Below are 57,228 nucleotides of genomic sequence, written 5' to 3'. Positions count from 1 at the left end.
ATCATTGGCACCTTTCTTGCCCTTTCCTTCTATTCCACTTTTTTTGACTTCTTTTTGGGGTAAAAATTTTTCAACCATCTCCCAAGCCCCTTGAGGGACTTGAAAATTCAAACATCGCAATTAGCTCATTGGGCTAATTTTGTTTCTTCGTATATTTGTTCCATGAAATGGTAGATGGTATCTAAACCGATAAATTCTGCTAATTGTAACGGTCCCATAGGGTGTCCCATCGCCAATTTGATCGCTTTGTCTATTTCTTCCGTCGTGGATACTTCGTTTTCCAACAGATGCATCGCTTCGTTTAACATCGGAGTGACAATTCGATTTACAATAAAACCCGGAACATCTTTTGTATGGACTGGGGTTTTGCCAATATCTTCTATTATGTATAGCGTCTCTTCTAAAGTGGCTGAAACGGTATGTTCTCCGCTAATTACTTCTACTAACGGCATTTTCGTTGCTGGATTAAAGAAATGCGTGCCGATGACTCTTTCTGGATGTTCACATACAGCAGCGATTTTTGCAATGGAAATTCCCGAAGTGTTTGAAGCTAAAATCGCTGACGGAGAGACCACTTGTTCCAGCTCTTGAAACACTTGTTGTTTCAGTTCCAAATTTTCAGGAACTGCTTCCACGATGAATTGACAAGGCGACAAATCGTCTATTTTCGTCGTCACTTGTAATAATTCTTCTTTTATTTCTTTCGACTTGGATGTTATTTTTTCCTGCGCGCGCTTTACTTTTTCCTCATCTATGTCGTAAATGGAAACTGGATACCCTGATAAGAGAAACAAATGTGCGATATCCGTTCCCATCATTCCAGTACCAATGACACCTATGTGTTTTTTTGTCATGGTGATCCACTCCTTTTTTACAGCAGCACATGTTTATTTATTTAAATGATGACCGATGGAAGAACATTCAGACGCCTCTTCTTTACTATGAATCTCAGTAAATTCATTTAGTTCGGCTCCTCCGACGAAATGATTGTTACTACCTCTTAACACGATGACTTTTACTTCCGCGTCTTCTTCCACGTCGGATAAAGCATCATGCAAGTTGCGAATCATCTGTTTACTTAACGTATTTACCGGAGGACGATCCATCATTAAGATTGCAACGTGTTCATCTTTTTCTATTTGAACATCACTCATTTCTCCCACTCCCTACACATGCAAATTTTCGATAATGACAGCTCCACCAAGCCCTCCACCTACACAAAGGGTAGCGACACCATATTTCTTTTGTCTCGTTTCAAGGGCGTTCATTAATGTGACAAGCAAGCGAACTCCGGTTGCTCCTACCGGATGTCCAAGCGCAATGCCACCACCGAAAATGTTCACTCTGTCCACATCTAATTCCAACTTTCGAATGGAAGGAATCGCTTGTGCAGCAAAAGCTTCGTTCAACTCTACAAGATCGATGTCTTGAATATCCATGTTTGCTTTTTTCAACGCTTTGCGAACGGCATACACCGGGCCGAGCCCCATTCTTTTTGGATCGAGCCCGACGAATGCATAAGAGACGATTCTCGCTTTCGGTTGATATCCTAATTCCAATGCTTTTTCTTCATCCATGAGTAAGACCGCCGCTGCTCCGTCATTTGTGCTGCACGCATTCCCTGGAGTTACCGTGCCATTTTCTTTAAACACTGTTCGAAGAGCGGCAAGTTTTTCAAGAGAAATGTCTTCTTTTGGACCTTCATCTTGAGAAATTTCACCGATCTTTTTTCCTTTCCGATAGATTGGAACGGGAACAATTTCATTTTGGAAACGGTTTTCTTTTTGGGCAGCTACTGCTTTTTGATGGCTATGGTAAGCAAATTCATCTTGTTCTTCGCGGCTCACATTCTCTTCTTCCGCAACCACTTCTGCCGTTTCTCCCATCATCATTTTTACGACCGGGTCTTCTAACATTTCTGTCATACTATCAATAAACTGTCGGTGGTTCGCTTTGAATCCTTGTCTTGCTCCGCGAACAATGTAAGGCATTTGACTCATATTTTCCGCACCGACAGCTAAGTGAATCGACGTGTCTCCTGTTAAAATTGATTGAACACCGTTGACGACCGCTTGCATTCCAGAGGCACAATTTCGATTGACGACGTAAGCGGAAACTGTGTGAGGAAAACCTAACTCTAACGCAGCTACGCGACCTAAGTTCGGAGCGTCGGTTGATTGGGCAACGTTTCCGACGATAATTTCGTCTATCGCTTCTTTATCTAATTGATTTTTATCAACGATATGTTTCATCGTAATTTTCGCTAAATCTTTTGCCGATACTGTACTCAACCCGCCACAAAAATTCCCAATCGGTGTGCGAATACCGTCGACGATAACTACACTTTTGCTCATGGTGTATCTCTCCTGTTCTCTTATAAGTTCAAATGATCAACTCTCCATTTTTCGTAAGAATGGCACGACGAATACACGTTCTTACGCCTTCGTCCAATTGAGCTACGCCTTCGTCCAATTGAGCGAATCGCGCATCCGTCGACTCGCCTTTTTTCCATATCTCGATAAACGTTGCAAGGTCAAAAACCTCATCCGTTCATGTCTGAATACGTAGTAGGTGATCCATCGATTCCATTTTCAAGTAGATAAAATGAATTATTTTTCATTTCTTCTTAATAAAACGTGGTTTATTCATAATATTTTTCGATTTAAATGATTTATAAACAACGAAATTGAATGATTATACACTTTTAACCAATGAAATGGTACATCGTGATCTAATGATGATATGAGAAACCTCATCCATATAAAATAAAGATAAAACGAATAGCAAACACATTTCTCCTAAAAATAAGCACACCTCATTATATTTTCTTTCCCTCAATGAATAAGACCTCATTACCATAAATTTATCTGATATTTCATCCGCATTTTATCCAATTTTTTAAGAGTATTAACAAAATAAATGAATTTTTGTTCATTTTAGAAGTATTGTAAGGAATATTCACATAATTGTCAATCGGTGAATATATTTCTTCAATCTAATCCTTTGTACATCTAGGGATGACAAACATAAAATAAAAACCCGCAAGCAATTGTTGCGGGTTTTGACCATTTTATGCAGTTTGTTGACATTCTGAACATGCATGATTCCATTAGAATGACCACTACTAAATTTTAAACTGTTCGATGGATGTCTTTAAAGCATCAGCCATTTCTTTCAATGTTTTGGAAGATTCACTGATTTTTTGAATCGTTTCAAATTGATTATCGGTTGCTCGATCGATTTCTTGAATGCTCGTTTCTGCCTCTTTTGCAGTGTTTGACATCTGTTCCACGGAGGAAGAAACTTCTTCTGTTCCCGCGGACATTTCTTCGGAAGCGGCGGACATGTCATCAATTTGGGTGGTGATTTGTTGAATAGAAGTCACCATCTCTTCAAATCCTTTCCCGACTTCATTAATCATGACAATCCCTTGATCGATTTCTTGTTTACTTTCATTCATGGCACCAACCACATTGTTCGTGTTCTCTTGTATGTTTGTAATAAGAGAATTGATTTTTGCTGCAGAGGTTGCTGTCTGTTCCGATAATTTCCGGATTTCTTCCGCTACCACTGCAAATCCTTTCCCTGCTTCTCCTGCACGCGAAGCTTCAATGGAGGCATTTAAAGCAAGTAAATTCGTCTGATCAGAAATATCGGTAATCATTTGCGTAATTTCCCCAATTTCGTTGGAATCTTTCTCTAATACATGAATCGCTTGCATCGTTTGTTCAGAGCCTTCTTGAATTTCTTCCATTTGATGGACAGTGGCACGTACCGTTTTGTTGCCGTCTAATGCTCGTTCACTTACGAGGCTAGCATTTTCAGAAATGTTCGTCGCAACCTCCGCTACTTTTTGAATACCAATCGCCATTTCTTCCGTTGCGGATGTACTTTGTGACGCTTTTTCCACTTGGTCTTGTGCCCCTTCTGCCAACGCATCTACCGAACTAGAAATTTCTTTTGCCATTTCTGTCGTTCTGTTTGCTTGTTGGTTCATCTCATCGGCAGCCACATTGACTTTATTTGCTCCTTCATCTACTTTCATAATCATCGCTTTCATATTTTCAGTCATTAGTTGAAACGTTTTCGCTAGTTCTCCCATTTCATCATTTCGCTTTAAGTATCGTTCGGACATGTTTTGAGTAAAGTCCCCTTCTGAAAGGAGCTTTGCTCTCCGCACTGCCGCTTTAATCGGGTTGCTAATTCGTCTTGCAATGAACAATCCCATCCCTAAACCGATGGTAATAAAAATAATCGTACAATATATTAACACTTGCTGCAGTCGTTTCATTCCTGCCAACATTTCACTTTCTAACGCACCGATAGCAATTTTCCAATCGTTGTTTAACGAATGAAAAGAAACAATGGCTTCCTCTCCGTGATGCTTCATTTCAACTATACCCGAATCATTATTCACCATCGTTTGGATCGCTTCTTTTAATGTGGCATCTCCTGCTTCCTCGAGATAATTCGTTTGATTTAAAACAAATTCACGGTCTTCATGGGCTAAAAAAGTTCCTTCTTCATTGATGAGAAATGCAAACCCGGTATCTCCAAAGGTGATCGTATCGGTAATGCTGCTTAAATAATAACCATCAATTCGGGCAATGAGTACTCCCACAATCTCATTGTTTTGTTTAATTGGGGTGGAAAACATCATCACCGGCTCATTCGTTGCCCTGCTTATAATAACTTCGGACATCGTAGACTCCCCGTCAAATGCCCTTTGCACGTACTCTCGGTCCCCTAAATCTAACGTGCTGCCATCTAAGTAGTGCGCTATTCCGTCTGGTGTCACAATCGCAAGCGTAAGATAATCGAGCCTTTCTAATTCATTCTCTAAGCGCTCTCTCTGTAATTCCCAATCCATGCTTTGAATATCCTCATGGCTTGCGACGGCTTCAAGTTCTGACAAACTTCGTTGGAAACGCTCTTCTATGTAATTCGCATTATCTTTCGCTTTTTCACTGATTCCTAATTCTACTTGTGTTTGTAATGATTGCGTGCTGTTATAGTAAGATAATCCCCCAACACCTCCGCAAACAACCAATAATAATAGAATAAGAGATAAGGTTAATTTCCCCCCTACACTATTCATGGCTACTCCCCCCATATCACGCCATTTCCAAACTTTGTATATTCTTATCCATTATACTACTTCCCTAATAAGAAAAAAAGAGCATTTCTTTTGAATGATTTGAATCCTTTTGTAACTGTTTTTTCACAGAAAGAGACTGAGACATAACTAGCCAAAAAGAATGGTTCCAAGCGCTTACAAATAGAGAATCTCTTTCCAAGGAAGCTTCGATTGGGTGCTTGCGCTACATTCAGCCGTCCTGCTTACTATCCGCGCACATCAGCTCATGAGACCATTCAATAGGAATTTTGTATGATATTTCGTCGTATGAATCTTTTATACGACCATTCATTGCATCGTTCTCGCAATAAAAGGTCGTATGAACCGTGTTGCGACCTGTTTTTATCTTAATTTCTTCCAATTTAGCTTTCATACAACCCTTTCAAAATGAAGCGTCGCATGAAGCAGAAAAACGCTCCGAATCACCTATTTATCTCCAATTCTAACCCTCTTACAACCTCCCCTATTCAGATTGCACGAAAAAAGTGTCGCATTACCAGTTCATACGACACTTTTTTCATCATTTTCAGTTTAAATGTTCTATGTCCACAAAAAGAGAGACTCACCAAGATTTTGGCGATGACTGAAGTTTTGTCCCAGCCACTTTTCCATTTATGAAGTCGTCGTTTCACGCTTCACGAATAGATATTTTTGTACAATACCGTGTGTTGGTGCAAAGAGAAAGCTAATGATAAAAACGATCCCGGTCGCAAACGCCATGGAGCCAGAAATCGATGTATCAAGCCATTGAGCGATATAATAACCAATCACTGCAGAAAAAATTCCGAAAGAACTGCTTAATACGAGCATAACAGCCAGTCTGTCCGTCCATAAATAGGCAGCGGCAGCAGGTGTAATGAGCATCGCCACAACCATGATGGCTCCAACAGCATCAAAAGAAGCAACGGTGGTGACAGAAACGAGACTCATAAATAAATAATGCATGAGCGTCACTGGAATTCCGAGACTTGCTGCAAGCGCCGGGTCAAAGGAAGTCAGTTTCCATTCTTTATAAAACACCACAATCAACAGCAACACAACAACAGAAATAACCGCAAGCAATACGACGGCTACCGGCACATCTCCAATGAACGGAAGGGTTGTCGTATGAAATGGAATAAACGTAATTTCTCCCATTAAAGCGTGCTGTACATCTAAGTGGGCATTCCCCGCTTTCGTTGCAATTAAAATGACTCCAATCGCAAAGAGCGTCGTAAACACAATTCCCATTGACGCATCATGTTGCACGTCGAGGGAACGTAACAGCTGCACGAGATATGTCGTCACAATCCCGGCGACAATCCCGCCAATCACCATATACACGCCACTTAATTCTCCTGTGATTAAAAAGGCGACGACAATTCCAAGTAACACCGTATGACTAATGGCATCTGCCATCATCGCCGTTTTTCGCAAAATCAAAAATACACCAATTAAACCGCAAGAGAAGCCCACTAAAGAAGCGGTGAAGATAATCCATCCGGCATAGCTCATTTACCCCACCTCTCTTGCTTCTATCGTCTTTCGTTGTCTAGACTGTTCGATAAAACGAAGCACGATGCCCTTTTCTTTTCCAAACAAAAGAGAAAAGATAAATAGGCTCGATGCCACAACAACGATAAAAGGACCGGTTGGAAGCCCACTCCAAAGGGCGGTAATCAGCGTTCCGACAGCGCCGGAAATCCCGCCAAAAAGGGCAGACAACAATAGCATCATCGCGAATGTTTTCGTCCAATAGCGGGCACTGACGGCAGGTGTGATCATTAAAGCAGCCATTAAAATCACTCCGACTGCTTGAATCCCGATAACAATGGTAGTAACTAGAATCCCAATATATAACAGATCCATACCGCGCACGGACAAACCGATTCCTTTTGCAAATCCTCCGTCGAACAAGTACACTTTCCATTCTTTCAAAAGGAGAAAGAGAATAAAAACGACCGCGAGCGCCAACAAAATCATCGTATACATATCCGATCGCACCATTGCCGCTGCCTGCCCGTAAATAAATGAAACCAGCCCGCTCTGATTGCCGCTTACCATACGATTCGCAATCGTCAACAACATTATTCCAAGGCCATAAAAGACCGCTAACACCATTCCCATCGAAGCATCTTCCGAAATCCGGGTGGATGTCGAAACCGCTTGAATAAATAACGCCCCACAAAGAGCACTTACTGCCGCACCAATGATTAACACATATAATTGTTTTTCGGCAAAAAGGATAAAGGCAATGACGACACCAGGTAAAGCAGCGTGGGAGAGGGCATCACTCATCAAGTTTTGTCGTTTAAAATACGCGATACAACCAACCATTCCGGCGGCTATCCCAAGAATCATGGTGCTGAGTAACACCCATTGTGTGTTGCTACTTAACAGAATGGACCACATTTTGTTCTTCCTCTCCCATCCAGCGCATGTTCCCTCCATATGTTTTGGCGATATTTTCTTTCGTAAAAACGACTTCTGTTTTACCGTAATTGATAACTGTTCGGTTTAACAACATGACATGATCGAAATATTCGCTCACCGTTTGTAAATCATGGTGCACCACAAGCACCGTTTTTCCTGCCTTTTTCAGTTCTTTTAAAATTGCCATGATAGCGCGTTCAGTGGCAGCGTCAACCCCTACTAGCGGTTCATCCATAAAATACATATCCGCATCTTGCACGAGCGCACGCGCAAGAAAAACCCGCTGTTGCTGTCCACCGGAAAGTTGGCTAATTTGCCGGTTCGCATAATCCGCCATTCCCATCTTCTCTAACGCTTCATAAGCTTTTGCTTTATGTTTCGCACGTGGCCATTTCAACCAACCGATTTTTCGGTACAGTCCCATCGTTACCACATCCAAGGCGGTCGTCGGAAAATCCCAATCTACTGAACCGCGCTGGGGAACGTAGCCGATTTTATCCTTGGCTTTTTGATATGTCGTCTGATAAAAACGTATTTCCCCTGATAAAGCGGGATGTAGCTGCAGCAACGTTTTTATCAAGGTGGACTTTCCTGCACCATTTGGACCAACAATGCCAGTGAGTGATCCAGCACGAACCGTAAAATTGACGTCATGAAGAACCGTGTTTTTCCGGTAAGCGGCTGCTAGATGATTCACTTGCAACACAATATCTCTCATATTACTCTGTACCTCCCATTAGCGCTTCATAAATCGTATCGACGTTATGGCGATACATACCAATATACGTCCCTTCTTCCGTACCGGGTTCACCCATTGCGTCAGAGAACAGCTCTCCACCTAGCGTGACATCGATGCCTTCACTTTGAGCCCCTTCCAATACGGCATTGATGGAATTCGGATTGACGCTGCTTTCGACAAAGATTGCCGGTACTTCGTATTTTTTAATGATGTCAATCGTTTCATTAATATCGGAAACACCAATTTCATCATCCGTGCTAATACCTTGTAACCCAATTACTTCTAAATTATGCATATGACCAAAATATTGGAACGCGTCATGGGCAGTAACTAAATATTTGTGGTTTTCCGGAATATGTTGCAATTTTGTCGCTTCTTCTTTCAACGCCTCTAAATCAGAAAAATATGCTTGTTTATTTTCTTCAAACATGTCTGCATCGTCCGGAGAATAATTTTTCAACTCTTCCACGGCTCGGTCTAACGCTTCTTTCCAAAGATCAATATCAAACCAAATATGTGGGTCCACCGCTTTATTTTCATCTTGTAACAAAGACTCCTCCGATATCTCCTCTCCAATCGCCACCACTGGTTTTGTATCAGCTAAATGATTGAAAATGTCTACCATATTGGCTTCTAAATTTAAACCATTATAAAAAATAAGCTCTGCATTTTCTATCTTTGCAATATCACTTTGTGTTGCTTGGTATACGTGAGGGTCTACCGAAGGCCCCATTAAACTATCGACTTCTAGCCGCTCTCCTCCAATGACACTTAACGGCTCAGCAATTTGCGCAATCGTCGTAAGTACATAAATTTTTTCCGAAGAATCACTTGTTTCATTGTCGCTGGCAGCATCACTTGACGTTTCTCCTTGCCCGCAAGCCGCTAGGAAAACGACGACGCTGCATAATAAAAGTCCAGCAAGTTTTTTCATTGTTTCCCACATCAATTGGACACCCCTTTAAAAGTTGCATTAGGTAAACTTTTTATTTGTTACAATTACTATAATCTGATAAGTTTGTACATGTCAAGTGTTTTTTCCTAATACTTAATATTTTTCCTTAGAGAAACATTTCGTGATAAATGTTATGTTTTTTTGTTGGAAATGTGCGATGAAATGAATGAAGTAGGGAATTTTGTCACAAAAAAGAAGAAACGCGCTACCGCATGTGAAAGGAAAAGAACAAGTTTCCACAATGTGGAACAAAAGTAGACACTTTCACGCGAAAATCACCGGGAAAGGATGACTATGGCATATGGATGAAATATTCCATGAAGCATACGTTGTGTGGACACCATTGCAAAAAACGCGCTATTCCGTGTATAATAGAGAAAGAACGAACATATGATTAAAAAAGACCAAGTGCATACACACTTGGCCAAGTAGCAACTACATGCCGCAGGATAAGCGGCCAACCAATGATAAAAGTGCGCACAAAGAAGTAACTACCCTTATCTTGGCAGGAGTGGGGCGGTTACTTCTTTTTTCTATTGGCAACAAGAGCGACGATTGCGACGATCACTGTGAACACAGAGGTAAGAAATATCCCAAATTGAAAGAGCATCGTCATTGTTTCATATGTCACCATGGCCTCACCCCCTTTCTACAGGGAGTGGTAACCGCCCACCCGCTTATATAGTTGCTATCGCCATTATATCAAACATATGTTCTTGTATCTATCTTCTTTTAGACCTACAAAGGACAACTTCCATCCCCTAAAAAAGTAACATTCGTTGCTTCCCGCGCTAATCATGCCTTCCACCATTTAATCAAACGTTTGTTTAGAAAAAAGAATCGTTGTGAATAAATATTTTCTATTGCATGTCGCATGAATTGCCCCAAACCCTTTCTACCTCTCTCTGAACAATCCAAAAATTGCCGGTGAAGAGCACAAGAGTAAATAGATTGTAAGATTTTTTTCATTCGGAAACTTTATACTTACGGGCAAGGTATATAGAGTGACGGTAAGAATCGTTTCAAACAATATAGAAACCGTTATAAACGATGAAAATAAGGAGTTGAAATGACATGTGTGGGTTTGTGTGCGTCATGAGGCATCGCGAAACATCTGAAGCATTTCCTATGGATGATCTCAAGCAACGGAGTGCAATCATCAAACACCGCGGCCCCGATGCAAAACATGTTTACTATGATGAGGTCATATCAATCGCTTTCACATCCCAACCAATGTCATTTGCCAATTCCAGGTACCGGGTTATCTGTAACGGCACCATCTTGAACGAGAAAAATGGAGAAAAGAACTAGTGAGTCGAGGATATACGTTTGAAACAGACTCGCAAACGGAAATAGTAGGGAAGTTATCTCTCGAAGAAGATGTAAAAGCTTTTTCAAAGTTTTTTCGAAAACAAACATATGTTCTATATTTATGATTATACTATAAATTACAAAGGATTTCTAGCCCAAAGAAGAAATCCACATCATATGAAAAAAGGAAGACTTGCCATCGCAAGTTTTTTTCATTTAACCGTACTTTGGTTTTCCTCTAAATAAAAGTGCGTAAGACAAAATAGGACGGTTCCTCTCATTAATTGGTATTAATTCTTATATATTTCTCTTCCGTAGCTGTTTTTCGTTCTTCCCCGAAAGCATCCGTCAGTTGAATAAGGGAAATAACGGATAGAACAACCAGTTTCCTACATACATTATCATGAGAAGGCCAATGAAAATACCTATGACGAGAAAGATAATGCTCTGTTTTTTGTTTTTTATCCAACCAAAAGTGTAGCCAATTGCTAAAGCTAAAGGTATAAAAGTTAAACCAACGGTCATTTGTCCTATCGAGAAACCTGCTAGAAAACTAAATATATAAATTCCAATGGCGGAAATCCAGTAAAGTTGATGCTTACCTTTGATAGCAAAAAATATTGAAATAACTGCTACAATCAAGGCAGAAAATGCGATTACAGAAAAAATCGACACACCAAGTCCCCCTCCCCTTCTCCGAAAAACTTGTTACGTGTTGAATGTGTGGGACTCAATCATTGTCATTTTGCTACTACGATCTCATGTGAACAATAAAGAGGAAAAACATCGTGCGGATGGTTGTATGACACATTCATACGACGAAATTGAGCGCATAAACGGGTCATGCGACGACTCGTTATGTGAATCACGCATCCATTCGTCGCATGAAAGAGAAAAACGGCTGTGCCGAGAAAATCCGCTCGTCCTAAAATGAATTGGAGCACAGTTTGAAAACAGCGCCTTTCTTCGCCTTTTCCATTTGTCTTCCATTCAGCAAAATTCGAGGAGGTCATTTACAACAATTTGGCTTCTTTTGCCCGGACGATTGCTTGCGTGCGGTTTTTCACTTGAAGTTTTTGAAAGATAGTATGATTATAAACTTTAATCGTCCCTTCTTTCAGTTTTAGTTTTTCGGCGATTTCTTTGTTCGTGTAACCTTTTTCTATCCATTGTAAGATTTCCTTCTCTTGTTTCGTTAACGGTTCAATGTGAAAGATCTGTTCTATCTTCGTGCCATATATTCCGGATGCTCTTCTCAATAAAGCGTTCACTTTTGCGACTAATACGTTCGGGTCAAATGGTTTTGTTAAATAATCATCCCCGCCGTTGTCCAGCCCTTTAATAATCGTTTCAGACTCATGCAAACAGCTTAAGTAAATGATCGGGATTTCATTATTCAAACGTATTTTATTGCAAAGATCTAATCCATTGACGTCAGGTAAAAGGATGTCTAGCACAATTAAGTCAGGCACTTGTTCGCCCACAATGCGTAATGCCTTTTTACCGGTGTCAGCGCTCATCACTTCATAGTCGTTTTTTTCCAAGTACATTTTGACTAGCGAAACGATTTTATATTCATCATCGACGACCAGTACCTTTCCTCTGTTCATTCAACCTCTTCCTTTCCGGACTGTTTGATCTGATAAATAGGTAACTGGAAATAAAACATACTACCCTTGCCTTCTTTACTTTGTACACCGATTTCTCCACCGTGATACTCAATGATCTCTTTAGCAATGGAAAGACCAAGTCCGGCTCCTCTCTTCGTATTGTGGGTTGGCGTCCCATTCGCTGCTTTATAAAAACGATCGAAAATAAATGGTATATCCGATTCAGCAATACCACGCCCTGTGTCACGTATGTTGATTTGAATGTTTTTTTCGTTGTTTTTAAGCTCGATAAAAATGTCTCCTCCAGCCGGGGTATGTTTCTTGGCATTTACTAATAAATTCATAAAGGCTTGTTTCATGCGAACAGGATCAATACGACACTCAATATGAAATGATTCGGATGGTTCTTTATAATGTAATTGAATTCCTTTTTCTTTCACCCATAACTTTTGCTCTTCGTACAACTGTTTGAAAAATGTCCTCATTTCCATGATACGAAACTGAAAATCAACTTGACCTGAGTCAAATTTTGAAAGTTCTTGAAGGTCAATGATCACTTGTTCCATGATTTGCGTGTCCCTATAAATGGACCGTAAATACGATGCATCGTTTCTCGGGATGACCCCATCAATCATCGCTTTAATATAACCTTGGATAAAGGTTAGTGGTGTTTTCAATTCATGCGAAACATTCGCAAACAAACGCTTCCGGGAATGTTCTAATTTTAATAATTTTTTGTTTGTTTGCTCTAATTCTTCTGTACGTTCCGCAACTTTTTTCTCGAGGGATTCGTTTAATTTTTGTAAATCTTTTGACAAATTTTCCGCTTTATGAAATGACTTGGAAAACTGCCCTGCCAAATAAATCGTCTGAGTAAATAAGTAAAATAACAGTCCAAAAGAAACAAATTCGTTCGTAAAAACCTTTTGGCTATAAAATAATAAATCGTTTAAAATGGCAATGAATAAAACAATCATCGCGATGAAATGAAGATAACTTTCCTTTGCTTTACGCTTTATATTCATCAAAGAAGCAACGACAATTGTCAACATCGTAACAAATACAATCCCTTGTAAAATAAAAAATGCATTTGTAAAAATAGACGGTGGCGTTGTCAAAACGAGCATACTAAACAACAAGAGAAGGATGACAAATGTATTCAGCAGTCGATTAGGGATCGGTAAAAACAACTCCAGTTTCACGTATATTAAAAAACAGAGTAACGCGATTAAAGCAGATAAATACTCAATATGAACGGCAAACTCCCAACTTAAAGATGGAAAAAGTTTTAAGATTAAAACGTCTCTTAAAAGGGACGTCCTTATGGCAATGCCAAAACAAGCAATCGCTAGAAAAAGAAAAGCTAAACGGCGCCGAAGTTGGAAATATAATGCGAGCTGATAAAAACCGATCATAAAAATACAACCGATAACAAAGCCTTGCATGACGATGTTTTTTTCTCTCAGATCTAAAATTTGTTCTTCCGTACCTAAAATGATGGATTCCCAAATGCCTGACTTTCGTTGATGAAAATTAGACACTTGAATGACAATCTCTAATTTTTCTTCATCGACTCGAAACGTGGAGACTTTTGGATAACTTTGAGGAACCATTTCTTCTTTTACGGGACGGACTACCCCGTTTGCAGCCATGAGTTCATCGTTCACCCATAAACGATAAGCGGTAGCAATATTAGGAATATATAGAGAAAAAAGTTGCCCGATGTCCTGCTGATTGAAATGAATGACGAGACGATACGTCGCAAAACCGTATCGGTCGTAGTTTTCCTCATAGTTCACCCATGAGTTCGGAACGTTCACATACACTTTATTTTGTGACACATCCCCCGGAGTGAGCAGTTCTCTCCAGTAAAATTCCCACTCACCATTTAAATGAAAAGGACCTATGTGTGTGACGCGAGTATGGCTGAGATCTAATTCGCCTTGATGGATGTTAATTTCTTCGTAACTCCAAGCATCGTTCTTAACGACTATAATTGTTAAAATAATCAGAATAAACGAATACCAAATGACTTTTCTATTCATGATAAACCCTTTCGTATTTATTGTAACACACTATCTGCTCACTTTTTTCATTTTTTCAACTAGACAATGAAAATAGGGTTTGACAATGAAATCTTTTGCGCCTAGTTTCATCGCTTCTTTGACATGGCTGTCCGCTCCTAATGAAGAGCACATGATCACATAGGCATTTTTATCGTATTTTATAATTTCTTTTAAAGCGGTAACACCAGATGCATCCGGCATCACAATATCAAGTAAAGCAATATCAGGGTCAGTCAATTTGTATTGTTTCACGGCATCGAGACCGTTTTGCGCGGTGGCAACTACTTGGAACATACCGTTGGATTGAATGATTTTTGTCAGCCACTTTTGCATAAAAATAGAATCATCGGCAATCAAGACCGTTTTCATTACAGACACCTCCATCGTAGTCCGTCATTTTGCCTCCTCAACATATAAGGTTTAAATCATGTTAAGTAGAGAGCGATTAGTGAATCACTCCCATTGACATCCGAAAAATAAGGACTATATGCCGATTCTCTTCATAGGACTTAATAGTTATTTTCGCTTAAATATTACTCAAAAGGATTCCCTTTTGCTATAAACGAACGTTAATTAATTATCATTATAAATTTTGAGGACTTATTTTCAGGGAGGGCAGTATTTGCACAAACCATTTTTATGCATTTCACATTTCATGGAAACAATAAAGTTGGAGAAAACTGAAATAATCGTCGTATGAACGGATCATGCGACAACTCGTCAGATGAATTACGTCCCCATGCGTCGCATGAAAGAGAAAAACGATTTTGCACGACCTAATGTTTTCCAACATGCTGTCCTATACGACCAATGCAAGTAGCCTTCCCTCACAAAGTGTCGCATAAACTGCTGATAAGACAGTTCCGCGCATGATTTCCTCAAAAATGTGTCGGATGAAGGATGAAAGTTTGTTCCACACTCAATGCCCCGATAAGCAGAGAAGAAAAAATAAACGAAGGTTTTGAAAACTGTAGCGCAAATGGCTTTTGTTCCTTGCTTCATGGAACTGATAATAAGAGAATCGGAAGTAATAATCGTCACATTGAACGACGCATGAGACAGGTTTTCACATAAGGCACGTATTGATTCTGTTGCATGGAGAGGAAATCCCTTTTACTTCGAAAGCCAGCATTGTATAATAAATGTAAATGTCTGATGCGTGGGGGGGACAGTAAATGGAAATTCAAAATCCGCATGATAAATTTTTTAAAGAAACGTTGGGTAACGTTGAAACTGCGAAAGATTTTATCGTTCACTACCTCCCCGAACACATTTTAAAAGTGGTAGATGTAAACACCCTTGAGGTACAAAAGGATAGTTTTATTAACAAAGAGCTTGAAGAAAATTTCTCAGATTTACTATTCAAAGTAAATATTTGCAATAAAGAAGGCTACCTTTACTTGCTGTTTGAACATAAAAGTTATTTAGACCGTGGAATTTCATTTCAGCTTTTAAAATATATGGTCGAAATTTGGGAAGCAAAACGAAACAAAGAGCATACAAATGAATTGCCAATAATTATTCCTCTGGTCATTTACCATGGAAAGAAAAACTGGAATATTCCATCTAATTTAGGGGATATTTTAAACGGATATGATGAGCTGCCGGAGCGACTAAAAGGATATGTACCAAACTTTGAGTTTTTGTTATATGACATTTCCCGCCATTCCGATGAAGAAATAAAAGGAACGGCACAATTGAAAATTTTACTCACGTTATTTCGCGATTTAAATACAGGTGACGTACAAAAACAAAATGAAGCCATTTTTCGTTCGATTCATTATCTAAACGAGTTGGAAAATAAGCAAACAGCAGTCGGTTACTTGGAAACATTGATGCGTTATATTTTTACTGTGGCGAGAGATTTCACCACAGAAGATATGGAACAAATGATTCACGAAATCGAAACTACTCAGCTCGAAGGGAGTGAAGTCGTGATGACATTGGCGGATATTTTGCGAAAAGAAGGAATCGAAAAAGGAATCGATATTGGCGAGACGAAAGCTTTATCTAATATGGCAATCATCCAATTAACAAGTAAATTTGGTGCGTTGCCGAAAGAGTTGAAAAATGAAATTGCAAAAGCAGATAAAGAGACGCTGCAAGTTATTTTAATGAATATTTTCAATCTCGAAAGTATTGATGACGTAAAACGATACTTGCATTAACTTTGATGAAGAGGCTTTCTTTGCGACAAAAAAGCCTCTACGCGCTGTAACTTTGTAGTGATCGGAATCGAGTAGGAGGAGGTGATGAACCTCCGTCCTCTCACACCACCGTACGTACGGTTCGCGTATACAGCGGTTCAATCAAGATGAATAACGCAAGAATTCATAACGTTTGTGTAGACTTCTTAACCCTCGGCTCTTCCAGTGGTCATTTACCATGGAAAGAAAAACTGGAATATTCCATCTAATTTAGGGGATATTTTAAACGGATATGATGAGCTGCCGGAGCGACTAAAAGGATATGTACCAAACTTTGAGTTTTTGTTATATGACATTTCCCGCCATTCCGATGAAGAAATAAAAGGAACGGCACAATTGAAAATTTTACTCACGTTATTTCGCGATTTAAATACAGGTGACGTACAAAAACAAAATGAAGCCATTTTTCGTTCGATTCATTATCTAAACGAGTTGGAAAATAAGCAAACAGCAGTCGGTTACTTGGAAACATTGATGCGTTATATTTTTACTGTGGCGAGAGATTTCACCACAGAAGATATGGAACAAATGATTCACGAAATCGAAACTACTCAGCTCGAAGGGAGTGAAGTCGTAATGACATTGGCGGATATTTTGCGAAAAGAAGGAATCGAAAAAGGAATTGAAAAAGGAATTGAAAAAGGAATTGAAAAAGGAATCGATATTGGCGAGACGAAAGCTTTATCTAATATGGCAATCATCCAATTAACAAGTAAATTTGGTGCGTTGCCGAAAGAGCTGAAAAATGAAATTGCAAAAGCAGATAAAGAGACGCTGCAAGTTATTTTAATGAATATTTTCAATCTCGAAAGTATCGATGACGTAAAACGATATTTGCATTAACTTTGATAAAGAGGCTTTCTTTGCGACAAGAAATCCGCTACGCGCTGTAACTTTGTAGTGATCGGACAAAGAATCGAGTAGGAGGAGACGATGAACCTCCGTCCTCTCACACCACCGTACGTACGGTTCGCGTATACGGCGGTTCAATTAAGATGGGTAACGCAAGACTTCCTTCCGTGAATAGCTTATCTTCTTATGCCAGTAGTCACTCCACCGTTGTATAGCCCCAGGTTTAAAGCTCCTTCCCTAATCTCAAGCGGGAAATCCCATTTGGCAGCGATTTTCTTCACACTTTCCGTGAAGGCAGCATACGGTGAAATCACTCCAATACTCATTTGTAAAACCCCCCTTATATTATGGCGTCAATCTCCTCTTTCCTTTTGACTTTACTTGTCATCCAAACATAGGTAAACGTATGTTTATGAAATTAAATCATAATTTAAATACTATTTTTACATTTAATTGAAGAGATTAGTTCTCTGATTACAAGAAAGACAGCCTGTCCTTTTGCTATTTGAAGGATAAGGCTGCCTTTTTTATTTTCACTCGTTCTATTTCGGCATGTGTCTTTCTCGTAGCTTTTTCAGTGCTTGTTTTCGCCATGATTTGACGGTGGTTGGTGCGACGTTGTATTTATTTGCAATTTCGGTGATGCTTCTGCCATAGATGATATGTTCAATGACCCAGTCCACTTCCCGTGGGGTGAGGTGTTTTAAGTACGCGGAAATGCTTTCGTATTCTTCTTGTAAGCTTCTTGATTCGTCTGCCACCGGCTTCATTCCGTCGTCGAAGTCGTTTAATAGGTAGCGTTCGTCGTAGCTCGCGTCTTTTTTTAGTTGGGCGAGCATATCTCCACGGACGTAGCTGTATGCGAAAGAGGAGAAGGAACCTTTTTCCGGGTCATAATTTTGGTACGCTTTCCACAAGGCGATAAATCCGATCTGGATGTATTCTTCTCTATTTTTATAAATTTTGAGTCTTTTCATCATCCCCATGACGAGCGGAGTGAAATCCATTGCCACTTCCTCAAACGGAATCCCCAATTTCTTATTCATTTTTTCTCCTTTATGAAGACGGCGCCGCCTTGTTGATGTCCTAGGCACCCTCATATTATGAAAAAAAATCGAACTTTTCACATGACAGAATTTCACGAAAATCAAAATTTGGCATGCAGAATTTCAAATTTGTATAGCAGAATTTCAAGTTCTGCATGCAGAATTTGAAATTTCGACTTTTTTTCCACCGTAAAATAAGAATCAGCTCCTAAGGAATGGCACAGTTTTTGCTGAGAAATGCATTTTTTCATCAAAGGATGAATCCGGTGAAAGTGATTCACATTTTTTCTTCACTATGCTAGAATTATAAGGATAAGATTATAAATTGGGAGTGTGAGAAATGTCGTTTGTTTCCATTGTCAAAGACCCTTACATAGATAAAAACTTAAGAGAATTGAGGAAGACGGTGCATCGAATGGCTTTAAAAAAAGGGAGCACTCGCGCCACAACGCTAGATGATATAACAAACACTTCCAGTTTGACCGGCTTGAACGCATCCTCTTCACCTTCAATGGAATGCATCATTAATAGTCTACAATCGAAGTTTTCATCGTTAGAAGACTCCGTAAGCATGGATGATTTAAAAGCATGCGAAGAGATGGTGAAACAGTTACCTGTCTACGGGTGGCAACAAAGCATTTTAAGACATCTAATGAATGAAAAGAAAAAAGTCACTGCTTGGAATAAATTAGAGCAATTACAAACAGAAGAAAAAATAAATACTGTTACAGATCAACAAAGCCTAAAAAAATATTCAAGTAATATTCGTTTCATTTTCAACCAATTGGAAAGATTATCCAATTCTGTTGAGAAAGAGAAAATAGAAGCAAAAAAAGAAAAAATAAATAAACTTCTTCACTCCCTGAAGGAACAACTATTTCCAAATGATCCGCTACAAAAAGCATTAACATTGCTTCCAAAATTAGAAGAAAATCATGACGATTTAAAAGAGTTGTCGCGGCAATTAAAAATATTGAAGGAACTATTAGATGAAGCAAGTATACAAATCACGATTCCACTTGAAAAAACAGAACGAAAAGAACTACGACAACAATTTACAAAAGCAGAAAAACAGTATCATGAAACGCTTGTTTTCCTATTCTCTCAATTTGAACGGGTGGATGTAGAGACACAGACCCTATTAGTAGAAGAAATCAAACTAAAAGAATGGGAAACTTTTCAATATAAAGAAGGTTTCATTCAATATTTAGCTTCCCAACCTCATGTTTTCAATATTAAAAAGTCAAAGGAAATCGAATCAATCATCCGAACACAGTTAGCATTTTACATCTTAGAGAAACCGACTTCCTCTGAAGATGTTAAACAAGCACTGACACTACTTCAAATTCGCCCATTTTTAAAATCACATCGATATCATCGACAAATGATTGTAAAGGCTTTATTTGAAAATGAAAAGACACTCTTGCAATCAAAAGATATCGCTGCAATTACGAAAAAAATTGAATCATATGAAAAAGAAATTCAACAAATCATTTCCGATGTTCAATGTGCTTATACAACAGACATGATGCTCCTTGCCCTTCAACGAGCAAGTATAGATTGGAATCAATATACAACATCTGAGCAAAAAAATATTGCAAAACAGTTTTTGATGAAATCAGCTATATACAAATACCGTACACTAGAACAAATCAACAAAGACATAGAAAAAGCAGCCAATCAGAAACTTCTACGCAAAAACGAGCAAAAAAATCTCCCGCATCTAAATCTAGTTTCTACAGATACTGAAGAAAACAACAAAGTGTATATCCGCCCAGAAGACTATCATGACAATACAAATATCATTACCGTTTTAGTCGTCTGACAAAAAAGCCGTCGCAATGAAGCGATGGCTCTTTTTTGATTTATTTGTTAACACCTTTTTAATTTTCAAATATTTAATTAGCTATTGACAAGGACCCAATGATCATCATTGAAAATGAAATCCCAGAATTAGACCACAGCAACGCTAACCTCATTCACTCCACGAAGGACATAAATGGCGAGCGTTACGGCCTGCTACATGGTGTAACTGAATAACAAAAAGGGCTTCCTAACATTGTAAACACAGTGTCAGATAGCCCTTTTTAGTTTCACCACAATAAAAAACCCCCCAGCACTTAGGATTGCTCCCAAGGCTGAGGGGGTTCTTTTTAGCTAAGATTTGTTATCTTAGTTTTGGGTTGTGTTGATTAGTTACCACTAATTTCTAAAGGAAGACCTGTTTCTACATTTACTCCATCTACTTCTACATCAACAGTTTCAGATGGGTTACCATCAGCTTCATCTACAACAATAGTATATGTTCCATCTCCATTGTCAGTAAAGCTATCAAATGGTGTTGCCCAATCTGTAGTTGTGTTTGTCTCATAGATTGCAAAGTCTGCTTCTTCAAGACCTGTTAAAGCATCTCCATTACTGTTTTGTACAGTTACAGTGATTGTAGCAGTTCCATCTCCATTATCTGAAGAAGTTGCACCACTGTTAGCAGCAAATACTGTAACTTCGTTTACTTCATTTACGAACTCTTGAATTTCTGCAATTGAAGCAAACTCTTCACCGTTGTCATATCCTGCTGCGTCGTATGCTGCCCAGTAAGCTGCATCGTTAGCAGCCTCATAATCTTCTAAACCAGCAACGTTACCAAGTGCTGTTGCTAAGTCTCCTTCGTTAGCTGCACTATTAACTGCAGTTACATATCCATTTACATTATCTACAGCTGTATCTACATCTCCTGCGTCAGCCGCACTTCCATCAATTTGTGCAACATATCCTACAGCGTTACCCGCTACAATCTCATCTGCATCATCTAGGAAGCCATCAGCTAATTCAGCTAATTCTTCTAGTGCAGCAATAATACCATCAGCGTCGGCAGCGTTAACTACATCTACCGCAGCTGCTTCAATATCAGCAGGGTCAGCATCTAATACGTTTAAAGTAACGTCTCCAGCAGCGTCCACTTCTACTTCTAGGTTGCCGCTATATGAAGCACCTTTATTACCAAACCAAGCAATCATTAATTCTTGGCTAGCTTCCTCTCCAGCAAAGGCAAAAGCATCAAAATCTTCATCTAAGAAGAATCTCTCAACATCACCGTCTCTAGATTCAGCATCTAGTCTTAGGAATGAGTGGTTGTATTCATCAACAATAACTATTGTTAACAATGATTTCCATTCATATACCTAACAAATGCAAAAAAGAAAAGCCCTGCAGAGATTTCTCTCCACAGAGCTTTCCTCCCATCACCCTGCTTTAACCTTTTAAACAGTGGGGTCAGTCAGATCCCTTTATGATTGTTTGTTTTATTCCTGTTCCTCTTTGTTATCTTCCGGAGCTACGTAAGGTTCTGGAATTTCTAAAGCACTTGTATCTAATTCTATTTCACTTGTATAAGTTACTCCATCTTTAACAAAAGTTGCAACTACTTTATTTGGTAAATCAGATGGATTTACCACACCGTCAACTAACAGTGGATATTCTCCGCGAACCCAAGCCCACTTATCATGAACTTCACTTCTGCCAAGGTTAAACGGAGAAGATATAGTTTCAGATCCTTTTGCCGTTGTATTTAGCTTTTCAGGTTGTAAAACATTAGTAGCTAGTAGTCTATCATCATTATAGATTGAAATCTCTAAGGAATCTACCTCTCCTGATGTAACACCGTCACCATAGGTGTAGTTTACAATAACTGAACCCAATGGATTTACATCTGCATTATCACCAGGTACTGTGCTAGCAGTTGCAGAGGCGTTACTTGCTTTTTTCACCTTTTCTCCACCAACTTCAACAGCTGCTGTTCCAGAAATTTTTCCTGGTTCTTCGTCAAGTGTAACACCTTCAGCATTAGCTACAACTTCTCCAACTTTAGCTGCACCGCTTACTGATACAGCTGCTTCAGCAGTTAAGGTAGTTACTTCTGCTTCACCAGTTAATTCAATAACAGCATCTACAGCATCTGCATCAACGTTAAGATTTGTAGCAGTTGTGCCATCAAGAACTAATCGCACTCCATCTGTATCATCAACAATAACAGGACCTAATGTAGAGTTAGTGAAGTAAACAGAGTTAATTCCACCACCGCTAACATTAGTAGTTCCTTTAACTGTTACATTTTCTGCTGTGAAGTCTTCTTCAACCGCAGGATGAACTGTTAAGTTTGTAACAGTGAGGTTACGAACAGTAACATTTTCAGCTTGAACAGTTAAGTCTCCATCTAATGTGTTTTCATTACCTTCAACTACTAGTCCATCAAATGCTGTATTTGCATCAATAGTTAAGTCACCAGCTACAGGGTTTGCATTAAATTCGATGGCCTTAACTGCATTGATGTTTCCATCATTAGTGAATCCAAATGATAAGTCAGAGCCTTCAAGTACGGTATGGTTATTGTAAAGGAAACTTGCTACAGCAGCGCTAATTTCTCCGTCTGCTCTTGAGTATTCTACAAAATTTCCGTCTGCATCAGTTACTTCAATCGCAACATTATCTGCATCGGTAGTGTTAGTATAAGTTACCGTACCGTCTGTTTCTACTTGATCTCTGTCGTCATCATCGTCTTCTGGTAGTTCGTAATTTTCGTCATAATCAGCTAAGTCGTCCTTATTTACTTCAACAACAGCTTCTACGAAACGGTTGCTTCCGTCAGCAAGTGCAAGAACAACTGCGTCACCTTCTTCAATGGAGCGAAGTCTTTCCGCTGAGAAGTCTTCACCACGACGGTCTTTTGCATCATACACTGCCTCAAGTTCTGTGAGTTCGTAAGTATTTCCGTTATCAAGTGTGATTGTGCTGTCTGTTACGCTCACATCTTCAACGAGACCAACAACTAGTCGATCTCCAAGATTTTTAATTCCAGTGACAAGGTCACCAGATTTATTTACAGTGATTTCAACGAGAGAGCCGACACGTACGAAATCAGCACTTTCTTTGTTCACTTCATAAGTTTCGCGCTCACCGTTTACAAATGCTTCGATACGTACGATATCGCCACCATCACGGTTCACTTTCGTAATAAGTGCTACGTGATCTGTTTCTCCTTGGATCGTGTCTGTGTAAGTGACGATGTGAGTAACTTCTTCATCTTCGTTGTAGTAAATAGTAGCTCGACCTTCGAAGATATCAACACCTTGTTCTTTCAGATCTCCCCAAGTAGATACGAACACGTCATCTTCATCAGGGTCAGTGAAGGAGTCTGCTTTAGAAACGTCATAAACAACTGTGCTGTTTAAGAGTCTGTATCCATTGGCAAAGTTGCTGTTTTCATCAATGTCTCCTTCGAGAATTTCGAAGTTATCGTAGAATACAAGTTCTGTGACATTGCCGTCATCGTCTTCTACCACGTCGATAATGTTTCGAGTAAATTGTTCGTTATCTCCAAATGCTTGGTTAATGTATTTCTCTAAAGAAATGACTTCATCAATAATCTCGCCCTCATCATCTAGTGCAACGATAAATGTTTCTTTATCAATTGGCCCAGATTGTGTCTCTACGCTTAATCCGTCGTCAGTTTCAACTGCAAGTGCAAATTTATCAATTTCATTTTCTGTTTCTGGGAAGTCTTCATCTACTTCATATTCGATTTTTTCTCTTCCATCAAGAACTGTAATTTGGTCAAGAGACTTCACGAAAAGGTCGTAAAGTTCTACGTCTCCTTCGGCATTGACTCCTTCAATCTCAAGCGCGCCATCTCCTCTGCTATCTACATAAGGGAAGATTGGACCTTGTAAGTAGATAGAGTTGGAGCTGTATACAAATTGATCTACTTCCCCTGTGACGTAAACAACGTCTCCTTTAAGGTTCAGGTACACTGTTACAGGGCCAGCATCTTGAAGGAGTTTCGCTGCATCGTCATCGAGTTCTTCAAAATCGCCGTCTTCATTGAGGTATTGAGCAGAACCTCCACCGTATACGTGCTTGTAGTCGTATTCGTTTCCGTCCACAACGAACGAATCATCATACACTTGCTCGATTTCACCAGTGACCACGTTGTTGTAAACAACTGCTAAGCCGTCGCCACCGAGAACATCTTCGTTAAAGAAAACAAGGTCGTATTCTTCAATGTCATCGGCTGTGATTTGTTGTCCGTCTTTGATGATAAGGAAGTCTTCGAGATCCAATTCGTTAGAGTCATAACCGAAGAGATAATCTCCGTCTAATTCTTTTGCAAGAATTGGATCATCTGCAAATTCGTATGCATATACGTATGCAACGTCACCGCGGCGATCGAAAATAATTTTTGCTGCGTCATATTCGTTGCCAACTAATGCTTCCGCATCTCCTGTTTCTACAATCTCATCATCTGCACCTGAGTTAACGATGAACACAACATCATCTGCAAGGTCGTATTTCGTTCCATCAGGAATAGTTTCAATGCGGTCGCTTCTATCAACTTTAATTGAATCAAGTACAGCATCCTCACGGACGACAAGCTCATAATCTACTAGGTTTTCGTCACGGTCATACCATACACGTACTTCATGACCTAGTACTGATGCAAAATCGAAATCCAATTCTTCGGACACGTCTAATACTAAACGGCCATCATCGCTTGTAATTGTAATTTTACGATCGTTATGATCTGTTTCTACAATACGTGCATTGTCGTCTTCACTTAAGAAGCCTGGTCGGATGAAGTTGTATTCAAGATCTCCAATTTGGATTGTGTATTCTTTCAAACGCTCAATTTCGTCAGGAGCATCTTCACTTGTATTGTCATAAAGTCTTACTTCGAGCGTCATACCGTCAGAAGAAAGTTCAACACTTTCTACCCCTTTACGGAATCCACTTGCCGTTTCAAAAATGCGAACATCTGAACGGTTGATTTCTCCTCTGTAAGGGGATGTGAACTGAACTTCCAACACATGGCCGTCATCAGTCAGTGCTCTTACGTCAAGAATGTCTGTTGGTTTTGCCACTTCAAGTGCACGATCCAAGAACACTGCAAATTGTGCACGAGTGACCGTTTCTTTCGGACGGAATTTACCGTCTGTAGTGGATGTAATGTTGTATTGCGAAAGAATTTCGATGTTTTCGCGGTGGCTTTCGTGCGCATCCTCAAGGTCCACTACGTTTGCTTTTTCCCCTTCTACTGGCTCTAGGTCAAACGCACGAACGAGCATTGTTGCCATTTGTTGACGTTGAAGCTCCATGCCAGGCGCGAATTCTGTCCCGTTTTCACGTCCTTGCATAATTCCCGCTTCTGTTACAGCCACTGCAAATGGTGTCGCATAGCTTTCGTCATTTAAGTCGTTGTACGGAGAAGTTGCATCTTCGTCAACCGGAAGATTAAATGCATGTGTGAAAAGCTCCGCAACTTGTGCGCGTGTAATTGTTTGCCCTGGGCGGTATGTACCATCTGGGTACCCATGAATGATTCCTTGATCTGCGAGGCGTTGGATAGAGTCAGACGCCCAATAAGTGTCATGCACGTCGCTGAAAGATTCAGCAGCATCTGCTTGTTGAACGTTCACTGGAGCAACAGCACCAAATGTGGTTGCAACCATAGCAGCAGATACAGATGTTGCTAAAAACTTACGATAAGACTTTGGTTGGTAAGCCATCTGTTATATTTCCTCCTTTTTTATCAAGTATTCTATCTCATTTTTGATAGAATACCATTTTCTAATATTCAGAGACTCCTGCAATTCCTCAACGATTTTGGGATCGGATCATCGGAATGCAAAAGGTCCTCTGTCTATTAGAATTTTCCTATTTTACAAAATTCTGCAAAAACAATTATACAAACCAACGATTTCCGTGTCAATTGTCGTTGGCTAGGAAACTGTTGGAAAATATTAAACTTCCCTTGCCATCTCTACCAATGTTTAGACAGCTCATATCCAGAAGTCTACAACATTTTACGTGAGATTGCTAGTATTTCCATAGTAATTTTACAATAATTTTGCACGACATTACTAAGGTTACCAGAGTGCGGTTGTTTGTTCCATATGTTTCCCATCCCTTTCTTATTGAAACATATTTTTCTGCGTATTGTAAGGCTTTTCTGCTTTTGTAATCAAAATGTTAAATTGCTAAGGAAAATGAGAAACATACGGGCAACTTTCCCATATTTACACATATTTTTATCCTTTTATTTCCTATCTTTCATAATTTATGCCAACAAAAAAGAAGCAGGAATTTTTTACCCGCTTCTCATTGTATTCCACGATTGGATGACTATGACAACTATTTTTTAAGAAGGTTATTCGGTGATGATCTCTTCTTCTTCGTCTTCCTCATCTTCCCTTTCTTCCATCTTCTCTCTTTCAATCTCTTTGATTTTTTCTTCCATAAATTGTTCCAAATCACCTGTGACGTGATTATGGTCATCATACCGCACGTAAATGATTTCATTAAAACGAACGAGATCTCCGAGCAATTCCATCGTAAAGGTAAAGCGTGTATCGTACCCGACCATATACATCGTTTCGGTATCAATGTATGCAACCATTTCAATGCGATCGAGTTCAATGGAATTGAGCGTTTCTTCCGTTAATACACCTTCTTCCGCAATTCCGAGGCGGCGTAATTTTTTCTCCGCCAGCGCAATATGACGGTCATCCGTTCCTTTAAATGAAACGTGGTACAAGTCGTTCTCTTCTTTCATTAAAAACTCTTCTTCAAAATCGAGAAAGAATTCAAGGGTGTGGGTCGGTCGTGCTTTCATTAACACCGATTCCGCACTCGTATTGTATTCTTCCCAAGTCGTCTCGCCATTTTCACGAATGGTCACATCATCACCGTTGACGCGAATGTGTAAGTCTAACGGCTCACTGACATCGACGACATTCATTTCCGTTTCCATATACGCTTTGAACGGTGTTTGATAAGTAACAACCCCCCGCGTAAAGGAACTTACTTGATCTTCTCCCACCTGCAACTGACTGGATTCGGTAAAATAGACGCTATCTAATTGTTCCATCTTCGCAATTGACGATTTATACACTTCTTCCGGCAACATATCTTGCCCGCAAGAAGTCAAAATAAGTGCCGTCATTCCTAAAAGACAAGATCCTGTCCATCTTCTTAGTTTTTTCATGCGCATAATTCTCCTATATATGGAAAGTCATTGAGTATTTCTAACACCCGTTATATTCTATCGTTCTCCAATGGAATTGACAATGATCTCATGGGCTGGATATTGGAAGAAGTGCTTTTTTCGTTCCGGGAGTGTGTGAGTGAACGCTCAATTATGATAAAACTTTTTCAGGATTGACAAGGGATACGACGTGTGTTCGTGTCACAAATCAGTCATGTCTCACGAACGTCATTTATTCCACAGTATACGTCGCTAATTTCAGCCGCTCCAACCTTGACTCTAGGGTGTTGCCCCCAAAGAATAGGTCTTTCGTATCATTTCTTTTGGAATGCACTTCCTTTATTACAAAATGGTTACAAAGTTTTACATCTTTTATTGTTGAAATGATGCGTTTTTTTGCTCTTTATTTCTTCTATTGTTATAAAACAAGGGAAATATTGTTGCATTTTGTCTCTATCTTGTTACATAACTGTAACCTAAAAACATAGATATACGTGCTAGACTATGAATTGTGTGTGACAGCACTACAATTTCACAGAAAAATATATGTTATTTTACATATTTTTATAAGAATCGAATGATAGAAATGTTGAGAGGAGAGAGAAAATGTGCTGAAGAAAAATTTAATAACAGCCGTGAGCTTTGTTTTGTTGTTCACAATGCTTGTTTTTCCGACACAAGCCTCTGCCGGTTCGACAGCAGATGCGGTGATCGCGGAAGCAAAAAAGCATATGGGAACACCCTACCGATACGGGGGAACGACACCGAGTGGATTTGATTGTTCGGGGTTTATCCGTTATGTGTTTAATAAAAACGGAATTAGCCTTCCAAGAACAGCAGCCCAACAATACGGTGTAGGAGAACCTGTTTCGAAATCTGAACTGCAAAAAGGAGATATTGTCTTTTTCTCCCACGGATCCGGCCGGATTAACCATAATGGGATATACATAGGAGACGGAAAGTTTATTCATTCGGCCACATCCAAAGGGATTTCCATTTCAAGCGTGAATGATCCTTATTACTGGGGAAAACGTTATGTAGGTGCAAAACGGGTCATTGACGAACCGAAAGAAGAAGTAAAATCAGAACAAATCAAGCTGGAGCCTCTTCCAGCCGGAGAGTATCATGACGTAGATGAAGATTTCTGGGCTTACGAAAGCATTACAGAACTTGGCACAGAAGGAATTGTCTCCGGAAATGAAGTTAGCTTGTTTGAACCGAACGAAGGAATTAAACGTGCTGACGTAGCGGAATATTTAACAAAAGCACTTGACTTACCAATTAAAGGACAGAGCACACCATTTAGCGACGTAGATTACTCCCACCCACAATCTGAATATGTACGAGCTGTCAGTGACGCCGGCTTGATTAACGGAAACAGCAGTGGGGAATTCATGCCGGATGAAACGATGTCGCGCCAACAAATGGCTGTTATTTTCTACCGTGCTTTCGAGCTGGAAGACGAAACATATGATGGAACGTTCGTTGATGTAGACGAAGATCATCGTTACTACAAACATATTTACGCCCTTGCAGGAAGCGGCATTGCTTCCGGTAACAAAGACGGAGAATTTGAACCAGGACGGGAAACATCTCGCGCTCACTTCACTGTATTTTTGGAAAGAGCGTTAAACCGCTAATGTTTTTGACTCGCCATAATGGCGGGTCTTTTTTTATTTGTTCCACACCGTGTAAAAAGGCGTTCCTTTTTCAATGCACTGGATTTATTTATTACAAAGGAGGTGTGGTGTCGAAACCACTTTTTCTACCAGTTGAAAGTGAGCGCGCAAGGACGGGGCGTCCGTATTCTTATCTTTCCCGTTTCCATTCCTTTTAAACATTTTTTTAATAAAGAAAATGTGAATGTTTTTTGACGAAAGTGGAAGTGATTTTTAGAGGGACGATCACGCAAAACCGCTACTTAAAAGGATTTGTTTCATCGTCTCCTTGTCGTCTCGTGTTTTAGCGCGAAAACATCCTCTACCCGTTTTCAAGAAGCTCGTGCGACGATGCACACTTGAAATATTGCTAGGAATAATTGGTGATAATTCTCGTAATCTATGATACTTTTAAAGAGAGTCTATATATAGAAAGGGACATGCATATGGGGAAAAAATGGGTGGTCGGAATTGTGTTGGCTTTTTTGCTGTCGATTCCGGCGCCGACGCTTTTGGCAGAAGAGATTTCTACATATTTAATCGGTTTTGAAGATGAAGTGGAAGAAGAACTGCTGCAGGAGTCAGAGGGAGTGGTACTCGAGACTTGGGATGAGGCAAACGTCGTTGCACTGAAAATATCAGAAGATCGGGCCGATTGGCTTCGGCAGCAGGAGGAAGTAGCATTTGTGGAAGCCGATGAAACGATCGCGGTTGAAACACCTCCACTTCCGGCGTTCCAACAATCGCAGGCGGAATGGCGCAATTGGGGGATTGACCATATCGGTGCGACAGAAGCGTGGGAGTACGGTATTCACGGAGATGGAGTGAGTGTGGCAGTGATTGATTCAGGTATTGATACTTCTCACCCTTCTCTTGATGTAAAAGGCGGATATTCGTCTGTTTCCTATACCGATGATTACGATGATGATCATGGACACGGGACACATGTTGCCGGCATTATTGCTGCGAATCACCCAAGTGTTGGACTGATGGGAGTTGCCCCCAATGTTGATTTGTATGCAGTAAAAGTGTTGGATCATAACGGTTTTGCAACATTAACGGCGATTTTACGTGGGGTACAATGGGCAATGGATGAAGAGATGGACATCATTAATATGAGTTTAGGTACGTTAACGGATTCGGAAGCGATGAAAAGGTTGTTAGAAACAGCAACGGAGGAAGGGATTGTCGTTGTGGCAGCGGTTGGTAATCGCGGCGAATCTGCGGAAGGGACTTCGGACCGAATTGAGTTTCCGGCGCGTTACGATACGACGATTGGCGTCGGAGCAGTGGATGAAAACAACGAACGTGCCTCTTTTTCTGCTTCCGGTCAAGCGGTGGAGTTCGTTGCACCCGGGGTAGATATTGTCAGTACGTTTAAAGAGCGCACGTATGGGCCGTTAAGCGGCACGTCGATGGCAGCTCCTTTTGTCTCAGGCGCTTTTGCACTGTTGATGGATGCTTATCCGGATCTTTCCCCCGATGAGTTGAAAACGATGCTCATCGATGAAGTGATTGACTTAGGAGAGCCGGGTCGGGATCCTCGCTACGGCTACGGACTACTGCAGCTTCCTGATATGAGTGAAGCACCGGGAAGGGAAGACCGGAATGAAAATGAACGAGAAGAACCGGACGAAACGCCAATTGAAGAAGATATTGATGATGATTTAATTGGGGACGACCCGATCATCGAGGATAAAATTTTGATCTCCTTAACAACAGACATTGAAACGGATGAAGACGGAACTCCGAAAGTGACGTTGACTTGGGAAGCGTCTGAGGCACTCCATGAATCGCACGAATTTCACCTCTACCGAAACGATGAGCAAATTGCTCGCTTTACTGATGATGAAACGTTCTATACCGATGATGAGGTAGAAGCGGATACGTACACGTACACGCTCGTCGTTGTCGATGACCAAGGAAGAGAGTATGGAACGAGTGACAAAGTGGAAGTGGATCTTACGTCTTTCGAAGAAGAACTATCTTTTACTTGGCCGGAAAAAATCGCGAACCCACCACAATTTGCGGATATTGCGGATGATTTTTGGGCAAAAGAAGCAATTGATGAATTATCCGCTCGCGGAATTATTAACGGTCGTGACGGTCACTTTTATCCGAATGAAGCCATCCGACGCGGCCAAATCGTTGCGATCATGGGACGATTATTTGACTGGGATGACAAGGATACAATGACGCATTTTACGGATGTTCCCCGGGATTATTTCAGTGCCGGCTATATTCAAGCGGCAGTGGAAAAAGGAATTATTTCCGGATACAACGACAACACGTTCCGTCCGAATGATGCTGTCACCCGAGGCCAAATGGCGCAAATCATCGGACGTGCATTTGACATACCTACCGATGATTTGGAGTTGGACACCGCGCCTTTCTCTGATGTGACGGAAGAAACAACCGGATACGAAGAGATTGTCTACTTCGCTAAACATGGTATTATTCACGGATATCAGGACGGTACTTTTCAACCGAACAACACATTAACGCGCGCCCAATTTGCGCAAATCGTCTATACGTTAGGGCAACATGTAGAAGCTGAGACAAAACTTCAGTAATGAGTGGGTCTCTCTTTCGTTATGAGACCATTTATTTATCATATAGATGGAAAAAGTGTCGCATGACCAGTTCATACGACACTTTTTTCGTTCAATTTCAGCAGGAGTGGTCGCATGAAGACTGAAATTGGAAATATTTTGGCGATTTGAAGCGCTTTTATGATTCATGCGACAAATGACGCTTTAAAAAAGAAGATGAATCGTCCCATAAACGTTTCATACGACGATTCATTTTGTAAAACAGCGATGAAGCGGTCGTATGAAAGTTAGAGATGGAAGAAATTAGGGTATACATAGAACTCATCATGTGTCATACGACCATTTATTACGGGAACGATGCCATGAAGTGTCGCATAAAAGGTCCATGCGACTACATTTCGCTTAAAACTCCCCTCGAACGGTCTCATGACGGGGAAGTTTTCTCTTGCATCCTGCTTACCTCCTGAGAATAGCGTTTGAATTTTTGGACTCGCGTTTTTCCGAATCCAGCGGTAAATGACTCCATCATAGAAAAATGGTTTCAAGTATAGTTAGATGAATGAGTAACCACTCGTTTATTTTTGAAAAACGATGTTCATAATGAAAGAACGTCATTGCTTATTCACCTATATCCCCCATTCCCCCCTCGATAAAATATTATCAGGTGATTATTGCATGAAGAAACAAACGCTTGGTAAATATGTGTACGAAAAAAGGTTGCAAAATAACTATTCGCTTCGTGATTTAGGGGATATTACCGGTCTGAGCTATTCATACATCCACTCGATTGAAAAAGATAAAGTCATTCCGTCCCGAGAAGTCATTTTACAACTTGCGGAAGGATTAAAAGGAGCCCTTCCGGATGAAATGTTACGGCTCGGGGGACTATTACCTGAAAACGAGAAAGAAAAAAAGGATTTGCGCATCGATCGCGAACTTTTTACGAAACGTTTGCGAGAATCCATTGAAAAAAGCGGTTGGAGTATCGATGCCCTTTCTGTCAAAACAGGAATTGACGCCCATTTCATCGAACGGTGGCAAAAAGAGTATCCGTACGAAACATCCCGGGATACCGTGCCAAACTTAATCCAGCTGTATAAATTAGCCAATGCCCTTGAAGTCACACCCGATTATTTAGTAGGCTACACCGATCATCCGGAAGATTACCATCCGGCAGCACCACGCCCGAAAAATTTACGCCACATTTTAGCAACAGAAACACTGATGTTCGACCACATTCCCTTAGACGACAAAGACAAAGAAAAATTAACGAAAATTATCTACGCCGTTTTTGGAGACACAACGGAAGAAGAAAAATAGCTATCCTTTCTTCCAAAAGGAAAAAACTCGCCTAAGAGCGAGTTTTTCATTGGTGACAATCGTTTATGGCATGCTTCCAACTCTTCTGCTGTGCTGGAAACAAGCCATAGACGCTGCTTGGATCGTTTTCAAACGTATGAACCGCTTGGAAACGTGCCATAAACCATTCATGGCATGCTTTCGCGTCTTATTTTCTGCTGGAAGCAAGTTATAAACGGTTTATGAATCGTTTCCACTCTTCATTTCGTCCTGAAAACACGCCGAAAGTAGTGTATGAAATGCTTCCACTGCTTTTTTCATCCTGAAGTCATGCCATATCTATTTCATGAAATGCTTCCACAAATTTTTTCTTTCTGAAACCGTGCCATATCTGTTTCATGAGGTGCTTCCACGCCTCATTTGTTGCTGGAGACGAGCCATCTACCCTCATGCATCGCTTCCAACTCTTCTGCTGTGCTGAAACGATACCATAAAGCGCCCTTGTGTACTGCGATCAAACAACCTCGTCGAAGTGTTTCGACGAGGTTGTACCGTTAAAAATATCTTTTAGCTCCGAGGTAGCGTTCGCTCCAGTAGCTCGTGTTTAAATTCGCAATGGTTACGCCGGTGGATGTGCCCGCGTGGATGAATTCGTTGTTTCCGATATAAATGCCGGCGTGGGAGGGACCGCTTTGGTATGTTTCGAAAAAGACGATGTCCCCGACTTGAGGGGTTTGAACAGATGTGCCGTGGTCGTAGATGCCAGCGACAGTCCGTGGAAGAGAGATTCCGTTTTGACCGAAGACGAATTGTAAAAAGCCGCTGCAGTCAAAGCCGGATGTGGTCGTCCCTCCCCAGACGTAAGGCGTGCCGATATGTTCGGCAGCGTCTGCAATTAAGTTTGTTACGTTAATATTTTTGTTTGCGGAAGGCTGTTTCGTTTCTTCTTTTTTTGGTGGTTCGCCATAAATGGCCTGTTCTAATGCTTGTTTTGTTTGGGGGCCGGCGATACCGTCAACCGTTAATCCGTATTGTTGTTGAAAAGAGCGAACGGCGTTTTCGGTCACTTCCCCGTACACGCCCGTTGGCTCCATTTTCATCAATCCTAGTTGCTTCAATTGGCTTTGGAGGGTGCGAACGTCATTTCCTTGGGCACCAAAGCGAAGAATGCCATTCGTATTTGGTTGCTTCTTTTCTATAGACTCCACTTTTGAGGAGGCTTGTTTTAATTGATTGAACGTTTTCGGACCGGCAATGCCGTCAACGGTTAATTGATGATCTCGCTGAAAAGCGCGGACTGCTTTTTCTGTTTGTGGTCCGAAGATACCGGTGATTTCCATGTGATAATATCCTGCATCTTTTAACTGTTGTTGGAGTTGAGACACTTGATTGTTTTGATCTCCCCGTTCCAATACTTTAAAAGTAGCGGATGAAATCCCTTCCGGTGGATCTACGACGACTTGTCCGGATAATGCACTTTTTAAAGCCGCAAAAGTTTTTGGTCCTGCGATGCCGTCAACAACCAATTGATGGCTCCGTTGAAAGTTGCGCACTGCTTCCCGTGTTTGGCGACCATAATAGCCGGTTTTTTCTCCGCGGAAAAAGCCGAGCTGTGCCAGTTGCCGTTGTAATTCTTTCACTTCTTCACTTTCTTCTCCAAGACGCAAAATGGTCGAGCCTCCGAGAGTGACGCGTGCTTCTTCCGTACTGCTCGCTCTCACTTCCGGCTCTTTTGTCTCTCCGCCAAAGAGCATCGCAAAAGTTTTTGGTCCTGCGATGCCATCAGGGATTAATTGATGATCTCGTTGAAAATCGCGCACTGCCCTTTTCGTATGTTCCCCGTAATAACCTGTTATTTCTCCGTATGTATAATATCCTTTGTCTTTTAACAGGCTTTGCAATTCTTTCACATCTTCACTTTGCATGGACGGATACAGCGTATCGTCTCCTAAAGCGGCGTCTGCCACAAGAGGCACGGTCAAAACAGCTCCGGTAACCGCAGTAGACGTTACAACAACTTTTCGTAACGTAGTTGTCGACTTTTCCACATAAGCTCCCTCCCTTATCTTCCCACAGCGTCAAAAATCAGTGTATGATTTTATTATAACGAGTACGGGACAACTGTCGATATATTTCTTTTATTTTATACCATAGAAGGCTCGCCTTAGTGACATTTCCCTTTTATATCCAACAAAAATTGTTTACATTGCTTTCCTGCAATCGGTTTACTGTAAAAATAGCCTTGGGCATAATCACAACCTTCTGATTTCAAAAAATTTTGTTGTTCTTCCGTTTCAATCCCTTCACAGACTACTTCAAAGCCCAATACTTTCGCCAAATTTAATATAAAGCGGACAATGGCTGCGTCTTTATCTTTTCCGTTGCTGTGGCGAACGAATGATTGGTCAATTTTTAATACATCAATCGGAAATCGTTTCAACTGTCCCATGGAAGAATAACCGGTGCCAAAGTCATCTAAAGAAATTAAAATACCAATCTCGCGCAAGTGTTCGAGTTTTCGAAAAGAGCGCTCGACGTTTAAAATGTTAATATTTTCACTAATTTCTAATGATAATAGTTGCGGTGGGAGTCCTGTTTTTTCCAGCGTTTGAAGGACGACCTTTTCAAATTCTTCACTTTCAAAGAAAGGTTTGGAGACGTTGACGGAGACGATTAAGTCATCAAAACCTTCTTTTCGCCACGCTTGTGTTTCCCGACACGCTTCTTCTAATACCCATTTATCGATATGTTTAATTAATCCTGCCTCTTCCGCTACATCTAAAAAATGAAATGGCGTTAACACTCCTTTTGTTGGATGGTTCCAACGCACGAGTGCCTCTACCCCGTACGGTTGCTCATTATGAAGATTCATTTGCACTTGATAATACACTTCAAATTCATTTCGATTTAATGCTTGACGTAACTCGTTTTCTATAGTAATCTTGGAAAGAGTTTCCACTCGAAACTCGTCTTGAAAGAGCGAAAAAGAATTGCAACCATCTTCTTTTGCGCGGTACATGGCGTAATCTGCGTTTTGGACGAGACTTTCTACGTCTGTCCCGTGTTCGGGATAAAGACTCCCTCCTATGGATGCGGTGATTCGCACTTCTCTGTCCCCGATTTCTACCGGTTGGCTGACGTTATCAAATATTTGCGTTAAGATCGGTTTTAATTTGTGTATCGAAGTGACGGGCTCCAAAATGATCGTGAATTCATCTCCACCAAAACGACTGACAAGCCCGCGATCACAGACGGCATTCTCGAGCCTTTTTCCGATCATCTTTAACAATTGATCTCCGTAGAAATGTCCGATGGAATTGTTTACGTTTTTAAAACGGTCCAGATCTAAAAATAACAAAGCGGTAACTTTGTCCTCTTTTTTTGCTTTTTCCAATAGATTGCTCGCATGTTCCGTAAAATAGTTGTAGTTCGGCAATCCCGTTAAGTTGTCACGATATGCCATTTCTTTCATTCTCTCGTGCTTTTGGATTGTACTTGTGACATCTCGTGTAAAGGCGATGTAGAAACTATTTTCCGGAGTGTCTTTTTTAATATGCGTAATCGTTAAAGAAGACCAAAACTCTTGTCCATTTTTCCGCTGATTTAATAGACGTCCGGTCCATGTTCCTTCTTTCTCTAGCGTTTCCCACATCATGTCGTACATTGCTCGCGGTGTCTTTCCCGAAGCGACGTAGTTCGGGTTTTTGTCAAGTAATTCTTCCTTCGTGTAACCGGTAATTTTTTCATAGGCAGGATTGACCCAAATAATCCGTTGCCGGTCGTCCGTGACGATGAGACCATCATTCATGTGGTCGAACAATTTCATGAGATTTTCTTTGTCGCTAATAAATTGGTGAAATTTCTCGTTATGTGTCATTTTCTTCTCCGTGTTAATTACACGTCCCCCCTCTTAAATTAGGAGTCTACCTCATTTTACCTTATTTTTCTCCTTCTGCCTATATCTATGTCATTTTTCTCTATTGACACGGTGATTTTGCCATATAAGGTCGATTGTCTTAATTTTGTTTTTTCAAAGATTTTTAGAAGGCTTTTTCATTTTTTCCTAGAAAGGTGTATGATGGAGTTGTAGAAAAAATTTATCAAGGAGGTTTTCGCGTGAAACGTTTTATGAAAAGAGCTTTTGCCGGCGCACTTGCATTGACATTAGTTGTGCCAACTTCTGTCAGTGCCGCCACATACAAAGATATCAGTGACGATCACTGGGCAAAAGAAGCGATTGATTACTTAACGGAGGAAGGTCTTGTCAATGGTTTTGAAGACGGGACATTCGATCCGAATGCGCCGGTGAAACGATCCCAAGCTGCATTAATTTTATCCAAAGCATTGGGATTGGAGGCTAATGAGAATGGAGTCACATTCAATGATCTGGACGAAAACGATGCAGTGTATGACGCAGCTGTTGCCTTGGCGCAAGCTGGCATCATGGAAGGAAGAGACGGAAACTTTATGCCAAATGATCCGCTCACTCGAGGTCAAATGGCAAAAGTATTAACAAAAGCGTACGATTTAAATGGAGAAGTAACAGCGTCTTTTGCGGACGTTTCTTCTGACCATTGGGCGTACGAATATGTCGGAATTCTGGCCGCAAATGAAATCACCGGTGGCTATGACGACAATACGTTCCGTCCTAGTAATGAAACGACCAGAGCTCAATTTGCTGTCTTTTTAACGAATACATTGGAAGCGGCAGCAACGGAACCGGAAGCACCTGAAGAGCCGGAAGAGCCTGGAGAAGAAGTCGATGAAGAGATTCTTCAACTGTTAGAAGACGCTTTTGAAGCACAGTTGAATCTTGAGTCTTACACTTTTGAAGGTGATATGGGCATTACGTTAGATTTCCCAATCCCGGATGATCTTACAGAAGAAGAAGCAGAAATGATTGACGAAGCCATGAACATGGATATGGTGATGCGCGGAGCATTTCAAGCAGATCCATTTATCACCGAAGTTGTCATAGAACAAGACATCCCTGCTTTTGGTGAATCCATGGTTCTTCCTAGCATTTCAACAGAAACGAAAAACTATCAATACATTACAGATGCCGCTCTCTTAGGGTATCCAGAAGAATGGCAAGGAAAGTACATTGAAATGGACTATGAAGAAATGTTAGGGGAAGAAATGGACTTTCCATTTACGTATGATGAACAAATGGAGCTCATGAAAGAAATCTATGACGTTTTGATTGAACATATCGGAACAGACTACTTTACGTTGCATGACAGTCATGACGCCATTCCTGGCGATGTGGACTATGAGCAAGTACTTGAATTTACTCTTACGGAAGAAGAGCTCGTAGAACTTTTCACTATCTTTGAAGAAGAGATTATTCCAGTACTGGAAGGAATTTTCTCCAACCCGCAATTGACCAATGCTCTTGGTCTCACTGCTTCTGAAGCAGAAACAATTCAAGCAGAAATGGAATCTGACTTCGAGGAATTCTTAAGCAAATTAAGCTTGGATGAATTTAAAATCATTCAAGCCTTTGATGAAGATGCAAACATCGTCTATGATACAGGCATCATTCAATTCAGCTTTACAGACGGCGAAGAAACAATCACTTTTGGAATTGACTACGGTATGTCTATTAGTAACTTCAACGAACCAGTTACTTTCGAATATGGATTGCCGGAAAATGAAGAAGACATCATTTCATTTGATGAATGGATAGAATGGCAAGAAGAACAATTGGAAGAACTGGAAGACTTTGAAGAAATCGAAGAAGTAGAAGAGATGGAAGACGCTTCCTAAGCAAAATATCATTAAAAGAGAGGTCTCACTAACCACTTGGTGAGTCTCTCTTTTTTTGTGTAAAAATGATGAGACCTATTATTTATTACATCGATGAAAAAAGTGTCGCATGACGTGTTCATACGACGCTTCATTTTGTCAAACAGCAAGTGAAGTGTCGTATGAAAGTCAAAATGGAAGAAATTAGGATGAAAACAAGCCATACGACCAATTATTACGAGAATGATGCCATGAAGTGTCGCATAAAAGGTTCATGCGACCAAATATCGTATAAAATTTCTGCCGAATGGTCTCATGACGGGGAAGTCTTCTCTTATGTCCTGCTTACTACCCGCGGATAGCATTCGGTTTTGGACTCGCGTTTTTCCGTGAGAGACACGGATCGGTTATTTTTGACATTGTTGCATCCGCTCTTGCCACGTATCTTTAAAAAGAGAGAAAAGCTTTTCGTCCAGTGGCAAGTATACTTGCGGCATGCCAACGACTCCTGCTGCTACTTCATACTTATCAAAAATAAAGCCGAGTCGTTTGTTTGCACAGTCAATGTACATATTTTGAAACTGATAGTCCGGGTCACGAAGCCATTTTTCTATTTGGTCTTCTAACAGATAGCCGTCGAGATTTTCGTCTTTTTTAAGCTCTTCCACCACAAGCGGTCGGATGATTTCTCGAGCTTTCACCACGTCTTGAAAAAGATTCGCTTGCTGCATGAATTGGTCTTTTTCCACGTCGGCAAGTAATACGGTGTTGGTATCGTTCCAATTCGCCCCGCCCGTATAAATTTGTTCAGAAAATACGAGGGAATAAAGACCAATACCGCTTTTTAAAATATCAACCGTAATATATAAATTACCAGGGCGTTTACTTGTGACGTGACCGTCAATCGCTTCCAGAAATGCGGTAATTTGCTCTTCCATATACTTTTTCATTTGTGCATTCAACGCATCGGTCGTAAAAATGGGCAGTTGTATATTCATTTCATACAGTTCATCGTTTTTTTGCCATTGAAGCAGTTGAATGTCATCAAACTCTGTTTCTTTCAGTTGGATATCTGCTTCTTTTCCGCTTACACCCTCAGTTGAAAAAAGGATAGCAAACAAGAAAAGAAAGGTGGAAAGGATGATTTTTCCCTTTCGCACTGTTTTTGTCATGAAAATAACCCCTTTCTTCTGTCGCATTGCTTTTAGAGTGCGCCAAAGAAAGGGGCTTTTATACATCTGTGAAATTTCTATACAAAAATAATCCACAAAATGAGGGTTGTAATCATCGCTACAATTCCTTGTAAAAGTGTCGCTCCCGTTTGCGCTTTGTACGCTTGAGTAAGAGTCATGCCACTGAATTCTTTTACCACCCAGAAGTAGCTGTCGTTGACGTGCGAGACAACCATTGCTCCGGCTCCAATCGCCATGACGACAAGCGCCATCGGTATGGCACCAGTAATGCCCGCGTCAACGAGTAAAGGAGCTACGAGGGTAGAAGTAATCACAAGGGCTGTTGTGGACGAACCTTGGGCTGTTTTTAACGCCACAGCAATAACAAATGGAACGAGTAAGAAAAATGCTCCTGTTGCAAATGGACTGTTTCCAAAACTTTCGATGAATCCGCTAATGTTTGTCGTTTGAATGACGGTTCCAAACGCACCCCCTGCACCTGTGATCAACAAAATCGGTGCTGCTTCTTTGATACCGAGACCTATCCAGTCGTTTAACGTTTCTTTATTTAATTTTGGTACGAGGGTGAATGCGAAAAATACACCGATGAGAAGCGCTACGACCGGGGAACCGAAAAATAATAAAATGTCAGCAAAGATCCCACTCCAGCCGGCGAAGCTCGTAATCGAACCAAGAGCAATCAAAACGATAGGAATGACTATCGGTGCAAATGCTTTCGGCGTCGAAGGCATGTCGCCAAACTGTTTCACAACTTCATCATAGCTTATTTCCAACTCGTCTTCCCCTGGCACTTTTATTTTCGTTCCTACTTTGACCGCCCAGAAATAACCAGCCATAATTGCAGGAATGGCAACGATTATCCCGATGATAATAATTGTACCGAGATATTGTTCTGCTCCGATATTGCCCGCCGCTGCAATTGGACCGGGTGTTGGTGGAACGAGCGTGTGTGTCGCAAAAAGTCCGGTGGATAGCGCAATCGCCATCGATGCAACGGCTACTTTTGCCCGTTTTGCTAGCGCTTTCTTTAAGGAAGATAAAATGACGTACCCGGAGTCACAAAATACCGGAATACTAACAATTCCGCCGATGAGACTCATTGCCAGTTGCGGTCTTTTTTCTCCCAGAACTTTTAACACGGAAGCAGCCATGCGATACGCTGCTCCTGTTTTTTCTAAAAACACTCCGATAATCGTACCGAATACAATGACTAGTCCGATACTACCCATTAAATTTCCAAATCCGCCATTTACTGCGTCGACGATTTCAGACAGCGGTAACCCGGCGAAAATTCCTAATAAAAAAGCTGCAATAATCAATGATAAAAACGGATGGACGTTGAGTTTGGCGGTAAGCCCAATGATTAACAACACCGCCGCAATGATGACAAGGACAAGACCGAACCCTTCCATTTTTCAATCCCTCCATTCAAAGGCTTTCATTATTGTATGATGATAAGCAAGTTGTTAATACGCGAACCGTTTGCTCGTAAAGAAGCGTTTCTGCTTGTGCCATCGCTTCGTGAAGCGTCATTGGTTTATTCATGATGGAACTGACGGCACTGAATACTTCGTTTAAGCGAAATTCCGGATCATCAATGGCACCGGATAATAACAATACCGGTTTTTTATGTTTTTTCGCTAAAGAAGCGACATAGCTTGGTGCTTTGCCGTATAACGTTTGGACGTCACTTTTCCCTTCTCCCGTCATGACGAGATCACTGTTTTGAATGGCCTCTTCTAACTGAATCGTCTCTCCAACGAGAGAAGCACCGGAAACAAGGGTTGCACCGATCGCAAGGAATGCCGCTCCCAGTCCACCTGCTGCACCCGCGCCTTCAATCGTTTTCAGCGGTCTACCAAATTGTTTTTCTAAAAGCGTTCCGTAGTTGTCGAGGGCTTGATCCAGCTCTTTTACTTGAGAAGGGGTCGCTCCTTTTTGTGGACCGAAGACGGCACTTGCCCCTAACTCGCCGCAAAGTGGGTTATCCACATCCGACGCTACTTGAATGGTCATTTGTTCAAGACGGGGATCGATACCGCTAACATCCACTTCCGCCACGTGCAACACATCTTTTCCGTACATACCGACAGGCTTTCCTTCGGCATCTCGAAACGTCACACCGAGAGCCGTCAACATGCCGAGTCCTCCATCATTGGTGGCGCTTCCACCCAAACCGATAATCACTTCTTGAAACCCGTCGTCTATCACATGGCGTAGCATCTCCCCTAATCCGTAAGACGTCGTTTCATAAGGATTACGTTTTTCTTCCGGAACTTGCACAAGTCCCGCCGTATTCCCTACTTCAATAAACGCTTTCGGTTCATTTCCGTGGACGCCGTAAGAAGCGCGTATTTTTTCTCCTAACGGACCGGTGATGTCTTTGTGAACGTAATGACCGTTCGTTGCAAAAACAAGCGCTTCCACCGTTCCTTCTCCACCGTCAGCCATCGCTTTTTGAAACACTTCTGCCTCTTTGTTCACCTGTTGGCAAGCAGCCGTCATCATTTCTGCTGCTCTTTTCGCCGAGAGACTCCCTTTAAAAGAATCGGGACAAACGACAATCCGCATAGGTCAAAACTCCTTTTCCTCATTATGAATAGTGTAGAAGGAAATTTGTGAAGAAACAATGAACATAATGAATAAAAAGAAATGATGAAAATTTTTAGAAATTTGTTCATTTGCACAAATTATGTCCCGTGTTGTAACAACAGCCATAACGAAAAAATATCCCGGGCGTTTTTCGGAGACAAACCGACTTTTTTCTCAATCATCTCGAGGCGATAGTTTAACGTGTTGCGATGGATATGAAGCGCTTTTGCCGTGGATGATAATTGAAAGTGTTGGCGAATGTACATTTTTAACGTATGACGATATTCTTCTTGTAATTGGTTTAAAGCTTTGATTTCATCCGCAAATACATGCGTCATTTCTTCTCTTGGAATGTGCGCGGTGACGATTTCCAATTTGTAGTCCTCCACAAGTGCAGGATTTCCTTTCTCTTTTACGTCGGTTAATAATTGTTTCGCGTACATGTACGATTTCCGCATACCGAGAATACCAAGTTCTTTCGTTCCAACCGCAACGGAAAAATCCGCAATGGACAGCTTGCGCACTTGATTCATCGAAGGTTCTTCTTGCTTTAAACAAAGAACGACTTCATCTTTTTGAAATGCGGTGATAAAAAGGATGTCAGGACAAGCCCTTGCAATTTGTCGCTCGATATCCCGGAGATGAAAAGAAGCCCCTTCCCCTTGAATCAGTACGATTTGGTAACGTGCCGCCTCTTCTTCTGGAATGAGCCACTTTCCATCTTCCACTACTTCCTCTTCGTTCACAAGCAACGGATGAAACAATTTTTGCAACCAATGCTGTAACATCTGTTCCGAATGAAACTGTTCCCGCTCTTGAAAAATTTGTTCAATCATTATTTCCACCGTTACTTTTAAAACCTTTGCAATTGGTAGTACTTCTTCCGGTTCTCCCGTAATTCCAAAGACTCCGATAATTTTATCATCAAAATAAAGCGGCACATTCACCCCCTTTTTTGTATTCGGAAACTGATGCTGATTGTTTTCGTCAATGATGACCGTCTCTAACCGTTGAATGACTTCTTGCGCGCCTGAATGAATGTCTCCGACCCGATTGGGATTGGTACTTGCTATCATCATTCCCCGTTTATCCATCATATTCATCGCAAATGGAATATTTTTTTCTAAGCGACGAATGACTTCTTCCGCTAAATGTTGCGTCAAATTCATCCTCCTACCCCCTTTATTTGACGAACTATCCCGCTTCATTATCGTATCATTCCCGGAAAAAGAACGGTGAATCAATTTCCCCCTTCGAAAGGGGCTCATAGACCCTTGCATGAAATGGCTTTCTCCTTCTTTATGCATGTTCTATCGCCATCGTCATATAGTGATATCACTCATTGAAAGGAGGGGTTTGATGGATGGATACGCTATTCAGAAACTTTTACGTTTACAAGGATTGTCGGTGTTCCGAGAGGATGTACCACAGATTTTTCACATTCTCGATACCATTTACGAGTCAGAAAAAGCGACTCTGGCGTTTCCCGATTTGAATGAGGAAGTGCCGATGACGATTGTCGATAAGGAGTTGCTTCAATGAGTGAGTTAGCATTTTATACTGCAAGAGAACTTGCACCTTTGATTCGGGCTTGTCAAGTGTCTCCAGTCGAAGTGACGAATAAACTGTTAGAGCGAATCCAAATGTTTGACCCAACGTTTCGTTCGTATATTACTCCTCTTTTTGATGTCGCGCTTAGACAAGCGAAACAAGCAGAGAAAGAAATCATGCAAGGAGTTGACCGCGGACCGCTTCACGGTATCCCAATTGGCATAAAAGATAATAAATTAACAGAAGGAATTCGAACAACGATTGGCTCAAAGCTGTTTGCGAATTTCGTCCCAAAAGAGACAGCAACCATTGTGACAAAACTGAGGCAGGCCGGCACGATCATGTTAGGAAAGCAGAACATGCACCAGATGGCAATAGGATCCACCGGGACGAATCCATTTTACGGTGCGACAAAAAATCCGTGGAATACTCACTATATGGTGGGCGGGTCGAGTAGCGGGGAAGCAGCGTCTCTTGCGGCAGGGCTTGCAACGCTTGCTACCGGAACAGATACATTCGGAAATGTGTGGGAACAAACCGTACCGTTAAGCGTAAGGGCATAATCCCTTTCGCTTTTTCCTTTTTATAGATACATACATCAAAGATTTTTCCTCAAAATAAAGAAGGATGGAATCGTTCCATCCACCCTTTAAAAGATGGGATGTGAGTGGGAATGAATGTACGTGATGGCATGAAGGATACCATGGACAATAGATGGATGCCTCTAACATCTTTTTCAAGCGGCATTGGACTGGAAGTTACCTCCGATGTTTATTGTTTCACAAACCAAATTGTAAATGTTGTTTTTGTTGGAAATCCGAAAAAACCGCGTGATTGGGTGCTTATTGATGCAGGCATGCCGGAGTCGACGAATGCTATTTTATCCGCCGTGGAGCATCGTTTCGGTGAAAACAGTCAACCGAAGGCAATCATCCTCACCCATGGACATTTTGATCATGTCGGAGCCGTTATTGATTTGGTGCGAAAATGGCAAGTCCCGGTCTATGCCCACAAAAAAGAGCTCCCTTATGTTACCGGACAATCCAGTTATCCGGAACCAGACGGAGCTGTAGAAGGCGGTCTAGTTGCAAAAATTTCCCCAATCTTTCCAAATGAGCCGATAGATTTAGGAGAGAATGTCAAAGCGCTTCCTGCTGACGGAAGCGTGCCGGAGTTGCCCGAATGGCGCTGGCTTCATACACCGGGGCATACACCGGGGCATGTGTCCTTATTTCGGGAAAAAGACCGGATGCTTATCGCAGGAGACGCATTTGTAACGGTAAAACAAGACTCATTATACAAAGTCATTACCCAAGATAAAGAAATAAATGGTCCGCCTCGCTATTTCACACCAGATTGGGAAAGCGCGAAAATGTCCGTCCAGAAATTGCAAAAGTTGCAACCGATAATGGCGGTCACCGGACACGGAGAACCGGTGTCGGGGAAAGAACTAAGAGAAGGGTTAGAGAAATTAGCCAATCATTTTGATGAACTTGCCGTACCGGATGACGGTCGCTACGTCCAGCCGACCCACTAATGTTTTCACCTAGCTTGAAAACGAACTTCAAGCTAGGTGTTTTTGGTGAGCATAGTCGAGTGATCGCTCGTTCGGAGCGCCAGCGCAATTCTGGTGGTAGCATCATCAAGCGTAATAGGTATGATAACTTCGGCGCTTATGACCTATTCAGTAGCGAGAGGGAAAGACGGAGCCAATCAGCAAGCCCTTTTGAAGCGTCAAGACTCCGTTTCTTTTTGTTCATGCGTTAGAAAAAGGAAAAAGAGTGCGCATGTGATGATGGTTGCGATGACAGGTGCAATGATGTCAGCAATCGATGGACCGGTTGTTCCGAGAATGGAGCCGATGATTGTGATGATGATAAGAATGATAGCGCCGTAAATACAAGCTTTCACGTTTTCACCTCCTTCAGTTGCGATCTTGTAAGGCAAAAAGTAATTCTGTTTCGCACGCGACTTTGTCATCCACTTTGGCTACTGCTTTTCCTCGTCCAACTGGCCCGCGCATTTTTGTAATTTCCACTTCAAGCGTCAGTTGGTCCCCTGGTCGAACTTGGGTTTTAAAGCGACAGTTTTCAATTCCGGCAAAGAGAGCAAGCTTATTTTTGTTTTCTTCCTGTTTCAAAAGTGCCACAGCTCCCGTTTGCGCGAGGGCTTCCACGATGAAAACACCAGGCATTACCGGATAGTCAGGAAAGTGGCCGTTAAAAAATTCTTCGTTGATAGAGACGTTTTTGATGGCACGGGCTCGTTTTCCTTCTTCTACCTCTAACACTCGGTCAATCAGTAAAAAGGGATAGCGGTGAGGAATAATTTCTTTTATTTCTTCAATTGTTAGCATCACTTTTTCTTCCTTTCTTATACTGACAACATTCAATTGCCGCTGATAAAATCGTACAAGTCTACCCACGTACGCCAATTGTAAATCGAAAGTGCATCATCCGGTCCTCCTACTATGACGTATCCGACAAAGAGTCCAGTAATGATACAGAAGAAGAAAAAGGCAAGTACGAGGAGCATTTTTTGCCATAACGCAAGGGAACGAAGCCGAAACTTCCGTCTTTGTTTCCTTTTTTCCGCTCGGGTCACTTTTCCTTTTTCTTTCTGATGCGTTTTATCCTGCTCTTCTTCAGTTGTACGTGTTTGAGGTATTTCTTTGTCCGTCATCATGATATTATCTCCGTTTTAAAAAGTTTAGCTACGAACTGAGTTAATGAGCCCCATCATTTGGTCTCCTTGAGAAAGGGCTCGAGCTTGTAAAGCATAGTGGCGTTGGGCTTCTAACATATCCGTCATTTCCTTGGTCAAATCGACATTCGATTGTTCCAATGCTTCTTGCATGACGAGGCGGTCATCTGCTTCCACGTATTCCAAGACATCTGCTTCCGCTAAACCGAGTTCCGCCAAATCCGGGAAGCGAAAACTATTGCCTCCTTCAAGGGCCTCGAGAAGCTGTGGTTTCGTGATGCGAACGAGCTCAAATTCTCCGACAATCACATCTTCTCCGTTTGGAAGGGTTGCTTGAAGCGTTCCGTCAGCAAGTAGCGTAAAATCGCGAGCGCCGGCCGGGATGTCAAACCGTTCTTCAGCGCCGATAAGAAATTCTCCGTGACTATTCACAAGTGTCCAGCCACCGGGATTATCCGGGTCTTCTGTTAAATAAAACGCACCGTCTCGAGAGTAGCGAATATCTCCGTCCGGTCCTTCCACTTGAAAAAAGTAATCTTCTTCCGTAATCGCAAAGTCAAGGGCGCGACCGGTCTGATGAACCGCTCCTTGATCTAAACGCAAGGCGGTTTGTGCCACTTTTGCGCCGGTTCCAACACGAAGTCCGTTCGGCGACAGTCTCCCTGCTTGATTTTCCGGATACCATTGGTTATTCACTTCTTGAAAAAGTAAGTCAGAAAATGTCGTTTCGCGACTTTTATATCCGGTTCGGTTACTGTTTGCAAGATTGTGGGAAATACTATCCAGTTTATGTTGGATTTGATTCATCGTATTCGCTGACGACAGCATCGATTGATACATATGAAAATCTCCTTCACTCTTTGTTATTCATTAGCCAAGACGACCGACTTCGTTTACGGTGCGTTGCATGCTTTGATCATAGGCTTGCATCATGCGCTGATTCGCTTCAAAAATACGATAAGAATTCATCAAATCTGTCATCGTTTCAGCGACATTAACGTTGGAACGTTCCAAAAACCCTTGCGCTAATCGGTATTCCGTCCCCGCTTCCGGGATGCCGCTCGGCAATTCCCCGTCTTCCGAACGAAGGAGGCCATTTCCTTCTTTCACCAATGCGTGGGGATCTTCCGCAAAGGCGACGTCAATTTGTCCAACGAGCGCGCCCGTTTCATCCGTAACTACTCCGTTTTCGTTCACTGTGAAACGCTCACTTCCTACTTCCAATGGTTCTCCGGCACCATCTAAAATGTAGTAACCATCCGATGTTGTCAAAAAGCCCTCGCCATCCACTGTCCAATTTCCATTGCGGGTATAGCGGATTTCGCCGTCTTCATTTTGTGTAACGAAAAAATAAGCTCCTTCCGCGGCCGGTGTCATCTGTAATAGTGCCACATCAGTGGAACGTTCCGTTTCCCGCAAATCTCCTTGGCGAAAGTTCATCGTCCGCTCTTGCATGTAAACCCCCGTCGCTAAGTCTCCAATGGGCGTAGAGGTACGATGAGGCGGAAAAGACGACGTATTTCGCGCTTGAATGAGCAATTCCGGAAAAGTGCGAATGGAACTTTGGTCTTCTTTATACCCTGGCGTTTGGACGTTTGCCAAATTATCCGTCAGCATTTCAGTTTTTCGTTGTTGGGCAATCATTCCGGATGCGACTCCGTAAAAACCTCTTAACATACGGTTACTCTCCTTTCCAACCCCGTTAAATTTTCACTTTTTTATTGGACATTTTGTCGAGATTATCAAGCATAATCCCAGTGCCATTCGCCACACAGTGCATCGGATCTTCCGCAACAAGAACAGGGACTTTTAATTCTTCCGCAAGGAGTTCATCAATCCCTGTTAAAAGCGCTCCTCCTCCGGTTAAAAACACTCCGCGATCAATAATATCCGCTGATAATTCCGGTGGCGTTCTTTCTAAGACGTTTTTAGCAGCTTGGACGATGTGATTGACAGATTCCATCAACGCGTCATATATTTCTACCGATGTAATCGTAATCGTCCGCGGCAAGCCGCTTACCATGTCACGACCACGAATATCTAAATCTTTCGGTTCTTGTTCTTTCCCATTCGGAGCGACGGTAGCAACTTCTGTTTTCACTGTTTCCGCCGTCCGTACACCGACAAGAAGCTTATATTCCTTTTTAATGTAATTTAAAATATCTATGTCAAACTGGTCACCTGCTGTTTTAATTGACGTCGCCGTAACGATGGATCCCATCGACAACACAGCAATATCCGTCGTACCGCCACCGATATCTATAACCATGTTCCCACTCGGTTGGAAGATATCCATTCCGGCTCCAATGGCTGCCACTTTCGGTTCTTCTTCGATAAAAACATTTTTCCCGCCGCTTTTTTCCGCCGCTTCGATGATCGCTTTTTGTTCTACCGACGTAATATTTGTCGGACAACAAATGAGAATACGTGGTTTAGAGAGCATACTCTTTGCGTTTACTTTTTTTAAAAAATGACTCAGCATCGCTTCGGTATGGTCAAAATCTGCAATGACCCCATCTTTCATCGGACGGATGGCGACGATATTTCCCGGTGTTCTACCGACCATTTGGAAAGCTTCTTCCCCCACCGCAAGGACTTGTTTTGTATTATTGTCAATAGCGACGACCGCCGGCTCATCTAGTACAATTCCTTGTCCTTTAATATGTACGAGCACATTTGCAGTACCTAAGTCAATACCGATATCTCTTCCGAACATTCCTTTTTTTCCTCCTTCAATACATTGACAACCGTTTCGTCTATCGCGTCCTTCATCGCCTCCATTCATCCGTTTCCAGACGAGAAAAACTCACCGACGAAAAAATGCCGAAATTAACACCGTTGTTAATTTCGTTCTTCGCGCGACATGTGACCCGGGCGCCTCTCTCTTTTTGCGACGTTCGACCTATTCTCTATCATTTTCTCTATCGTCAAATTCTCTATATAGTCGATTCATCTTAATACATTATTCTACCATATTCGTCATGAAAGAGAAATGCTTCTCTTACTTTCCAATGAAGAGAAATGAAACCGTCTTTTCGATGGGCATCATGGATGAAGGCTGTCTCAAAAGAGTGCGGAGAGCCCTTTGGAGACAGCCTTCTTATTTCATTATTCAGACATCTTGTTCGAAGGAAGCGTTAGATGGAAGGTTCTTTTTCGGTTTTCGCTCTTTTTTTTGAGTATTTATTCTTCGTTGCTTCTCCGCCACGAATGTGTCGAATCGATTTATGATAATCAAGAATGGCCTTCACTTCTTTCGCTAACTCCGGATGAATGTTTGGTAGCCGCTCTGTTAAATCTTTATGCACTGTGCTTTTCGATACTCCGAATTCTTTTGCTATTGTGCGGACGGTTTTGCGAGTTTCCACAATATACCTTCCCATCTTGATCGTTCGTTCTTTGATGTAATCATGCACACCACTCGCCTCCCACTCTCTTCTTGGTGATTTAGTACAGTTTATTAAAAGAGGGGGCGAGATATACCAAAAACTCTGATAGGACAAGGGATTCACCGATTTTTGTCTAAAAAACCCCGTCTTTTCAAAAGACAGGGGTGACGGTGCCGTATTCATTCCGTTTTATATTGATAAGATCAAGGACGGTTTTCTTTCCTTTCTTTTCAATGTGACGAAGTAAAGCGACAAGTAAATGGGCTGTTGTTTTCGCATCTCCAAGGGCACTGTGACGTTGAAACGTTGTCGTGTGATATCGTTTGGCGTAATGCTCTAAATCACATATATCTCCTGTTGGATTTAAAAAGCCAATTAAATCTAACGTATCGATTCCCATTGGTTCAGCGAAAGTATATTTTTCTCGTTGCAATTCTTTCTTTAATACCATCACATCAAAAGATAAATAATGACCTCCCCAGCCATCGCTTTTTTCCCTTTGCATAAATTGATAAAAATCGTGAATTGCTTCAAAGGCAGGGGGAGCATCTCGTACATCTTCTTCTTTAATTCCCGTCAACTCCGTAATATGGGGAGGGATCTCGCGGGATGGATTGACAAACGTATGGAACGTTTTATCCGTCACTTCCAATCCTTCTACTTGTACCGCTCCAATTTCAATAAGACGGTCATTTTTTTGAATCGAAAACCCGGTCGTTTCTGTGTCAAAAACGGTAAACGTCAACTCGGACAAGGGGGTGTTCATGGATACCGGTTGCGCCATGTGAAAATGTCGGTTTTTTTTCTTCCAAAACATAAACATAAGCCCTAACTCCCTTCTCTCCCGATGCTTTCGTAAGTCTTTACAACATACCGAAAGCATTTTTCATATAGGCCTGTAATGTTCGAATGGTTTTCAATGCAATCATAAGTGCTTCTTTATCTCTTGATCTCATATGAATAAATTTAATTTCACTGCTGTTTGTTTCCCCGCGTTCATATCGTTGCCATGATTGCGTCATACGAATGCGTAAAATCGTTTCATAGGCAAATAATAGTTCGTCAGCAAAAGAGGCAGTAAACACTTCTTTCTTTTCTAATTTTTTCACCATGTCGTACGGTGTCATTCCGTAAACTTCATGCTTTGCTGCTAAGATTTGGAGGGCGTGGTGAAACGGAAAAAGCGCATGCTTTTTTATATCCATTCCGGTTCGTTTTAAGCGAAACAATGCACGTATAGGATGATCCAAATTCGGAATGGAATTACTTAATTCAATTTCAGCTGCACGAAATAAAAAAATTTGTGATTTTTCAAATTTTTTCGCAACCATTTTGACAAAGTCATCGTGCAACTGTTCATCTCCATGGAGATAGCGAAAAGATAAAAAGTTGTTGGAAAGTAAAATATTTTCATTGGTCGCTCTAAGTCCCCATGTATGAAGCCGGCTTTCCCAATTGGTGATGGACCCGCGCCAATTTTGTTCACTTGCCATCATGTTTCCGTCGCAACGTTTATAGCCTGCTCTTTCCAACCAAAGAACAATGGCGTTACCGAGCTTACGAAAGTACATGGAAATCCGATCTTTGTCTTCTTGTTTTTCCGGATCATGGTAAACGAGAAAATGATCTTGGTCGGTAAACATAAATTGTTCCGCTCGTCCGGCACTTCCCATTAAATAAAAGGCATATGGAACAGGCGGCTTTCCGTAATCTTTTCGCGTCTCTTCTTCCGCCATTTTCACACATTGTTTAATGAGCCGATCATTGAATTCGGTAATAATTTTCAACGTGTGAAAAGCAGGAATTTCATCTTCAATTAAATTGCCGAGCACCGCGTAAACTTTGTCTTTGATTGTCGGAAGAGTTTCTTCTGTGACGTGTTCAATCTCTTGTATAATGTTGAACTTACCGCGGTGTTGCTTTTTTAATAAGTCTGATAAAGTAATCATCCCGACCACTTTAGTCGGATCATCGTCTTCTGTCACCGGTAAATGTTTCACACCTTGCACGAATATATTGGCCATCGCTTCGTAGTAATAAGCGAGCTTTGAAATGACAAGCGGGGAAGCAGTCATCACATCTTTTGCTGTTCCTTCTTTCTCTATACCAGCTGCAATCACTCGCTTCACGAGATCTGTTTCTGTAATAATACCAACGAGACGATTATTTTCTTCTACTATGACCGAACTCGCATTATTCGACGTCATCCGATAAGCGACTTCCGACAACGGAGTATCCACATTTACTTTCACCGGGGGCGCTGTCATGATGTCTTGAACTCGCTCTATAAAAGGATCACTGTCTCCCCATTGACTCGCAAGATAAACTTGTTCCGCAAGAGACGCATAAATATCACGGAGGCGGATGGAAACTTGTCGCAAAATGTAGTCACGAACGTGATCGTGCTCCCAACGCTTTTCAATGATGTGATACGGAATACGGAGACAAACAACATTTTCCACTGCCCGAACTTCAACGGTATGGGAATATTCTTCTCTTTTCGGCTCCCCGAGAAAATCAGCCAAACTAGAAAGCCCCACCATTTCACCCGGTTCCACCACTTCCAACACTTCCGCCTCATTGCTGCGACCGCGGACGGTCACATATACTTCCGCCATTCCTTCCAATATTAAAATAAGCCCTTCTCGCAAGCTTTTCGAATATAAAATGTGGTCTCCCGCTTCGTATCTTTTCACTTGACAATCTTCCATGAATTCCGTAAACGCATCCTCACTTGCCCCGGAAAAGAGAGGATGCCGTTGAATATAATTCGTCCACGATGCTAAATCCTTCCCCATCACACATCGTCCCCTCTGCCAAAACAAAAGTTACAAAATGAAAGCGCTAACAATGTCATGAAAAAAGAAACGTCATCTTATAGGGCGAAAGAATGAATACAGTTTACAACAGACTGTTACTTGCAGCACTTATCTAATTCACGCAAACCAAAGCGTTATCAGTATTGCCTGAAGATTTCAAACTGTTATAATACACATTATTACAAACTGAAAGGAAAAATGCAAGAAAAAAGGGTTAGAAGTTTGTGGCAAGTTTTTCTCGATATCCTTCTCACACAAGTATTTCCGGCACCTAATTTTTGTACGCATATTTAGGCAACCGCTTCGGTGCGGAGACGAAGAAAGGACGAGGACAAAAGTATGGCCTTTGACTTTTGATTTGTATTGAATGGAAAAAAATGTAGAACAAGACGGGTCGCCGTGACAAGCGCTGGAAAGGCGCTGATAGAAGACGCTCTTTGGCTTCTCAGCGACCCGAAGCGAACTCGAGCGTGGGCGTGTAGGTGGAAAGCGACTGAACGAACGCGGGGCTATGGAAGGGATGTCACTTACAAGTAGAAGGTTCATGCGACCACTTTTGAAGTATGAAACCGTCATAAGACAATTATTTTCCTTTCTTAGGAGTAACGGGTCACATGAAACGGTCATGGGACACTTATTTTCTTTTCTTAGCAGTAAAGAGTCGTATGAAACGTAAAATAAGCGTTTCACTTCCATTTATTCTCTTTTTTGCTTGCTATACGACACTTATTCAGGATTTTGATGGAATAAACGTCGCATGGAGCTTTTATGCGACGATTCAATGTTCTTTTTTGCTAAAAATGCGTCGTATGAAGCAATTTTTCGCCTTTGTATCACCTAATTTTCCCCATTTCTTCTTTCATGCGACACTTCAACAGAACTTTTGCGTCAACAGTGGTTCCATGAAAGGATCATACGACATCTCATTTCACTTTCCGAGTAAAGATTGGTCGTATGAACCGAAATCTTAAGCATCAATCACGTAATTTTTCTCATCCTCCTCTTTCATACGACACTTTTTTCCCATTTCTGCATAAAATCAGTCGTATGGCACTTGGAATAAAGGAACTGTCCGCAAATAAGAACGATCGCGTGAAAACGTACACTTGTAAATTACCCACGAGGCTGTTAATAAGTCCTGAAAAATAAATCGAGCGTTCCTTTCAACAATCATTTAGCGCTGAAATGGTGCCATACATCGTGCATGGGTTACTTTCACAATGGTGTTTGCCATGATCCATTCATCGCTTGTTTCCACAAACTATTTTTGAATGAAACGATGGCATGACCCATCCATGGCTTGTTTCCACAAGCAATACTTTGATGAAACGATGGCATGACTATCCATGACTTATTTCCATCAACAATTTGGTGTTGGAAACATGCCTATTCGGCCAAAAGACGTTTCCAGAAGCAATTTTTGATGAAGCGGTAACAAAAAATGTCCAAAAAGTCACCAAGCATGACTTTTTGGACAGCTCCTTGTGTTTGATGCGGGGGGAATTCTTTTTTAAGACGCATCATCTTCTTCAGCAGGCTCTTTCTCACTTGTTTCTTCTTCCTTATTAGAGGAATCGTCTTCTTCCTCTTCTTCTGTTAACTCGTCTTCACTTGGAATTCCGATGTCTTCCAGTGACTGATGGAAGACGTCCGTTGGGTCAATTGGTTCTCCGTCTTTTCTTACTTCAAAGTGTACGTGGACACCGGAGTCTTTGTGGTAGAGACTACGTCCTGCCATGCCAAGGACCGTTCCTTGTGTGACGGTATCGCCTTCTTCTACTTGTAAGTCTTCTAAGCTTTGATAGACAGTGACGATGCCGTTGTCGTGTTTCAATTCAACGACATGGCCAAGAATGTCATCTTTTTCTGCTTTGACAACTTCACCAGTAACAGCGGCGGTGACTTCAAAAGTCTCATCACTTTCACGAGCAATACAGACCCCTGTATTTTGATAGTACATATTGTTGTAATATACAAGTGCGTCTTGTTGTTCTTCTAAGGAAGCTTCCGGGTCATAAAAATGGTGAATGATTTCTACACTGTCTTCGTCTGCCACCGGCATTTGCAATGTTTCATCTCTAGCAGCGGTTGGGAAACTGTCTTCCCCGCCCTCAAAATCATCCGAAGCGCCGTCCCACTCTCTTTCCATCTCAAAGTCTTCTTCATCCGCTTGATCCATAGATGTTGGACTTTGAATAAGAAAATATGCACCTAAAAGAACCGCACAAACGGAGAGATAAAGAGCAGGCCAAAACCATGGCTTTTTCGATAATTTGCTCCAGGTCGTCTCACGCTGTTTTTCTTCTTTCATTCCTATCACCTCAGCACCCATTGTGAGCAGATGTGAGGAAATTTATACCTATTGTCTAAAAAATTTTTACTTTTTCCTTACAGCGTGACAATTTCGACCCCTTTGAAATAATGTTTCACAATATCTGTATATTGTTTCCCTTCTTCTGCCATGCCAAGTGCTCCGTATTGACTCATTCCAACTCCGTGACCCCAACCTTTCGTATGGAATATAATGTCATTTCCCGCTCGTTCCATTTCAAAATCAGAAGAATCAAGCTTTAATTTCTCCCGCACTTCCCGTCCGGTAAATGTATCATTTCCTATCGTTACTTCCTTCACTCTTCCACTGTTCGTCCGAGAAATAATCTCTCCCACAGATGTGGATGCTATTTTTGTACCGAGCCGTTCTTCCACGGTTGCAATCGGTATTTTTTTTGAATTATGATACCGCGGGGAATCCGTATCCCATGGACTTTCGACACTTTGCAAATAAGGTACCGGATTTTCCCAATAATCTTCCGCATTTTCTGTGTAGCCATTACTTGTCGAAAAAAAAGCGGCGGTAATGAGCTCTCCCTCATACGTTAACACTTGCCCTTTTGTCGCCTCCACCGCTTCTTTTACCCGATTTATTTTCCACTGATAATCCTCTCCCCATAATTCTTTTAATTCCTCTTCACTGTGATATACTTGATGCGTTTCTGAATCCGTCACAAAAGCTCCTTCCGGTAAATCAATGTCGGTCGGTTCAGTGAACTGTTTCACAGCATACGTACGAGCTGTGAGTGCTTGCGCTTTTAAAGCTTCTATTTCAAATTCAGCAGGCATTTCAGAAGCGACGACACCGACGACATAATCTTCTAATTCCACTTCTTCCACTTTTTCCATCTCCGTTCGAAACACAGAAATGACCATCGGCTCATCAGACCGAATAATTTCTGTCGCTTCTCGATCTTTTGTTTCGGAAGTATTTTGCTGATGTTCTTCTTGAAAAAGAAGAACAAGAAAGACAGGAATGGAAAAAAATACAATCATGCAAAGAATGAAATAAAGCAGCCACCGCTTCAACGTCCCACTCCTCCTGTCATCTATAAGGTTGTCTTGTACAATGTATGCGACGAAAGAAACTCGTATGAGTGAGAATGGCGATAAAGAGGTAAAGCCAGCTTGAAAAAATCCAAGCTGGCTTTGTTTTTAAGATCTGTTTAAAATTTTTAAAATGATACTTAAAATAACAATGAAAATAATTGCTCCTAAAAGTGCTGGAAAGACATAAATATCTTGAAATTCAGGCCCCCATTCTCCAAATAGCAAACTACCTATCCAAGAACCGATGACACCAGCAACAATGTTTCCGATAATGCCCCCGGGAATGTCTTTCCCAAGAATTAAACCAGCAATCCAACCGATAACCCCACCGATAATTAAAAATAAAATAAGACCCATCCACTTCACTCCTTTTCTAAGTTGTCTTAGAAGTATATTAAGCACTTCCCTCTTTTTTGACTGTTTGAACTCTTTTATTTAAAAACAGGAAAAACGACGCGTATCATTTTTCCTGTTTATCTTTGTGAAAAGGTCTATTTAAAGCGTGTCCAATCTGAAGGTGAAAATATAAATCACGGAATGGAACGATTCTTTAGTAAGTTTAAACTAGTGTTAGCGCGGAGACATGCCCTCTAACTGATCGTATTTTTGGGATGAAATGAGCACGGCTAAGCAGGAAACAAGACATATTCAGTACATATGCTTAGCTATACGAGTGGTTAGTTCAGAACGTAGCAGCATACAGAGAGCAAATTCCAACTTTTTAGAGCAACGAAATGAAGTGCTGCAATGAGAAAAGCAACCTGGACGGAGATAGGAGGGGCACCGATATGGAGTGCTACAATGAGAGCCCTGTCCTCCCAAGAGTTATGCAGATTCCAATATTTTGAACTACTCCCACTTTCGCTTCGCTTAGAAGTGGGAGATTCCTACGAACTTCGCTCTATCGAGCGAATATTTAGTAGGCTATCCCCGTAGTTCCTACGGTTAATCGCAAGGCTTCCTTGCGAAGA

General features: G+C 41.4%; 46 protein-coding genes. 10 read left to right on the top strand and 36 right to left on the bottom strand.

Going from position 1 to position 57,228, the window contains the following annotated elements:
- Positions 1 to 125: 125 nt before the first annotated feature.
- The 13 genes from GJS40_RS01755 to GJS40_RS01695 form a co-directional block, all read right to left on the bottom strand.
- Complete coding sequence (locus tag GJS40_RS01755; protein WP_270895651.1) at positions 126 to 854, bottom strand: 3-hydroxyacyl-CoA dehydrogenase family protein; 729 nt, start codon at positions 852 to 854, stop codon at positions 126 to 128.
- 33 nt (positions 855 to 887) lie between these two features.
- The gene (locus GJS40_RS01750; protein WP_270895649.1) at positions 888 to 1,154 is read right to left on the bottom strand and encodes an enoyl-CoA hydratase/isomerase family protein; all 267 of its coding nucleotides are present in this window, start codon (positions 1,152 to 1,154) and stop codon (positions 888 to 890) included.
- A 12-nt stretch (positions 1,155 to 1,166) separates the two neighbouring features.
- Entirely contained in the window at positions 1,167 to 2,354 is a 1,188-nt protein-coding gene (locus GJS40_RS01745; RefSeq protein ID WP_270895648.1) for a thiolase family protein, read from the bottom strand.
- Positions 2,355 to 3,124: 770 nt separating this feature from the next.
- A complete protein-coding gene (locus GJS40_RS01740; RefSeq protein ID WP_270895647.1) occupies positions 3,125 to 5,098 on the bottom strand; it encodes a methyl-accepting chemotaxis protein in 1,974 nt (657 codons plus the stop codon).
- A gap of 651 nt (positions 5,099 to 5,749) precedes the next feature.
- Entirely contained in the window at positions 5,750 to 6,631 is an 882-nt protein-coding gene (locus tag GJS40_RS01735; protein WP_270895645.1) for a metal ABC transporter permease, read from the bottom strand.
- A complete protein-coding gene (locus tag GJS40_RS01730) occupies positions 6,632 to 7,528 on the bottom strand; it encodes a metal ABC transporter permease (protein WP_270895644.1) in 897 nt (298 codons plus the stop codon). It lies immediately after the preceding gene.
- A complete protein-coding gene (locus GJS40_RS01725) occupies positions 7,506 to 8,267 on the bottom strand; it encodes a metal ABC transporter ATP-binding protein (protein WP_270895642.1) in 762 nt (253 codons plus the stop codon). Before GJS40_RS01725 ends, GJS40_RS01730 begins: the two co-directional genes overlap by 23 nt.
- Before the next feature lies 1 nt (position 8,268).
- Positions 8,269 to 9,234 carry a metal ABC transporter solute-binding protein, Zn/Mn family gene (locus tag GJS40_RS01720; RefSeq protein ID WP_270895653.1) on the bottom strand — a complete coding sequence of 322 codons (966 nt, stop codon included), beginning with the start codon at positions 9,232 to 9,234 and terminating at the stop codon, positions 8,269 to 8,271.
- Positions 9,235 to 9,763: 529 nt separating this feature from the next.
- Positions 9,764 to 9,877, bottom strand: a complete 114-nt coding sequence (locus GJS40_RS01715) for a putative holin-like toxin (RefSeq protein WP_270895640.1) — start codon at positions 9,875 to 9,877, stop codon at positions 9,764 to 9,766.
- Positions 9,878 to 10,902: 1,025 nt separating this feature from the next.
- Positions 10,903 to 11,229 carry a hypothetical protein gene (locus GJS40_RS01710; protein WP_270895638.1) on the bottom strand — a complete coding sequence of 109 codons (327 nt, stop codon included), beginning with the start codon at positions 11,227 to 11,229 and terminating at the stop codon, positions 10,903 to 10,905.
- A 338-nt stretch (positions 11,230 to 11,567) separates the two neighbouring features.
- Entirely contained in the window at positions 11,568 to 12,164 is a 597-nt protein-coding gene (locus GJS40_RS01705; protein ID WP_270895636.1) for a response regulator transcription factor, read from the bottom strand.
- Positions 12,161 to 14,209 carry a sensor histidine kinase gene (locus GJS40_RS01700; protein WP_270895634.1) on the bottom strand — a complete coding sequence of 683 codons (2,049 nt, stop codon included), beginning with the start codon at positions 14,207 to 14,209 and terminating at the stop codon, positions 12,161 to 12,163. The genes GJS40_RS01705 and GJS40_RS01700 overlap by 4 nt, the downstream gene beginning before the upstream one ends.
- A gap of 30 nt (positions 14,210 to 14,239) precedes the next feature.
- A complete protein-coding gene (locus tag GJS40_RS01695; RefSeq protein WP_270895632.1) occupies positions 14,240 to 14,599 on the bottom strand; it encodes a response regulator in 360 nt (119 codons plus the stop codon).
- A gap of 806 nt (positions 14,600 to 15,405) precedes the next feature.
- Here GJS40_RS01695 and GJS40_RS01690 point away from each other — a divergent pair.
- Together GJS40_RS01690 and GJS40_RS01685 are read left to right on the top strand one after the other, a co-directional pair.
- Positions 15,406 to 16,398: an Rpn family recombination-promoting nuclease/putative transposase gene (locus tag GJS40_RS01690; protein ID WP_270895630.1), complete on the top strand. Its 993-nt coding sequence runs from the start codon at positions 15,406 to 15,408 to the stop codon at positions 16,396 to 16,398.
- 204 nt (positions 16,399 to 16,602) lie between these two features.
- Positions 16,603 to 17,280: an Rpn family recombination-promoting nuclease/putative transposase gene (locus tag GJS40_RS01685; RefSeq protein ID WP_270895628.1), complete on the top strand. Its 678-nt coding sequence runs from the start codon at positions 16,603 to 16,605 to the stop codon at positions 17,278 to 17,280.
- A 185-nt stretch (positions 17,281 to 17,465) separates the two neighbouring features.
- Here GJS40_RS01685 and GJS40_RS01680 read toward each other — a convergent pair whose 3' ends face one another.
- Positions 17,466 to 17,615: a hypothetical protein gene (locus GJS40_RS01680; RefSeq protein ID WP_270895626.1), complete on the bottom strand. Its 150-nt coding sequence runs from the start codon at positions 17,613 to 17,615 to the stop codon at positions 17,466 to 17,468.
- 216 nt (positions 17,616 to 17,831) lie between these two features.
- Entirely contained in the window at positions 17,832 to 18,335 is a 504-nt protein-coding gene (locus GJS40_RS01675; RefSeq protein ID WP_270895624.1) for a sigma-70 family RNA polymerase sigma factor, read from the bottom strand.
- A gap of 340 nt (positions 18,336 to 18,675) precedes the next feature.
- Between GJS40_RS01675 and GJS40_RS01670 the strand changes: the two genes are divergently transcribed.
- The gene (locus GJS40_RS01670) at positions 18,676 to 20,160 is read left to right on the top strand and encodes a hypothetical protein (RefSeq protein WP_270895622.1); all 1,485 of its coding nucleotides are present in this window, start codon (positions 18,676 to 18,678) and stop codon (positions 20,158 to 20,160) included.
- A gap of 367 nt (positions 20,161 to 20,527) precedes the next feature.
- Here GJS40_RS01670 and GJS40_RS01665 read toward each other — a convergent pair whose 3' ends face one another.
- The 3 genes from GJS40_RS01665 to GJS40_RS01655 form a co-directional block, all read right to left on the bottom strand.
- Positions 20,528 to 21,499, bottom strand: a complete 972-nt coding sequence (locus tag GJS40_RS01665; protein ID WP_270895620.1) for a hypothetical protein — start codon at positions 21,497 to 21,499, stop codon at positions 20,528 to 20,530.
- A 138-nt stretch (positions 21,500 to 21,637) separates the two neighbouring features.
- The gene (locus tag GJS40_RS01660) at positions 21,638 to 25,894 is read right to left on the bottom strand and encodes an S-layer homology domain-containing protein (RefSeq protein WP_270895619.1); all 4,257 of its coding nucleotides are present in this window, start codon (positions 25,892 to 25,894) and stop codon (positions 21,638 to 21,640) included.
- A gap of 641 nt (positions 25,895 to 26,535) precedes the next feature.
- Entirely contained in the window at positions 26,536 to 27,372 is an 837-nt protein-coding gene (locus GJS40_RS01655; RefSeq protein ID WP_270895617.1) for a DUF6612 family protein, read from the bottom strand.
- Between the two features lie 608 nt (positions 27,373 to 27,980).
- On the opposite strand from GJS40_RS01655, the gene GJS40_RS01650 reads away from it, so the two are divergent.
- The 3 genes from GJS40_RS01650 (at position 27,981) to GJS40_RS01640 (ending at position 32,902) form a co-directional block, all read left to right on the top strand.
- A complete protein-coding gene (locus GJS40_RS01650) occupies positions 27,981 to 29,012 on the top strand; it encodes a C40 family peptidase (RefSeq protein ID WP_270895615.1) in 1,032 nt (343 codons plus the stop codon).
- Between the two features lie 464 nt (positions 29,013 to 29,476).
- Positions 29,477 to 31,603, top strand: coding sequence for a S8 family peptidase (locus tag GJS40_RS01645; protein ID WP_270895614.1), 2,127 nt, complete (start codon positions 29,477 to 29,479; stop codon positions 31,601 to 31,603).
- 654 nt (positions 31,604 to 32,257) lie between these two features.
- Positions 32,258 to 32,902: a helix-turn-helix domain-containing protein gene (locus GJS40_RS01640; protein WP_270895613.1), complete on the top strand. Its 645-nt coding sequence runs from the start codon at positions 32,258 to 32,260 to the stop codon at positions 32,900 to 32,902.
- A gap of 533 nt (positions 32,903 to 33,435) precedes the next feature.
- On the opposite strand, the gene GJS40_RS01635 is transcribed toward GJS40_RS01640, so the two are convergent.
- A complete protein-coding gene (locus tag GJS40_RS01635; protein WP_270895612.1) occupies positions 33,436 to 34,929 on the bottom strand; it encodes a C40 family peptidase in 1,494 nt (497 codons plus the stop codon).
- A gap of 116 nt (positions 34,930 to 35,045) precedes the next feature.
- Positions 35,046 to 36,758: a putative bifunctional diguanylate cyclase/phosphodiesterase gene (locus GJS40_RS01630; RefSeq protein WP_270895611.1), complete on the bottom strand. Its 1,713-nt coding sequence runs from the start codon at positions 36,756 to 36,758 to the stop codon at positions 35,046 to 35,048.
- A 239-nt stretch (positions 36,759 to 36,997) separates the two neighbouring features.
- Here GJS40_RS01630 and GJS40_RS01625 point away from each other — a divergent pair, with 239 nt between their 5' ends.
- Positions 36,998 to 38,650, top strand: a complete 1,653-nt coding sequence (locus GJS40_RS01625; protein WP_270895610.1) for an S-layer homology domain-containing protein — start codon at positions 36,998 to 37,000, stop codon at positions 38,648 to 38,650.
- Positions 38,651 to 39,036: 386 nt separating this feature from the next.
- On the opposite strand, the gene GJS40_RS01620 is transcribed toward GJS40_RS01625, so the two are convergent.
- The 4 genes from GJS40_RS01620 to GJS40_RS01605 form a co-directional block, all read right to left on the bottom strand.
- A complete protein-coding gene (locus GJS40_RS01620; RefSeq protein WP_270895609.1) occupies positions 39,037 to 39,801 on the bottom strand; it encodes a DUF3298 and DUF4163 domain-containing protein in 765 nt (254 codons plus the stop codon).
- Between the two features lie 77 nt (positions 39,802 to 39,878).
- Positions 39,879 to 41,234 carry a GntP family permease gene (locus GJS40_RS01615; protein WP_270895608.1) on the bottom strand — a complete coding sequence of 452 codons (1,356 nt, stop codon included), beginning with the start codon at positions 41,232 to 41,234 and terminating at the stop codon, positions 39,879 to 39,881.
- Between the two features lie 16 nt (positions 41,235 to 41,250).
- Complete coding sequence (locus GJS40_RS01610; protein ID WP_270895607.1) at positions 41,251 to 42,393, bottom strand: glycerate kinase; 1,143 nt, start codon at positions 42,391 to 42,393, stop codon at positions 41,251 to 41,253.
- Positions 42,394 to 42,512: 119 nt separating this feature from the next.
- Positions 42,513 to 43,583, bottom strand: coding sequence for a CdaR family transcriptional regulator (locus GJS40_RS01605; protein WP_270895606.1), 1,071 nt, complete (start codon positions 43,581 to 43,583; stop codon positions 42,513 to 42,515).
- Between the two features lie 190 nt (positions 43,584 to 43,773).
- Between GJS40_RS01605 and GJS40_RS01600 the strand changes: the two genes are divergently transcribed.
- The 3 genes from GJS40_RS01600 (at position 43,774) to GJS40_RS01590 (ending at position 45,502) form a co-directional block, all read left to right on the top strand.
- The gene (locus GJS40_RS01600; protein ID WP_270895605.1) at positions 43,774 to 43,956 is read left to right on the top strand and encodes a hypothetical protein; all 183 of its coding nucleotides are present in this window, start codon (positions 43,774 to 43,776) and stop codon (positions 43,954 to 43,956) included.
- Positions 43,953 to 44,528: an amidase gene (locus GJS40_RS01595; protein WP_270895604.1), complete on the top strand. Its 576-nt coding sequence runs from the start codon at positions 43,953 to 43,955 to the stop codon at positions 44,526 to 44,528. The genes GJS40_RS01600 and GJS40_RS01595 overlap by 4 nt, the downstream gene beginning before the upstream one ends.
- 110 nt (positions 44,529 to 44,638) lie before the next feature.
- On the top strand, positions 44,639 to 45,502 hold the full coding sequence (locus GJS40_RS01590; protein ID WP_270895603.1) for an MBL fold metallo-hydrolase: 864 nt from the start codon (positions 44,639 to 44,641) through the stop codon (positions 45,500 to 45,502).
- Positions 45,503 to 45,699: 197 nt separating this feature from the next.
- Here the strand turns inward: GJS40_RS01590 and GJS40_RS01585 are convergent, their stop codons facing one another.
- The 12 genes from GJS40_RS01585 to GJS40_RS01530 all read right to left on the bottom strand — a co-directional run bounded on the left by GJS40_RS01585 (position 45,700) and on the right by GJS40_RS01530 (position 56,614).
- Positions 45,700 to 45,876, bottom strand: coding sequence for a hypothetical protein (locus GJS40_RS01585; RefSeq protein WP_270895602.1), 177 nt, complete (start codon positions 45,874 to 45,876; stop codon positions 45,700 to 45,702).
- 13 nt (positions 45,877 to 45,889) lie between these two features.
- Positions 45,890 to 46,321, bottom strand: a complete 432-nt coding sequence (fabZ, locus tag GJS40_RS01580) for a 3-hydroxyacyl-ACP dehydratase FabZ (protein WP_270895601.1) — start codon at positions 46,319 to 46,321, stop codon at positions 45,890 to 45,892.
- Positions 46,322 to 46,353: 32 nt separating this feature from the next.
- Complete coding sequence (locus GJS40_RS01575; protein WP_270895600.1) at positions 46,354 to 46,650, bottom strand: DNA-directed RNA polymerase subunit beta; 297 nt, start codon at positions 46,648 to 46,650, stop codon at positions 46,354 to 46,356.
- 24 nt (positions 46,651 to 46,674) lie between these two features.
- Complete coding sequence (locus tag GJS40_RS01570; protein WP_270895599.1) at positions 46,675 to 47,508, bottom strand: flagellar hook-basal body protein; 834 nt, start codon at positions 47,506 to 47,508, stop codon at positions 46,675 to 46,677.
- A gap of 30 nt (positions 47,509 to 47,538) precedes the next feature.
- Positions 47,539 to 48,345, bottom strand: coding sequence for a flagellar hook-basal body protein (locus GJS40_RS01565; RefSeq protein ID WP_270895598.1), 807 nt, complete (start codon positions 48,343 to 48,345; stop codon positions 47,539 to 47,541).
- A gap of 25 nt (positions 48,346 to 48,370) precedes the next feature.
- A complete protein-coding gene (mreB, locus tag GJS40_RS01560) occupies positions 48,371 to 49,384 on the bottom strand; it encodes a rod shape-determining protein (protein ID WP_270895597.1) in 1,014 nt (337 codons plus the stop codon).
- A gap of 421 nt (positions 49,385 to 49,805) precedes the next feature.
- On the bottom strand, positions 49,806 to 50,084 hold the full coding sequence (gene spoIIID / locus GJS40_RS01555) for a sporulation transcriptional regulator SpoIIID (protein ID WP_270895596.1): 279 nt from the start codon (positions 50,082 to 50,084) through the stop codon (positions 49,806 to 49,808).
- A 124-nt stretch (positions 50,085 to 50,208) separates the two neighbouring features.
- Entirely contained in the window at positions 50,209 to 50,880 is a 672-nt protein-coding gene (locus GJS40_RS01550; RefSeq protein WP_270895595.1) for a 3'-5' exonuclease, read from the bottom strand.
- 40 nt (positions 50,881 to 50,920) lie between these two features.
- Entirely contained in the window at positions 50,921 to 52,855 is a 1,935-nt protein-coding gene (locus tag GJS40_RS01545) for a DUF294 nucleotidyltransferase-like domain-containing protein (protein ID WP_270895594.1), read from the bottom strand.
- 1,531 nt (positions 52,856 to 54,386) lie between these two features.
- A complete protein-coding gene (locus GJS40_RS01540) occupies positions 54,387 to 55,187 on the bottom strand; it encodes a peptidoglycan DD-metalloendopeptidase family protein (protein ID WP_270895593.1) in 801 nt (266 codons plus the stop codon).
- Between the two features lie 77 nt (positions 55,188 to 55,264).
- A complete protein-coding gene (spoIID, locus tag GJS40_RS01535) occupies positions 55,265 to 56,236 on the bottom strand; it encodes a stage II sporulation protein D (RefSeq protein ID WP_270895592.1) in 972 nt (323 codons plus the stop codon).
- A gap of 126 nt (positions 56,237 to 56,362) precedes the next feature.
- Positions 56,363 to 56,614 (bottom strand): GlsB/YeaQ/YmgE family stress response membrane protein, encoded by a 252-nt coding sequence (locus GJS40_RS01530; RefSeq protein ID WP_270895591.1) that lies wholly within the window; start codon positions 56,612 to 56,614, stop codon positions 56,363 to 56,365.
- Between the last annotated feature and the right edge of the window lie 614 nt (positions 56,615 to 57,228).

Source organism: Aliibacillus thermotolerans, from assembly GCF_027853235.1.
Classification (GTDB): Bacteria; Bacillota; Bacilli; order Bacillales; family Marinococcaceae; genus Aliibacillus; species Aliibacillus thermotolerans.
The sequence above is the reverse complement of the archived record's forward strand: the minus strand, read 5'-3'. Positions and strand labels throughout refer to the sequence as shown.

Coding starts and splice junctions, on each gene's coding strand:
- GJS40_RS01575 (WP_270895600.1), bottom strand. CDS start 46,650: ATGATGACGGACAAAGAAATACCTCAAACACGTACAACTGAAGAAGAG.
- GJS40_RS01725 (WP_270895642.1), bottom strand. CDS start 8,267: ATGAGAGATATTGTGTTGCAAGTGAATCATCTAGCAGCCGCTTACCGG.
- GJS40_RS01675 (WP_270895624.1), bottom strand. CDS start 18,335: ATGAATAAGAAATTGGGGATTCCGTTTGAGGAAGTGGCAATGGATTTC.
- GJS40_RS01550 (WP_270895595.1), bottom strand. CDS start 50,880: ATGTTTATGTTTTGGAAGAAAAAAAACCGACATTTTCACATGGCGCAA.
- GJS40_RS01695 (WP_270895632.1), bottom strand. CDS start 14,599: ATGAAAACGGTCTTGATTGCCGATGATTCTATTTTTATGCAAAAGTGG.
- GJS40_RS01745 (WP_270895648.1), bottom strand. CDS start 2,354: ATGAGCAAAAGTGTAGTTATCGTCGACGGTATTCGCACACCGATTGGG.
- GJS40_RS01715 (WP_270895640.1), bottom strand. CDS start 9,877: ATGGTGACATATGAAACAATGACGATGCTCTTTCAATTTGGGATATTT.
- GJS40_RS01600 (WP_270895605.1), top strand. CDS start 43,774: ATGGATGGATACGCTATTCAGAAACTTTTACGTTTACAAGGATTGTCG.
- GJS40_RS01660 (WP_270895619.1), bottom strand. CDS start 25,894: ATGGCTTACCAACCAAAGTCTTATCGTAAGTTTTTAGCAACATCTGTA.
- GJS40_RS01735 (WP_270895645.1), bottom strand. CDS start 6,631: ATGAGCTATGCCGGATGGATTATCTTCACCGCTTCTTTAGTGGGCTTC.
- GJS40_RS01615 (WP_270895608.1), bottom strand. CDS start 41,234: ATGGAAGGGTTCGGTCTTGTCCTTGTCATCATTGCGGCGGTGTTGTTA.
- GJS40_RS01530 (WP_270895591.1), bottom strand. CDS start 56,614: ATGGGTCTTATTTTATTTTTAATTATCGGTGGGGTTATCGGTTGGATT.
- GJS40_RS01620 (WP_270895609.1), bottom strand. CDS start 39,801: ATGACAAAAACAGTGCGAAAGGGAAAAATCATCCTTTCCACCTTTCTT.
- GJS40_RS01605 (WP_270895606.1), bottom strand. CDS start 43,583: ATGAATTTGACGCAACATTTAGCGGAAGAAGTCATTCGTCGCTTAGAA.
- GJS40_RS01750 (WP_270895649.1), bottom strand. CDS start 1,154: ATGAGTGATGTTCAAATAGAAAAAGATGAACACGTTGCAATCTTAATG.
- GJS40_RS01590 (WP_270895603.1), top strand. CDS start 44,639: ATGAATGTACGTGATGGCATGAAGGATACCATGGACAATAGATGGATG.
- GJS40_RS01570 (WP_270895599.1), bottom strand. CDS start 47,508: ATGTATCAATCGATGCTGTCGTCAGCGAATACGATGAATCAAATCCAA.
- GJS40_RS01645 (WP_270895614.1), top strand. CDS start 29,477: ATGGGGAAAAAATGGGTGGTCGGAATTGTGTTGGCTTTTTTGCTGTCG.
- GJS40_RS01595 (WP_270895604.1), top strand. CDS start 43,953: ATGAGTGAGTTAGCATTTTATACTGCAAGAGAACTTGCACCTTTGATT.
- GJS40_RS01565 (WP_270895598.1), bottom strand. CDS start 48,345: ATGTTAAGAGGTTTTTACGGAGTCGCATCCGGAATGATTGCCCAACAA.
- GJS40_RS01720 (WP_270895653.1), bottom strand. CDS start 9,234: ATGTGGGAAACAATGAAAAAACTTGCTGGACTTTTATTATGCAGCGTC.
- GJS40_RS01540 (WP_270895593.1), bottom strand. CDS start 55,187: ATGAAAGAAGAAAAACAGCGTGAGACGACCTGGAGCAAATTATCGAAA.
- GJS40_RS01690 (WP_270895630.1), top strand. CDS start 15,406: ATGGAAATTCAAAATCCGCATGATAAATTTTTTAAAGAAACGTTGGGT.
- GJS40_RS01705 (WP_270895636.1), bottom strand. CDS start 12,164: ATGAACAGAGGAAAGGTACTGGTCGTCGATGATGAATATAAAATCGTT.
- GJS40_RS01730 (WP_270895644.1), bottom strand. CDS start 7,528: ATGTGGTCCATTCTGTTAAGTAGCAACACACAATGGGTGTTACTCAGC.
- GJS40_RS01545 (WP_270895594.1), bottom strand. CDS start 52,855: ATGGGGAAGGATTTAGCATCGTGGACGAATTATATTCAACGGCATCCT.
- GJS40_RS01670 (WP_270895622.1), top strand. CDS start 18,676: ATGTCGTTTGTTTCCATTGTCAAAGACCCTTACATAGATAAAAACTTA.
- GJS40_RS01640 (WP_270895613.1), top strand. CDS start 32,258: ATGAAGAAACAAACGCTTGGTAAATATGTGTACGAAAAAAGGTTGCAA.
- GJS40_RS01755 (WP_270895651.1), bottom strand. CDS start 854: ATGACAAAAAAACACATAGGTGTCATTGGTACTGGAATGATGGGAACG.
- GJS40_RS01610 (WP_270895607.1), bottom strand. CDS start 42,393: ATGCGGATTGTCGTTTGTCCCGATTCTTTTAAAGGGAGTCTCTCGGCG.
- GJS40_RS01630 (WP_270895611.1), bottom strand. CDS start 36,758: ATGACACATAACGAGAAATTTCACCAATTTATTAGCGACAAAGAAAAT.
- GJS40_RS01700 (WP_270895634.1), bottom strand. CDS start 14,209: ATGAATAGAAAAGTCATTTGGTATTCGTTTATTCTGATTATTTTAACA.
- GJS40_RS01740 (WP_270895647.1), bottom strand. CDS start 5,098: ATGAATAGTGTAGGGGGGAAATTAACCTTATCTCTTATTCTATTATTA.
- GJS40_RS01680 (WP_270895626.1), bottom strand. CDS start 17,615: ATGAGTATTGGAGTGATTTCACCGTATGCTGCCTTCACGGAAAGTGTG.
- mreB (WP_270895597.1), bottom strand. CDS start 49,384: ATGTTCGGAAGAGATATCGGTATTGACTTAGGTACTGCAAATGTGCTC.
- fabZ (WP_270895601.1), bottom strand. CDS start 46,321: ATGCTAACAATTGAAGAAATAAAAGAAATTATTCCTCACCGCTATCCC.
- GJS40_RS01655 (WP_270895617.1), bottom strand. CDS start 27,372: ATGAAAAAACTAAGAAGATGGACAGGATCTTGTCTTTTAGGAATGACG.